Annotated in this window: 52 protein-coding genes, 1 other RNA gene and 1 pseudogene (1 of these 54 running past the window's edge); 19 read left to right on the forward strand and 35 right to left on the reverse strand. The window is 40.4% G+C overall.

What is annotated here, in order from left to right; genetic code table 11:
- Positions 1-556: pseudogene (locus BKK54_RS06975) on the reverse strand (hypothetical protein); the annotation flags it as partial.
- Between the two features lie 78 nt (positions 557-634).
- On the reverse strand, positions 635-1,516 hold the full coding sequence (locus BKK54_RS06980) for an OmpA family protein (protein ID WP_077542400.1): 882 nt from the start codon (positions 1,514-1,516) through the stop codon (positions 635-637).
- Positions 1,517-2,112: 596 nt separating this feature from the next.
- On the opposite strand from BKK54_RS06980, the gene BKK54_RS06985 reads away from it, so the two are divergent.
- Positions 2,113-2,577: a hypothetical protein gene (locus BKK54_RS06985; protein ID WP_077542401.1), complete on the forward strand. Its 465-nt coding sequence runs from the start codon at positions 2,113-2,115 to the stop codon at positions 2,575-2,577.
- Positions 2,578-2,661: 84 nt separating this feature from the next.
- Here the strand turns inward: BKK54_RS06985 and BKK54_RS06990 are convergent, their stop codons facing one another.
- The 3 genes from BKK54_RS06990 to BKK54_RS07000 form a co-directional block, all read right to left on the reverse strand.
- Positions 2,662-3,399, reverse strand: coding sequence for an ABC transporter ATP-binding protein (locus BKK54_RS06990; protein ID WP_077542402.1), 738 nt, complete (start codon positions 3,397-3,399; stop codon positions 2,662-2,664).
- Positions 3,392-4,366, reverse strand: coding sequence for a FecCD family ABC transporter permease (locus BKK54_RS06995; RefSeq protein ID WP_077542403.1), 975 nt, complete (start codon positions 4,364-4,366; stop codon positions 3,392-3,394). The genes BKK54_RS06990 and BKK54_RS06995 overlap by 8 nt, the downstream gene beginning before the upstream one ends.
- Before the next feature lie 83 nt (positions 4,367-4,449).
- On the reverse strand, positions 4,450-5,250 hold the full coding sequence (locus BKK54_RS07000; RefSeq protein WP_077542404.1) for a helical backbone metal receptor: 801 nt from the start codon (positions 5,248-5,250) through the stop codon (positions 4,450-4,452).
- 186 nt (positions 5,251-5,436) lie between these two features.
- Here BKK54_RS07000 and BKK54_RS07005 point away from each other — a divergent pair, with 186 nt between their 5' ends.
- Positions 5,437-5,778, forward strand: a complete 342-nt coding sequence (locus BKK54_RS07005) for a helix-hairpin-helix domain-containing protein (protein ID WP_077542405.1) — start codon at positions 5,437-5,439, stop codon at positions 5,776-5,778.
- 41 nt (positions 5,779-5,819) lie between these two features.
- Here BKK54_RS07005 and BKK54_RS07010 read toward each other — a convergent pair whose 3' ends face one another.
- The 13 genes from BKK54_RS07010 to tatA form a co-directional block, all read right to left on the reverse strand.
- Positions 5,820-6,287: a surface-adhesin E family protein gene (locus BKK54_RS07010; protein ID WP_077542406.1), complete on the reverse strand. Its 468-nt coding sequence runs from the start codon at positions 6,285-6,287 to the stop codon at positions 5,820-5,822.
- A gap of 38 nt (positions 6,288-6,325) precedes the next feature.
- The gene (gene pflA / locus BKK54_RS07015; RefSeq protein ID WP_077542407.1) at positions 6,326-7,066 is read right to left on the reverse strand and encodes a pyruvate formate lyase 1-activating protein; all 741 of its coding nucleotides are present in this window, start codon (positions 7,064-7,066) and stop codon (positions 6,326-6,328) included.
- A gap of 120 nt (positions 7,067-7,186) precedes the next feature.
- On the reverse strand, positions 7,187-9,499 hold the full coding sequence (gene pflB, locus BKK54_RS07020; RefSeq protein ID WP_077542408.1) for a formate C-acetyltransferase: 2,313 nt from the start codon (positions 9,497-9,499) through the stop codon (positions 7,187-7,189).
- Positions 9,500-9,543: 44 nt separating this feature from the next.
- On the reverse strand, positions 9,544-10,395 hold the full coding sequence (focA, locus tag BKK54_RS07025; protein ID WP_077542409.1) for a formate transporter FocA: 852 nt from the start codon (positions 10,393-10,395) through the stop codon (positions 9,544-9,546).
- Positions 10,396-10,592: 197 nt separating this feature from the next.
- On the reverse strand, positions 10,593-10,943 hold the full coding sequence (gene rplS, locus BKK54_RS07030) for a 50S ribosomal protein L19 (RefSeq protein ID WP_049358025.1): 351 nt from the start codon (positions 10,941-10,943) through the stop codon (positions 10,593-10,595).
- A gap of 154 nt (positions 10,944-11,097) precedes the next feature.
- A complete protein-coding gene (trmD, locus tag BKK54_RS07035; RefSeq protein ID WP_077542410.1) occupies positions 11,098-11,835 on the reverse strand; it encodes a tRNA (guanosine(37)-N1)-methyltransferase TrmD in 738 nt (245 codons plus the stop codon).
- 55 nt (positions 11,836-11,890) lie between these two features.
- Positions 11,891-12,418: a ribosome maturation factor RimM gene (gene rimM, locus BKK54_RS07040; protein ID WP_077542411.1), complete on the reverse strand. Its 528-nt coding sequence runs from the start codon at positions 12,416-12,418 to the stop codon at positions 11,891-11,893.
- Positions 12,419-12,448: 30 nt separating this feature from the next.
- Positions 12,449-12,697, reverse strand: coding sequence for a 30S ribosomal protein S16 (gene rpsP, locus BKK54_RS07045; protein WP_018356451.1), 249 nt, complete (start codon positions 12,695-12,697; stop codon positions 12,449-12,451).
- Between the two features lie 234 nt (positions 12,698-12,931).
- Positions 12,932-14,281: an NADP-specific glutamate dehydrogenase gene (gdhA, locus tag BKK54_RS07050; RefSeq protein ID WP_077542412.1), complete on the reverse strand. Its 1,350-nt coding sequence runs from the start codon at positions 14,279-14,281 to the stop codon at positions 12,932-12,934.
- Between the two features lie 224 nt (positions 14,282-14,505).
- Positions 14,506-15,528 carry a porphobilinogen synthase gene (gene hemB / locus BKK54_RS07055; RefSeq protein WP_077542413.1) on the reverse strand — a complete coding sequence of 341 codons (1,023 nt, stop codon included), beginning with the start codon at positions 15,526-15,528 and terminating at the stop codon, positions 14,506-14,508.
- Positions 15,529-15,584: 56 nt separating this feature from the next.
- The gene (tatC, locus tag BKK54_RS07060) at positions 15,585-16,355 is read right to left on the reverse strand and encodes a twin-arginine translocase subunit TatC (protein ID WP_077494571.1); all 771 of its coding nucleotides are present in this window, start codon (positions 16,353-16,355) and stop codon (positions 15,585-15,587) included.
- 9 nt (positions 16,356-16,364) lie between these two features.
- Positions 16,365-16,916 carry a Sec-independent protein translocase protein TatB gene (gene tatB / locus BKK54_RS07065; RefSeq protein ID WP_077542414.1) on the reverse strand — a complete coding sequence of 184 codons (552 nt, stop codon included), beginning with the start codon at positions 16,914-16,916 and terminating at the stop codon, positions 16,365-16,367.
- A gap of 3 nt (positions 16,917-16,919) precedes the next feature.
- Positions 16,920-17,150 carry a twin-arginine translocase TatA/TatE family subunit gene (gene tatA / locus BKK54_RS07070; protein ID WP_077494573.1) on the reverse strand — a complete coding sequence of 77 codons (231 nt, stop codon included), beginning with the start codon at positions 17,148-17,150 and terminating at the stop codon, positions 16,920-16,922.
- Between the two features lie 196 nt (positions 17,151-17,346).
- On the opposite strand from tatA, the gene asd reads away from it, so the two are divergent.
- Together asd and BKK54_RS07080 are read left to right on the forward strand one after the other, a co-directional pair.
- A complete protein-coding gene (gene asd, locus BKK54_RS07075; RefSeq protein ID WP_077542415.1) occupies positions 17,347-18,216 on the forward strand; it encodes an archaetidylserine decarboxylase in 870 nt (289 codons plus the stop codon).
- Positions 18,217-18,236: 20 nt separating this feature from the next.
- Positions 18,237-18,860, forward strand: coding sequence for an FKBP-type peptidyl-prolyl cis-trans isomerase (locus BKK54_RS07080; RefSeq protein ID WP_077542416.1), 624 nt, complete (start codon positions 18,237-18,239; stop codon positions 18,858-18,860).
- Positions 18,861-19,138: 278 nt separating this feature from the next.
- Here the strand turns inward: BKK54_RS07080 and BKK54_RS07085 are convergent, their stop codons facing one another.
- The 8 genes from BKK54_RS07085 to BKK54_RS07130 form a co-directional block, all read right to left on the reverse strand.
- Positions 19,139-20,158: an ABC transporter ATP-binding protein gene (locus BKK54_RS07085; RefSeq protein ID WP_077542417.1), complete on the reverse strand. Its 1,020-nt coding sequence runs from the start codon at positions 20,156-20,158 to the stop codon at positions 19,139-19,141.
- Entirely contained in the window at positions 20,159-21,808 is a 1,650-nt protein-coding gene (locus BKK54_RS07090; RefSeq protein WP_077542418.1) for an ABC transporter permease, read from the reverse strand. It lies immediately after the preceding gene.
- Positions 21,809-21,990: 182 nt separating this feature from the next.
- Positions 21,991-23,007, reverse strand: a complete 1,017-nt coding sequence (locus BKK54_RS07095; RefSeq protein ID WP_077542419.1) for a Fe(3+) ABC transporter substrate-binding protein — start codon at positions 23,005-23,007, stop codon at positions 21,991-21,993.
- A gap of 235 nt (positions 23,008-23,242) precedes the next feature.
- Positions 23,243-24,508, reverse strand: coding sequence for a serine hydroxymethyltransferase (gene glyA, locus BKK54_RS07100; RefSeq protein ID WP_077542420.1), 1,266 nt, complete (start codon positions 24,506-24,508; stop codon positions 23,243-23,245).
- A gap of 132 nt (positions 24,509-24,640) precedes the next feature.
- Positions 24,641-25,930 (reverse strand): phosphoribosylamine--glycine ligase, encoded by a 1,290-nt coding sequence (gene purD, locus BKK54_RS07105; protein ID WP_077542421.1) that lies wholly within the window; start codon positions 25,928-25,930, stop codon positions 24,641-24,643.
- Between the two features lie 573 nt (positions 25,931-26,503).
- A complete protein-coding gene (purH, locus tag BKK54_RS07120) occupies positions 26,504-28,102 on the reverse strand; it encodes a bifunctional phosphoribosylaminoimidazolecarboxamide formyltransferase/IMP cyclohydrolase (protein WP_077542423.1) in 1,599 nt (532 codons plus the stop codon).
- Positions 28,103-28,288: 186 nt separating this feature from the next.
- Positions 28,289-28,690, reverse strand: coding sequence for a DoxX family protein (locus BKK54_RS07125; protein ID WP_077542424.1), 402 nt, complete (start codon positions 28,688-28,690; stop codon positions 28,289-28,291).
- A gap of 112 nt (positions 28,691-28,802) precedes the next feature.
- The gene (locus BKK54_RS07130) at positions 28,803-30,539 is read right to left on the reverse strand and encodes a protein-disulfide reductase DsbD (protein WP_077542425.1); all 1,737 of its coding nucleotides are present in this window, start codon (positions 30,537-30,539) and stop codon (positions 28,803-28,805) included.
- A gap of 182 nt (positions 30,540-30,721) precedes the next feature.
- On the opposite strand from BKK54_RS07130, the gene arcA reads away from it, so the two are divergent.
- A complete protein-coding gene (gene arcA / locus BKK54_RS07135) occupies positions 30,722-31,435 on the forward strand; it encodes a two-component system response regulator ArcA (RefSeq protein ID WP_077542426.1) in 714 nt (237 codons plus the stop codon).
- A 162-nt stretch (positions 31,436-31,597) separates the two neighbouring features.
- On the opposite strand, the gene proB is transcribed toward arcA, so the two are convergent.
- Entirely contained in the window at positions 31,598-32,698 is a 1,101-nt protein-coding gene (gene proB, locus BKK54_RS07140; protein ID WP_077542427.1) for a glutamate 5-kinase, read from the reverse strand.
- A 119-nt stretch (positions 32,699-32,817) separates the two neighbouring features.
- Here proB and folA point away from each other — a divergent pair, with 119 nt between their 5' ends.
- Positions 32,818-33,300, forward strand: a complete 483-nt coding sequence (gene folA / locus BKK54_RS07145) for a type 3 dihydrofolate reductase (protein WP_077542428.1) — start codon at positions 32,818-32,820, stop codon at positions 33,298-33,300.
- A 42-nt stretch (positions 33,301-33,342) separates the two neighbouring features.
- On the opposite strand, the gene clpB is transcribed toward folA, so the two are convergent.
- The 4 genes from clpB to BKK54_RS07165 form a co-directional block, all read right to left on the reverse strand.
- A complete protein-coding gene (gene clpB, locus BKK54_RS07150) occupies positions 33,343-35,913 on the reverse strand; it encodes an ATP-dependent chaperone ClpB (RefSeq protein ID WP_077542429.1) in 2,571 nt (856 codons plus the stop codon).
- Between the two features lie 138 nt (positions 35,914-36,051).
- Entirely contained in the window at positions 36,052-36,618 is a 567-nt protein-coding gene (locus BKK54_RS07155) for a 5-formyltetrahydrofolate cyclo-ligase (protein WP_077542592.1), read from the reverse strand.
- Between the two features lie 14 nt (positions 36,619-36,632).
- Positions 36,633-36,839: non-coding RNA, 6S RNA (ssrS, locus tag BKK54_RS07160), on the reverse strand.
- A gap of 76 nt (positions 36,840-36,915) precedes the next feature.
- Positions 36,916-37,212: a cell division protein ZapA gene (locus tag BKK54_RS07165; protein WP_077542430.1), complete on the reverse strand. Its 297-nt coding sequence runs from the start codon at positions 37,210-37,212 to the stop codon at positions 36,916-36,918.
- 159 nt (positions 37,213-37,371) lie between these two features.
- Here BKK54_RS07165 and polA point away from each other — a divergent pair, with 159 nt between their 5' ends.
- From polA to BKK54_RS07185, 4 genes are all read left to right on the forward strand, one after another.
- Positions 37,372-40,170 carry a DNA polymerase I gene (gene polA, locus BKK54_RS07170; protein WP_077542431.1) on the forward strand — a complete coding sequence of 933 codons (2,799 nt, stop codon included), beginning with the start codon at positions 37,372-37,374 and terminating at the stop codon, positions 40,168-40,170.
- A 48-nt stretch (positions 40,171-40,218) separates the two neighbouring features.
- Complete coding sequence (locus BKK54_RS07175; RefSeq protein WP_077542432.1) at positions 40,219-41,523, forward strand: serine dehydratase subunit alpha family protein; 1,305 nt, start codon at positions 40,219-40,221, stop codon at positions 41,521-41,523.
- Positions 41,524-41,780: 257 nt separating this feature from the next.
- Positions 41,781-42,821 (forward strand): YeeE/YedE family protein, encoded by a 1,041-nt coding sequence (locus BKK54_RS07180; RefSeq protein WP_077542433.1) that lies wholly within the window; start codon positions 41,781-41,783, stop codon positions 42,819-42,821.
- A 14-nt stretch (positions 42,822-42,835) separates the two neighbouring features.
- Complete coding sequence (locus tag BKK54_RS07185; RefSeq protein WP_077414580.1) at positions 42,836-43,057, forward strand: sulfurtransferase TusA family protein; 222 nt, start codon at positions 42,836-42,838, stop codon at positions 43,055-43,057.
- A 241-nt stretch (positions 43,058-43,298) separates the two neighbouring features.
- Here BKK54_RS07185 and nanQ read toward each other — a convergent pair whose 3' ends face one another.
- Complete coding sequence (gene nanQ / locus BKK54_RS07190; RefSeq protein ID WP_077542434.1) at positions 43,299-43,766, reverse strand: N-acetylneuraminate anomerase; 468 nt, start codon at positions 43,764-43,766, stop codon at positions 43,299-43,301.
- 242 nt (positions 43,767-44,008) lie between these two features.
- Here nanQ and pnp point away from each other — a divergent pair, with 242 nt between their 5' ends.
- The 5 genes from pnp to BKK54_RS11850 all read left to right on the forward strand — a co-directional run bounded on the left by pnp (position 44,009) and on the right by BKK54_RS11850 (position 50,704).
- Positions 44,009-46,138, forward strand: coding sequence for a polyribonucleotide nucleotidyltransferase (pnp, locus tag BKK54_RS07195; protein WP_077542435.1), 2,130 nt, complete (start codon positions 44,009-44,011; stop codon positions 46,136-46,138).
- 81 nt (positions 46,139-46,219) lie between these two features.
- Complete coding sequence (nlpI, locus tag BKK54_RS07200; protein WP_077542436.1) at positions 46,220-47,164, forward strand: lipoprotein NlpI; 945 nt, start codon at positions 46,220-46,222, stop codon at positions 47,162-47,164.
- 69 nt (positions 47,165-47,233) lie between these two features.
- The gene (locus tag BKK54_RS07205) at positions 47,234-49,033 is read left to right on the forward strand and encodes a DEAD/DEAH box helicase (RefSeq protein WP_077542437.1); all 1,800 of its coding nucleotides are present in this window, start codon (positions 47,234-47,236) and stop codon (positions 49,031-49,033) included.
- An 80-nt stretch (positions 49,034-49,113) separates the two neighbouring features.
- A complete protein-coding gene (mltF, locus tag BKK54_RS07210; protein WP_077542438.1) occupies positions 49,114-50,535 on the forward strand; it encodes a membrane-bound lytic murein transglycosylase MltF in 1,422 nt (473 codons plus the stop codon).
- Positions 50,536-50,554: 19 nt separating this feature from the next.
- Complete coding sequence (locus BKK54_RS11850) at positions 50,555-50,704, forward strand: hypothetical protein (RefSeq protein WP_167366621.1); 150 nt, start codon at positions 50,555-50,557, stop codon at positions 50,702-50,704.
- Positions 50,705-50,761: 57 nt separating this feature from the next.
- On the opposite strand, the gene BKK54_RS07215 is transcribed toward BKK54_RS11850, so the two are convergent.
- Positions 50,762-51,553 (reverse strand): outer membrane protein assembly factor BamD, encoded by a 792-nt coding sequence (locus tag BKK54_RS07215; protein WP_077542439.1) that lies wholly within the window; start codon positions 51,551-51,553, stop codon positions 50,762-50,764.
- 108 nt (positions 51,554-51,661) lie between these two features.
- Here BKK54_RS07215 and rluD point away from each other — a divergent pair, with 108 nt between their 5' ends.
- Complete coding sequence (rluD, locus tag BKK54_RS07220; RefSeq protein WP_077542440.1) at positions 51,662-52,636, forward strand: 23S rRNA pseudouridine(1911/1915/1917) synthase RluD; 975 nt, start codon at positions 51,662-51,664, stop codon at positions 52,634-52,636.
- Position 52,637: 1 nt separating this feature from the next.
- The gene (gene pgeF / locus BKK54_RS07225) at positions 52,638-53,372 is read left to right on the forward strand and encodes a peptidoglycan editing factor PgeF (protein ID WP_077542441.1); all 735 of its coding nucleotides are present in this window, start codon (positions 52,638-52,640) and stop codon (positions 53,370-53,372) included.
- Between the two features lie 86 nt (positions 53,373-53,458).
- Here pgeF and brnQ read toward each other — a convergent pair whose 3' ends face one another.
- Complete coding sequence (brnQ, locus tag BKK54_RS07230; RefSeq protein ID WP_077542442.1) at positions 53,459-54,757, reverse strand: branched-chain amino acid transport system II carrier protein; 1,299 nt, start codon at positions 54,755-54,757, stop codon at positions 53,459-53,461.
- 230 nt (positions 54,758-54,987) lie between these two features.
- Here brnQ and nhaA point away from each other — a divergent pair, with 230 nt between their 5' ends.
- Entirely contained in the window at positions 54,988-56,151 is a 1,164-nt protein-coding gene (nhaA, locus tag BKK54_RS07235) for a Na+/H+ antiporter NhaA (protein WP_077542443.1), read from the forward strand.
- Positions 56,152-56,200: 49 nt separating this feature from the next.
- Here nhaA and BKK54_RS07240 read toward each other — a convergent pair whose 3' ends face one another.
- Positions 56,201-57,100, reverse strand: coding sequence for a LysR family transcriptional regulator (locus BKK54_RS07240; RefSeq protein WP_077542444.1), 900 nt, complete (start codon positions 57,098-57,100; stop codon positions 56,201-56,203).
- Positions 57,101-57,412: 312 nt separating this feature from the next.
- Here BKK54_RS07240 and atoD point away from each other — a divergent pair, with 312 nt between their 5' ends.
- Positions 57,413-57,671, forward strand: partial view of an acetate CoA-transferase subunit alpha gene (gene atoD, locus BKK54_RS07245; RefSeq protein WP_077542445.1) — the 5' portion only. It continues 392 nt past the right edge of the window; only the first 259 of its 651 coding nucleotides appear in the window; the start codon lies at positions 57,413-57,415; the stop codon falls past the right edge of the window.

The raw sequence follows: 57,671 nt of genomic DNA on the forward strand, positions 1-57,671 counted from the left end.
CTTTTTCTGCGTCTTCTGCTGCTTTTACCAAGTTTTTCACGTTATCAGGGACGCTGTTGCCACTGCCACTGCCACCGCCACTGCTACCTCCGCCGATAGCGGCACCGGCAATCGCCAATGGAGCTAAAGCCAATAACCACCAAGGGTTAAATGCCCAAAATGCAGTAGCTAGCTCTTCACCGCCTAATGCTTGAGCTGCAGCAGATTGATCCGCTAATAAACTTACTGCATCAGATTGCACGCCGGATTCCGGAATATAGGCATAAATATTGCCATTTTCGTGTTGACCAACAATCAGATTGGTGGTTTCTTCACCATTATCTTCATAATAATTCTCGATAATGATATCAGGTAGTTGATCACCATTTTCCAAGCTAATCTCTAAATTTTTTCCTACACGCTTGGTAATGATATTCTGTGGACCAAGACCTGTTGAATCGTCAATTAATTGATAATTGCTATTCTCTCTGGCTTGCAGAACAAGTTTTTCGCCATTTTCAATCTTATGGACTGAAACAACTTTTTTAGCACTTAAAACTTTTAATGTAGTTGACATAAATTCCCCTATATCAATTGTTATTACTTTAAGATTCCAATAATCTCAAAGCCGTTAAAATTTATTAACTATCCGTTATTAATTGCCGTATACTGCGATTTCTACACGACGGTTCGGTAAGTTACATTTATTACGTTCAGCACCTTTAAATTGATCACAATTTGTCACAATTGGAGCGGATGAACCATATCCCTCTGCGCTAATTGGAACTTTAACACCTGATCTTTGAAGGCTTAGTTTCACACTTTCAGCACGTTTTTGGGACAATGTTTTGTTGTATGCCGCTGAACCAACCGGGTCTGCATGACCAATAACAGTCATACTCGCTACACCTGGCATCTGATTTACTTTCTGAGCAAATTCCGAAATACGTTGTTTGCTTTTCGGCAACATATCTTTGTATTCAGATTTGTTAAAAGCGAATAGCGCATCTGCATCTAATACTGCAGTTTCAAGTAACTTAGGTTGGTTACAATCTTTAGTCGCAACGCGAGAAAGAGTTTGATTTTCTCTTGGTAATTTTGCAATTTCTTGTTCAGCAATTGCAGCATCCATTTGTGTGAAAGTCAGTTTACCATTAGCCGCTTGACCAACTTTAATATAACTAACTTTTGTAGCAGGTAAGTTATACTGCATACCAGCGGTACGATTACCAAATTTGCTACTAGATGTAAAAGAAGAAGAGAATAAAGATTTCCCAGCACACACCATTGTTGAGGTGTAAGCATTTGGTAATAATGATGCCTGATAATCTCCATTAACATAAATATTTACGGCAGGACCATTTACATCATTTTGGCGATAAAATACCGCTAATGATTTATCCTCATTAATTTGAGACGCATTAATTTTGCTCTCGCTAAAATTCTGCCATACTTCTAACGGTTGATTATCTCCCCGTTGAGTAGCGCAGCCAGTTACTGCCAATACGACAGCTAAACCTAGTAGTGGTTTTTTCATTTGTACTAACCTCCGTTACTATTCTAAGTTCCATAAGACACAGTATAACTACCGTAGCCTATTTTAAAATTCCTATAAACCTCTAGATTTCGCCAGCAACGATTAAAAATGTAAATAGGACACCATCTAACACTTCATCCTCATTTATCAATTGTTCACTGGATCTAACCTAAGAGTTAAGGACAGCATATAATATGATATATCAATATACGAATATATCAATAAAAAACCTTATTATCGTTCAAAATACATACCAAATATGCTGTTATAATCCACAATCGAAATTAAGAATAATAGCCTGTTCAAAAGAGCGAACCTCAGACAAGAAAATTGTATTCTAGTTCAATTTTTCCTGAACTTAACACTTTTTCGAGACTTAATATTTTAATTCCAAGTAACTCTTGTTAAGGTATATTGATAAATGGATGATAGCAAGAATCAGTGAAATCTTTCCTTTAGGAAACTTCATAGCAAGTTATATTCCTTCCTAGCAAAAGATAAAAGATACCGGACATTTCCTCAAGCAATTCAAAAAATTGCACTTCCTCGAATTTCCGCTATTATGTCTCAGTTTATTCCCTACTACTTTGTTGATTATGGATAAATTCAAGCTAATTTTCCTTTTTGCTACAGTATCAATTCTATTCGCTTGTACAGCGAAATCCCCTAATCCCCCTATTAAACCCCATTTCTTAAAGGCAAATATCACACAAACAGAGCTAAATGATCCGACAGCTTATAAACGTTATTACTACGTTTGTAAAAATACTGAAACTCAATCTACCTCTTATTTAACCACCTATTTTCCCCTTTCACGAGAAAGCCGAATACAAGAGAATTTTGGGATTTATTTTCAGTTAGACGGGGGGAAAGCTGTGCTATTTGATCATATTGAAAACCGAGCCTTAAATGCTCGAGCCTCAAGATTTGAAGTGATTTATCGATCTTATCAGCCAATAGAGGGAAACTTTGTTGATTTAATCGCACTCCAACATAACAGCATTTACTACAAAAATTATCAGGGAACACAAGTACAGTGGTTAAGTTGTAAAGAAAGTTGAATAATGGAAGGAAAAAAAGCACTGAACTAGTTGATTTTTAGGAAGATTACTCCCCAATTTTCCCAATAATCTAAGAAGTTGGAATTAGCTATCCAACTTATCTACACCCAGTACCTCTTTTCTCACTAAATCAAATTCGGCACGTACCCTAAAGGCTTTTGCAAGATTTTCAGCATTCAGCACTGCTTGTGTTTCACCATAGGCCAGCACTTTGCCTTTATCAAGCAAAATCACTTCATTACAAAATTTATACGCCAGTGATAAATGATGGATTGCCACTACACACGTCTGTTTGGGCGTGAGGGATTTAAGCTGTTCCATGATATCAATTTGGTAATAAGGATCAAGCGGGGCAATTGGCTCATCGGCAAGCAATAATGGTGTATTTTTGATACAACAACGGGCCAGTTGTACACGAGCTTTTTCACCGCCTGAAAGTTGCTGAAAGGGTTTATCCAATAAGGCAGAAACAGAAAATCGGTCTGAAACCGACCGCACTTTTTCTTGCTCTTTTGCACGATTAAGGGGATAAAGTAAACCTAAGGCGATCACTTCGTAGGTAGAGAGATCCCATTGAATCATTGTATTTTGGGCTAAATACGCCAACTGTTCGCTTTTTTGATGTGCTGTCATTTCGCTTAATTTACAAGTGTTTACCCAAATTTGACCGCTTGCAAGGGGTAAGATTCCTGCAATACTTTTCAACAAGGTCGATTTCCCCGCACCATTTGCACCCATGATGCCGACTAATTTTCCTTGTGGAATATGGCAACTGACATTGCTTAAGCCGTAGGGCTGGCTCACCTTTTCAATATTAATCACGGGCAAGCCTCCGTTGCTGCGAGAGTAAAATCCAAACCAGAACAGGTGCGCCAATCATAGCGGTGAGTGTGCCGATGTAGATGTGTGAGAAAAGCGGGAGATATTGCACACTAAGATCAGAGATGACCAACAATAAAGCACCGATTAACGCACTACTCACATAAAGCTGGGACGGGCGTTTTTTGAGTAACATGCGAGAAAAATGAGGGGCAATTAAGCCGATAAAGCCTATCGTTCCCGTTTGCGGGATGGTTGCACCAACCAGCAATGCCACGCCAAATGCGGTGATAAAAAAACTCCGTTTGGGGTCAATGCCCATCGTGGTGGCGGTTTCTTCACCAAAGGTGAGAAAGTCGATATAACGCCGTTGCTGAAAAAGGCAAAAGCAACCTAGCAATAGAATCGGGAGAGATAAAAGTAATGTATCCATTTTTGCCCACACTAACGAGCCTTGCAGCCAGCGATAGAGTTCCGCCAATGCCCACGGACTTTCGGCGTTGGAAAGTAAAAGTGCGATCGCCGAGCCGAGTAGCATATTCACCGCCACGCCACTTAAAATCATTACCATTGTGCCTCGTTTATAGGCAATGAGATAGACTAAAGCAAAACTGGCTAATGCCCCAAGAACACCACCGAATAACAACAAGCTTGCCGGAAGGGAAAAATAGTAGAGTAAAAAGACGCTAGCAGTGGTTGCGCCACTCGCACTCCCGAGCAATCCCGGGCTGGCAAGGGGATTTTGAAAAACCGCCTGCATCGCATTGCCGGCAAGTGCTAAGCTTGCGCCTGTCAGTACAGCCAATAATAGGCGAGGCAGGCGAATATCCCAAAGCACAAGGGAACGCATATCCGTCAGTACGCCATCTGCATTTTTTAGCCGAGTAAAATCACCGAGTTGGTGGTAAAGTGCCCATGCAACAATCAATGTTAAGGATAGAAAAAGCAATAAGTTAAGATATTTTTTCATAAAAGTGCGGTCATTTTTCTTTATGTTTATGGGCGAATTTCCACTTTTTCACATCATACAGCAATTCTCTAAATATCATATTTTTAATTGACCTGACCTAGGCGATAGTATTGTTGATAAATTAATTCTGCCCCTTTCCACACACCATGATCAAAGCAATAAGTGTATTTCATTGGAATACGAAAGTGCGGTCGGTTTTTAAAAAGTTTTTTTAAAATCGGATGATTGAGCAACTCCGTCTGTTCGTTATAACTTCGTTTGTCTGAGATTTCAATCAGTACATTCGGTTGGGTAAGCAACATTTTTTCGAGGGAAAAATTTTGTGCGGTAAAGGGGATTTTCAATGGGGTTAGTCCAAGCAGATTAAGCAAAGCGGAATATTGTGGAAAACCGCTTTCTACGACACCTGTATCTGACAACATTAAAGTATCTGTGAGGGATTGATTTAGCTTGAAATTTTGCGATTTCAAGGTTTTCACCAAATGCTCAGCATGAATTGCATTGTCTGTGATTTTTCCCAGTTTCAATATCAGTGCAAAGAATTCATCAGGGGTTTGTGGATCATCGTTAATGGGAATCACCTTTGCCCCCAGTTTTTTCAGTTCTTCCAGAAGCTGAGGATAAAATGTTTCATTGATAAGTATGGTTTTATCTAAATAAGGTAATAATGCGGTGAGTTGTGGTTCAATCGCCGGTTTATCGGTATTGACTTTATCTAACATCATCAGTGGATTTTTGGAATAAGATGATTGTGCAACGATTTGTTCAGGACGGGCTAATTCTGCCAAAAGCCGATCACTGCATAGCGTCAGAGATATAAATTGTTCGCCAGAAGAGGAAAAAGAAAGAAAAAGTGCGGTAAAAAAAACAAAAAATTTAAACATAACCTATAATTCTGATACCACATCAATCGCAATATTATTTCATAAACTTCCGTTTTTACTTCATAAAACCTGAATTTTTTCGAGCCAGATCGCAAAAGTGCGGTCGATTTCTTGTTTATTTTCATAGAAATAGAAAAATGTTGGCGTTGATTTTATCAACATTCTCACCATTAACAAGGAAAGACTATGAAATTAATTAAAACCTTAATTAGCTCAATCATTTTAGGAAGTACGTTATTTAGCGCAGGTTCATCACTTGCAGAAGATAAATCCGTAGCCTCTATAGGCACACAAACTTCGGTCAGCGAAAATGTGCCGGCACAAAATATTAGTGATAAGCTGAATATCAATACCGCAACGGCAAGTGAAATTCAAAAATCCTTAACCGGTATTGGTGCCAAAAAAGCAGAAGCCATTGTGCAATATCGCGAAAAGCACGGGAATTTCACCACAGCCGAGCAACTCCTTGAAGTACAAGGTATTGGCAAAGCTACCCTTGAGAAAAACCGAGATCGCTTAGTTTTTTAATTCAAAGGTCGCAATGAGCGACCTTTTACTCTCTCCATAAACTATTTACTATAATTCACACAAATAATCTGTGCGGCATTATAAAGTGTGGTATGAGGCGTTAAACGAATACTATACTTCTCTTGTTTTTTAGGTGCTGCACGTAGGCCTTCTCCCCAAAATTCATCATAGAAATCAGTACGAACTTGTGTTAGGCGATAATTTTTACAATTCAAAATCTTATATTGGCGAACAGAACGTGCATAGCGTTTCGATTCTTTTGGGTAAACATATAAACCCTGTGATAAATTCACAATGGCATCAAAATGTACTTCTTGGGGTTCTTCGTGATCAACCCAGATTGAGTCTGTATCAATATAATAATTAACATCTTTAACTAAGCGAACATAACCTTTACGATCTTGTTTTGGCGGAGTTAACTTAACATCTTGATGTTCAATATTTTTTTGTGTCGGAACAGAGCAGGCGACAAGCAAAATGACAGGAAAGATTAAAATCAGCTTTTTCATTATTGACTCCTTAGCCTAATATTAGCCTCTGCTGTTGATTAGAATTTAACGGTATGTCCGTATCCTTCCAAAATAGATTTTATATGCTCTAACGATTCTCGTGTTGGCGGCATCACATCTTCAAGTTCATAATCAAACCCGAGAGTTTTCCATTTATGCGCACCAAGTCGGTGATAGGGTAATAACTCAACTTTTTCGATATTTTCCATTCCCTCAATAAATTGTCCGAGTAGATGGACATCATGATCGCTATCTGTGTAGCCCGGTACGACCACATAACGAATCCATGTTCTTTGATTACGCTTTTGTAAATATTTTGCAAACTCAAGCGTTCGTTTATTGGGTACACCGATCAAATTTTGGTGAACCTGATCATTTAATTCTTTTAAATCAAGTAATACGAGATCGGTTACATCCAGTAATTCATCAATAATATGATCATAATGGCGAACAAAACCATTGGTATCAAGGCAAGTATTAATCCCTTCTTTTTTACAAGCACTAAACCAATCTCGAACAAATTCCGCCTGAAGAATTGCCTCCCCCCCGGATGCAGTTACCCCTCCACCGGTTGCATTCATAAAATGGCGATAACTCACCACTTCTTTCATTAGTTCATCAACACTGATTTCTCTACCGCCATCTAAATCCCACGTATCACGGTTATGACAGTATTTACAACGCATAAGGCAGCCTTGCATAAATAAAATAAAACGAATGCCCGGCCCATCAACAGTACCGCAAGATTCAAATGAATGGATTCTTCCTAAAACAGACATAATAAACTCACAATTTAAAATATAGCTAAATTTTATCAACACATCTGATAATAAAGAATGAGCCTGATTTTATTCAGGCTCACTATTTTTCCGCTAAAGTGCGGTTAATTTTTTAACGTTTTACATGGACTCCGTGAAAGTACGGGTAATCACATCTTGTTGCTGCTCTTTAGTTAAAGAGTTAAAACGCACGGCATAACCCGATACACGAATCGTTAATTGTGGATACTTATCCGGATTTTCCATAGCATCTAACAACATTTCACGGTTCAACACGTTGACGTTTAAGTGTTGACCACCTTCAATGGTTGCTTCGTGATGGAAGTAGCCATCCATTAAGCCGGCAAGGTTACGACGTTGTGCTTCAGCATCTTTACCTAATGCGTTTGGTACGATTGAGAACGTATAAGAAATACCATCTTTCGCATAAGCAAACGGAAGTTTAGCCACGGAAGTTAATGAAGCTACCGCACCTTTTTGGTCACGGCCGTGCATTGGGTTTGCACCCGGTCCAAACGGTGCACCGGCACGACGACCATCCGGTGTATTCCCTGTTTTCTTACCATATACTACGTTAGATGTAATCGTTAGTACTGATTGAGTAGGTACAGCATTGCGATAAGTTTTGAGTTTTTGAATTTTCTTCATAAAACGTTCAACTAGATCACAGGCAATATCGTCTACACGATTGTCATTATTACCATATTGTGGGTATTCACCTTCGATTTCAAAGTCGATGGCAACATTAGACGCAACCACATTGCCTTCTTTATCTTTAATGTCACCACGAATTGGTTTCACTTTCGCATACTTGATGGCTGAAAGTGAGTCTGCCGCCACAGAAAGACCTGCAATACCACACGCCATTGTGCGGTACACATCACGATCATGTAATGCCATTAGTGCCGCTTCATATGAATATTTATCATGCATATAGTGGATAATGTTTAGCGCAGTAACATACTGTTTTGCTAACCAGTCCATAAAGCTATCCATACGAGTCATTACGGTATCAAAATCTAATACTTCATCTGTAATTGGTGCAGTTTTAGGACCAACTTGCATACCTAATTTTTCATCAATACCGCCATTGATTGCATATAACAAGGTTTTTGCTAAGTTCGCACGGGCACCAAAGAATTGCATTTGTTTACCAACCACCATCGGTGATACGCAACATGCAATAGCATAGTCATCATTGTTGAAATCCGGACGCATTAAATCGTCATTTTCATATTGAACTGATGATGTATCAATGGATACTTTGGCACAATAACGCTTAAAGTTTTCCGGTAACTGTTCAGACCATAAGATCGTTAAGTTTGGCTCCGGAGAAGTGCCCATATTATAAAGAGTATGTAAAATACGGAAGGTATTTTTGGTGACTAATGTACGACCGTCAATTCCCATTCCCGCAATGGTCTCCGTTGCCCACATTGGGTCACCTGAGAATAATTGATCATATTCAGGTGTACGTAAGAAACGAACCATACGTAATTTCATCACTAAGTGATCGACTAATTCTTGTGCTTCTACTTCGGTGATTTTACCTGCTTTTAGATCACGCTCGATATAAATATCAATGAAAGTCGCAGTACGACCAAATGACATTGCCGCACCATTTTGTGATTTGATCGCAGCTAAATAAGCGAAATACATCCATTGGATCGCTTCTTGTGCATTCGTGGCAGGATTAGAAATATCGTAACCATAACTTGCTGCCATTTGTTTCATTTGAGCAAGAGCACGGTGCTGTTCCGCAATTTCTTCACGTAAGCGGATCGTGGCTTCAAGATCGACACCGTTCTCAAGATTTTCCTGTAAAGAGGAGAATTGAGCGTATTTATCTTTCATTAAGAAATCAACACCATAAAGTGCAACACGGCGATAATCCCCAATGATACGACCACGACCATAAGCATCCGGTAAACCGGTCAATACACCTGATTTACGGCAACGTAAAATATCCGGTGTATAAACATCAAATACCCCTTGGTTATGGGTTTTACGATATTCAGTAAAGATTTTCTTCACTTCAGGATCAAGCTCACGGCCATAAACTTTACATGAACCTTCCACCATTTTGATACCACCGAATGGCATAATGGCACGTTTTAGAGGAGCATCGGTTTGAAGACCAACGATTTTTTCTAAATCTTTGTTGATATAACCCGGTGCGTGAGAAGTAATAGTTGATGGCGTGAATTCATCAAAATCTAATGGCGCATGTGTGCGGTTTTCGATTTTAATTCCTTCCATCACCGATTCCCAAAGTTTAGTGGTTGCCTCAGTCGGTCCTGCTAAGAAAGAATCATCACCCTCATAAGGCGTGTAGTTTTTTTGAATAAAATCACGCACATTGACATTTTCTTGCCAATCACCGCCGGTGAAGCCGGCCCACGCAACTTTTTGCGATTCATTAAGTTCTGACATAGTCATTTCCTTTGTTAATTAATAAAAATAATTTGTTTCAATTGTTAGTGGGATTTTGTTAAGTAACGTTGGAATAAACCGATACAAATTGCACCGCCCACAATATTCCCCAACGTGACTGGGATTAAATTCTTGACAATAAAATGATAAACATCTAAATCAGCATATCGATTCGCTTCAATACCTAACTGTTGCCAAAATTCCGGGCTACTATAATGTGCAGTAATGATTCCCATTGGAATCATAAACATATTCGCAACACAGTGCTCAAAACCGGATGCAACGAATAAACCTATCGGCATAATCATAATAAATGCTTTATCTACAACGGTTTTACCAGAATAAGATAACCAAACCGCTAAACACACCATGATGTTACATAAAATGCCTAAATTAAATGCTTCAAACCAAGTATGGTGAATCTTATGCTGTGCCGTATTAAGGATAGTCAACCCCCATTGCCCATTTGCCGCCATCGTTTGTCCACCAAACCAAATAAGTGCGACAATTATCAGACCTCCAACAAAATTACCTAAATAGACAGCAATCCAGTTACGAAGCATTTGCCATGTGGTAATCTTTCCTCCAACCCTAGCAATAAATGTGAGTGTTGATGAAGTAAAAAGTTCAGATCCTAACAACACTACCATTATCACCCCGATAGAAAACACTAAGCCACCAACTAATTTAGTCATTCCCCATGGCGCACCTGCAGATGCCGTTTGTGTCGTGGTATAAAAAACAAATGCTAATGCAATACACGCACCTGCGTTAATACCGGACATAAAAGAAAGAAACGGACGCTTCTTCGCTTTATAAACAGCCGCATTTTCTGCGAAATCTGTTGCTTCAACCGGTGTTAATGCTACCGTGGAAGAGTTTTTAACATCCGACATAAAACTCCTAAATATGATAATTCTTTTTTAGTACTACAATTGTGGGTATTCTACTCTCTTAGGTATGCTTTGCAAGATACTCCCCATAGCTATTTAAACAAAATTTGATATTTTGCAAGTTTTGTTAAGTTTTTCTAATTTTGATAACAAAAAAGGCTTGGAAAACCCAAGCCTTATATACATCTCTCTTTGCGAAATTATTCGCCCAAACGCTCTTTAATACGAGCAGATTTACCCGAACGCTCACGTAAGTAGTAAAGTTTCGCTTTACGTACTGCACCTTTACGTTTAACTGTGATGGAATCAACCACTGGTGAGTGAGTTTGGAATACACGCTCAACACCCACACCATTTGACACTTTACGTAAAGTAAATGCAGAGTGCAAACCACGGTTACGAATTGCAATAACCACGCCTTCGAATGCTTGCAAGCGACGTTTACTTCCTTCTACTACCCATACTTTAACTTCTAAAGTATCACCCGGGCGGAAACTAGGTACGTTTTGTTTTAATTGTTCTTGTTCAAGTTGTTTAATAATGTTAGACATTTTTTGATCCTTACATTGATCTAATGATCCTAGAATTAACTGATTTGTTTTGCTACATATTGTAATTAATCTGCTGCGTGGCTTTGCTTTTCTGTACTCATGTACTCTCTTCAGCTTATCACTTACATCTTAACTAAACTATTTTTGCAAAACTCTACTGTTGTTCCGCTTTCACTTCTTTCAACAGCTTACATTGTTCGTCAGTCAGAGCTAGGCCTTCCAATAGCTCAGGGCGACGGAGCCACGTTCTCTCAAGCGATTGTTTTAACCGCCATTTGCGAATTTCTTCGTGATTCCCTGACATCAGCACAGGTGGTACAGTTAAGCCTTCTAAAACTTCCGGTCTAGTGTAATGTGGACAATCTAATAAACCGCCTACAAAAGAATCTTCTTCTGCGGAAGCTTGTTTGCCTAATACACCGGGAATAAACCGCGCAACGGCATCAATTAATGTCATTGCCGGCAATTCACCTCCGGTTAAAACGTAATCACCGATTGACCATTCTTCATCAATTTGAGTTTGAATCAATCGTTCATCAATCCCTTCATACCGCCCACACACTAAAACCAATTTTTGATTCTGTGCCAGCTCTACGACACCGGATTGATCGAGTTTACGTCCTTGCGGTGAAAGATAAATCACCTTTGCACCTTCTCCTACAACCGCTTTTGCTGCGTGAATGGCATCCCGTAAAGGCTGCACCATCATTAGCATCCCCGGCCCACCACCATAAGGGCGATCATCGACCGTTTTATGCTTATCTCGTGTAAAATCACGAGGATTCCAACATTGCACTTGCAAGAGATTTTGTTTTACGGCTCTACCGGTTACCCCAAATTCCGTAATTGCTTTAAACATTTCGGGGAATAAAGTAATTATTCCGATCTGCATAATTCAGCCTTACTTTGTTTAAAACCGACGACATTACGTTCGAGCATACCTGAGATTAGAAACCAGCGTCCCAATCCACTTCAATGGTTTTTGTGGTGAGATCGACTCTTTTAACTACTTGTTCATACAAAAACGGAATTAACCGCTCTTGTTTTCCAAAAGCATCTTTGCTACCAGCTTTGACGACCAACACATCATTTGAACCGGTTTCCATCATTTCAGTGACTGTTCCCATCGTATAGCCTTGAAGATTGACCACTGAGCAACCGATTAAATCATGCCAGTAATAATCGCCTTCTTCCAATTCAGGAAATACGGAAAGATCCACACCAATCTCAACATTTGCTAAAACTTGGGCTGCTTCACGATCATCCGTACCTTTTAGCTTTACAATCAGCTCGTGATTATGATGACGCCAATTTTCAAGTTCTATTGGTTGCCATTCACCTTTGATTTTTAAAAACCAAGGTTGATAATCAAAAATGCTTTCAGCATATTCGGTTGATGAATAAATACGTAACCACCCACGGATACCATAGGTTGAGCCTAATTTGCCCACAACTTCAATACGTTGTTGTTCCATATTCTTCACCTATCTCTACTCAAAAGCGAATTAAGCGGCTTTTTGAGCTTCTTTTACCAAACACGCAACGCGATCAGATAATGACGCACCTTGACCTACCCAGTGATTTACACGGTCTAAGTCAATGCGAAGACGTTCAGCATTACCTTGTGCAATCGGATTGAAGAAACCTACACGCTCAATGAAACGACCGTCACGTGGTGAACGGCTGTCAGCGACAACGATTTGATAAAAAGGGCGTTTTTTAGCTCCGCCACGAGATAAACGAATGGTTACCATAACCTTCCTCTAATTATTTGATTACTAAAAGAATATTTCTAAGCTCGAAAGTCACTTAAAAATATAGCTTACTTTTTTCTCTGTATATATAGACAAAAAGCCCGAAGATTTTACACTTTTTGAACAAAAAGGCAAGCTAAAACAGCGTTAGGAAAAAAGGAAATTTTACAGACAAATTGACCGCACTTTAATGAAAAGTGCGGTCAATTTATTCAATGTTTTTAAAAATAGAAATTAATAAACGCCTTGTGCCAACATCGCATCAGCTACTTTCACGAAACCGGCTACATTTGCCCCTACCACATAATTGATGTTCTCTTGACCTTCTACCGTGCCATATTTTTTACAGTTTGCGTGAATATCCAACATAATGCGATGCAATTTTGCATCCACTTCTTCCGCTGTCCAATATAGGCGTTGTGAGCTTTGTGCCATTTCTAAACCTGAAGTCGCTACCCCACCTGCATTCGCCGCTTTACCCGGGCCGAATAATACACCGGCTTCTAAAAACGCATCGGTTGCTTCAATAGAAGTTGGCATATTCGCCCCCTCTGCGACTAATTTAACGCCATTTGCAATCAAGGCTTTTGCATCATCGATCTCAAGTTCGTTTTGAGTAGCACAAGGAAGAGCAATATCCACTTTCACTTCCCAAGGGCGTTTACCTTCTACATATTGCAAACCAAACAGTGCCGCATAATCTTTTACGCGACCACGTTTAACGTTTTTAATGTCCAAAAGTGCGGCTAATTTTTCAGATGTAAAACCTTCAGGATCGTAAACATAGCCAGAAGAATCGGAACAAGTAACGACCTTAGCACCTAAAGCAAGGGCTTTTTCGATAGCATACTGCGCCACATTTCCTGAGCCTGAAACAGAAACCACTTTACCTGCGAAACTATCCCCTTTTTCGGCTAACATCGCTTGTGCAAAGTAAACCAATCCGTAACCTGTCGCTTCCGGGCGAATTAAACTCCCTCCGAAAGATAAGCCACGACCGGTGAAAACACAGGCGGCTTGATTTGATAATTTTTTCATATAACCGGCAAGGTAACCCACTTCACGACCGCCCACACCGATATCACCGGCAGGTACATCCGTATCCGCCCCGATATGACGATATAATTCCGCCATTAATGCCTGACAGAAACGCATCACTTCTGCATCAGATTTCCCTTTAGGATCAAAATCCGATCCGCCTTTGCCTCCCCCCATCGGTAAGGTAGTTAGCGCATTTTTGAAAATTTGTTCGAAGCCTAAAAATTTTAAGATTGAAAGGTTCACAGACGGGTGAAAACGCATCCCCCCTTTGTAAGGCCCAATCGCACTATTAAATTGTACACGGAATGCGCGGTTCACTTGGACTTGCCCCTTGTCATCCACCCAAGCTACACGGAATTGAAATGCACGCTCCGGTTCGACTAAACGTTCTAATAAAGCTTCAGAACGATATTTTGGATTGGCTTCCAAAAACGGCCAAATAGAAGTGAAAACTTCACGAACCGCTTGTAAAAATTCAGGTTGATGACCATCACGCTGTGCGACTTTTGCTAAAAACTCGTCTAAAGATGAGACTGCTGACATACTGTGTTTCCTTCTTAATTTTGATGTTTATGTGTTTGTTTTATTATGAGCAACCGTTTGCTAACGGTTGGCACACAATATGCAATGACTCGTTTAATATTGCAATGATTTTTTTAAGGAAAAAATGAATAAAAAACAAAAATCGAGAAAATATTTAACATTCTCTCGATTTTATTAGATAAAATTTAATTTTAGTGATAAAGATCACATTTTTACATAAAAAACTATTTATTTTTACTTTCCAAGTACAGCCACTCTGCCACTTGTTTGGCAAAATAAGTCAAAATACCATCTGCACCGGCTCGTTTAAAACAAAGAAGGGATTCCATAATACATTCCCTTTCTTTTAACCAACCATTTTGAATTGCCGCCATATGCATGGCATATTCACCGGATACTTGATAAGCAAAGGTTGGCACGCCGAAATATTTTTTCACACGATAAACCATATCTAAGTAAGGCATTCCCGGTTTTACCATCACCATATCCGCCCCTTCCTGTAAATCAAGTGCTACTTCTTGCAAGCCTTCATCGCCATTTGCCGGATCAAGTTGGTAGGTTTTCTTATCACCACCTTTCAGATTACCTGAAGATCCCACCGCATCACGGAAAGGCCCATAATAATTTGAAGCATATTTTGCGGAATACGCCATAATTTGTGTGTTAATAAAACCTTTTTCTTCTAATGCCTTGCGAATACGCCCGATACGTCCGTCCATCATATCACTTGGTGCAACAATATCAGCCCCAGCCTCCGCATGAGAAAGTGCCTGCTTCACCAAAACATCAGTTGTCATGTCATTTAACACATAACCTTGTTCATCAATAATACCGTCTTGCCCGTGAATAGTATAAGGATCAAGTGCCACATCCGTTAACACACCTAATTCCGGATAGGCCGCTTTTAAGGCTTTTACAGCACGTTGCACCAAACCGTTCGGATTATAGGCTTCTTCTGCCATTAAGGTTTTCTTGTTTTGTTCAATGACAGGAAAAAGCGAAATCACCGGCACACCGTATTTCACCAAAAGTTCGGCTTCAACCAATAATTGATCAATGGTTAAACGTTCCACGCCCGGCATAGAAGGAACCGCTTCACGATAATTTTCACCTTCTAAAATAAACACCGGATAAATTAAATCATCCGCTGTAAGTTTGTTTTCAGCGACCAAGCGGCGACTGAAATCATGTTTACGTAAACGGCGTAAACGACGGGTTGGAAATCCTGTAAAAATTTGTTGGGTCATATTGTTATCCTTTTACTGACTATTTATGACGAGAAAGGGGGCAATGCCCCCATTTGTTATTCTGTTTTTTCTTCTGAATTTTTAACCGCACTTTCTTCAGTTTCATCTTTTGGTTGATAGAAACGAGCGACAAGCAAACCAAGTTCAAACAATAACCACATTGGCACAGCAAGTAATGTTTGAGAAAACACATCAGGCGGTGTAAGAATCATCCCGATAAAAAATGCGGCGACAATAATATAAGGGCGTTTTTCTGCAAGGGCTTTTACTGTCGTGACACCTGTCCAACAAAGTAAAATAATCGCAATCGGTACTTCAAAACATACTCCAAAGGCAAGGAATAAGGCCAAGGCAAAATCAAGGTAGCTACTAATGTCCGTTGCAATCGCCACACCTTCCGGGGCGGTTTGCGTGAAGAAACCGAAAACAAAGGGAAACACCACATAATAGGCAAAGGCTACACCACAGTAAAATAAAATCGTACTGGAAAATAGTAACGGATAAATCATTCGCTTTTCATGTTGATATAACGCAGGGGCAACAAATGCCCAAATTTGATAAAGCAAATAAGGTACCGAAATAAACACGGAAACAATTGCCGTCAATTTAATCGGTGTGAAAAAAGGGGTTTGAATATTCGTTGCTATCATCGTTGCCCCTTTCGGCATCACCTCTGTTAAGGGAGAAGCAACGAAATGATAAATATCATTAGAAAAATACACCAAACCAACAAAGATCACCGTAATACAAATCACACAACGCAATAAGCGGTTTCTTAATTCGACGAGATGGGTAATAAGGGGTTGAGATTCATCCACGTGATTCATAAAAACTCTCTATGATTGGGATTTTGGAGCCGGGGCGACATCCATTTCATCCGGTGGATAATAATCAGACAAGCGCTCGGTTAATTCAGCTTGTTCATGGGGTTCAAGTGCGGTCAGATCTGAAGGCGTTTTTTCATCGGTTTCTACGCTTTCATTCTTTGTTAACATATCGCTTGAAACCGTATTTTCGTCCGGCTTAATATTTTCAGCCGCACTTTTAAGCTCTTTGATCTGTTCTTCCACCGTTGTCCCCGCTGCTGCGGCTTTTGATTCTAACTCGGCGCGCATTTTATCTGCCTGCGCCTTTAACTCTTCAACAGTTTTGCTTAGCTCAGGGGAAAGGGTTTGCAAATTCAGGGATTCCGCTTTCTTAATGCTATCCTGTAATTCTTGTAATTTCAGTTCTTGTTTTAATTCATTTTGAACATTGGCGGCTAACCCACGAATGGTCTTCACCCAACCCATCACGGTTCTGATTGCGACCGGCAAACGTTTAGGACCTAGCACCACTAAGCCTACAATCATTAATAAAACAAGTTCGGAAAAACCAATATCAAACACGGGTTATGCCTGTTCTTTCTCTTTTGTTGCTTCAGTTTTCGCCGTTTCGCTGTTGTTATCTATGGATTTAAATTCTGCATCTTTGGCTTTTGGCTCATCATCTTGCATTGCCTTTTTGAAACCTTTTACCGCAGCACCAAGATCAGAACCCGCATTTCTCAATTTTTTCGTACCAAAAACCAACAAAATCACCACTAACAAGATAATCATTTGTGCCGGAGATAAACCAAACATAATAAAACTCCCTTTCTAATAAGAATAAAAAATTTGGGCTGAATATACTCTTTTTGACCTCATTGAACAATAGCCAAAGCGAATTATTTTCTCACGCAAAATAGCAAGTGCGGTGGATTTTATATAAGAATTTAAAAGTTGGAAGAATGAGAAAAATTGTTATAATCAGCGCTCAATTTTATAAGGAAAGATAAATATGCATTCAATTTCTTATTGGCAACGTTTAAAAGTTGCTTTTCAATATATGATGCCTCAACTTTATTTAACCCAATTTGCCGGTTGGTTTGCGAAGCAAAAATGGGGCAAAATCACCCATCTCGCTATCAAAGTCTTTGCGAAAAAATACAACATTGATATGAGTATTGCGCAAAAAGAGCAATTTAATGAATATGAAAGTTTCAACGAATTTTTTATTCGTCCGTTAAAAGACAACGCTCGCCCAATTAACCAAAATCTGACCGCACTTTGCCTACCGGCAGACGGCCGTATTAGTGAATGTGGACATATTGATGATGACCGCTTATTACAAGCCAAAGGTCATTTTTTCCGTTTAGAGGATTTATTGGCAGAGGATAAAGAATTAGTCGAGTCCTTTAAAAATGGCGAGTTTGCCACCACCTATCTTTCACCCAGAGATTATCACCGTGTGCATATGCCTTGCGATGGTACACTCCGTAAAATGATTTATGTTCCCGGCGATTTATTTTCGGTCAATCCGTTTTTAGCCCAACACGTGCCGAATTTATTTGCCCGTAACGAGCGGGTGATTTGTGTGTTTGATACGGAATTTGGCACGATGGTACAAATTTTAGTCGGCGCCACTATCACTGCAAGTATTGGGACAACTTGGGCGGGAGTAATTAATCCGCCACGTCATAATGAAGTGAAAACTTGGACTTATGAAGGTGAAAGTGCGGTGAAACTCACCAAAGGTCAAGAAATGGGTTGGTTCCAACTTGGCTCTACCGTAATCAATTTATTCCAAGAAAATCAAGTACGATTGGCAGATCATCTCAGTGTCGGCGAGCCGGTTCGTATGGGTGAAATTTTGGCATACAAAAAGTAATTTTAACAAAGGAAAACAGCATGAATTTTGAACAAATTAAACTAGAAAGTCTTTCTGAAAAAGGCAGTTATGGTATCGGTTTACAAATCGGCCAACAATTATTAGACAGCCAAATGGAAATTGCCGTTGAAGCAGTCGCAAAAGGGATTTTCGATGCGTTAAATCATAATCAACCTGCATTGGATATTAATGAATTAATGCTTTCTGTACAACAACTTCAACAACAAGCGGCACAAGCACAACAGGCTAAATTCAAAGTGATTGAAGAAGAAGGCAAGGGCTTTTTAGCGGAAAATGCCAAAAAAGCCGGAGTAACCGTAACTGACAGCGGTCTTCAATATGAAATCATCACGGAAGGTACGGGTGCGAAACCGTCAGCCACCGATAAAGTGCGTGTTCATTACACAGGCACATTACCAAACGGCACTGTATTTGACAGTTCCGTATCACGTGGTCAGCCTGCGGAATTTCCGGTAAACGGTGTAATTCGTGGTTGGGTGGAAGCATTACAGATGATGCCTGTGGGTTCTAAATGGAAATTGACTATCCCACACGAGCTAGCCTATGGTGAACGTGGCGCAGGTGCTTCTATCCCTCCATTCTCTACTCTTGTATTTGAAGTAGAATTATTAGATATTCTTTAGTCTAGTTAAACTACAACTAATACTTGACATAGTAAACAACATAGTTGATCGTGAATTTACGATCAACTATTTTTTATTTAAAAAATCTTTAATAAACATCGTTTTATGATACTTCATCAATCTATTATGAACAGATAATCTTGATTCCTCGTTAAGCTTAAATAAGCGCTATTAAATTCCCATGTTTATAGAAATATTTGTCCCTTATTGTTAGTCATTATCGGAATGATCTTCTAGATAAATTTTATACTTTAGCACAAAGCCCCCCCTATTCCCCACTATTGAATGGGAAAAAATACAAATTCCTGACATTGAAAAGTGACACTCACGGTAGATTGTAAAGGCAAATCTGTACTTTCATAAGCAATAAGATTAATGCCGTTAATAGCAATTTGATAACGGTAGTACTGCCCTAAAAAAAGTTTATCAATTACTGTCCCTTTCCCTGTTTGTTCAAGTTTGAGCAAAATTTGTTCTGGGCGAAGTAACCATTGATAACAGCCTGCGGTATAGTCCATTTCAGGAAAAAGGTGGTAAGTACCAATCGGGCTTTTAAGGCTTCTGTCAGCTTGAATTTCACAATCAAGGTAATTTGTACTCCCGAGAAAATCTGCGACAAAGTGGTTGATAGGGTTGTGGTAAAGCTGAGTTGGCGTGCCGATTTGTACAATTTTTCCTTGATCCATGACGGCAATTTTATCTGCAAAAGCAAAAGCCTCTTCCTTACTATGCGTCACAAAAATTGCCGGTACTTTTTGATTTCTCAAAATTTGCTTAATTTCTTGGATCATCGCATAGCGCGTTTGGCTGTCAATATTAGAAAAAGGCTCGTCCAACAAAAGTAATTCAGGTTTGCAAGCTAAGGCTCTAGCGATTGCTACCCGCTGTTGCTGCCCACCGGATAACTCGTGTGGGAAGCGTTGTTCAAAGCCTTCTAATTTCACTACGCTCAACATTTGTTGAGTCACGCTTTTTTGTTCATTTTTTGTCAATTGACTCAACCCAAATTGGATATTTTCTGCAACAGTTAAATGTGGAAAAAGGGCATAATCTTGAAAAATTAAACCGATTTTACGTTGTTCCACAGGTATTGAGTTAATCACCTTCCCTGACAGTTTTACCACGCCTTGGGAAGTAGGAATTAAACCGGCTATCGCTTTGAGTAAGGTTGTCTTACCACAGCCACTTGCACCGAGTAAACAAACAATCTCATTTTCTTCAACATCAAGATTAAGAGATTTTAAAATCTGATTTTGTTCAAACTTGCAGCTCAGTTGCTGCACTTCAAGTAATTTCATTTAACGCTCTTTTTGTGATTGAGAAATCAGTGAACGAGTGAGCCAAATCACAGGAATCAGCCCTACCAATACCAAGACAATTGCAGGCATCGCTGCCCGTTCTAACTGCTCGTCCGAAGTAAAAGTAAACACATAAGTGGCAAGCGTATCAAAATTGAAAGGTCGAAGTAACAATGAGGCATTGAGCTCTTTCATGCTTTCAATAAAGACCATTAAAGTTGCCGTAATCATTCCCTTAAAAATCAATGGAATATGAATACGCTTAAACATTATCACCCCGCTTTTACCCATTGTTTGGCTTGCCATATCTAGTGTGGGAGAAATTCTTTCTAAGCAAGCCCCTAGACTCCCGATTGCCATGGCTAAAAAACGAATAGTATAAGCCAACACTAACGCAAATACCGAACCGGAGAAAATCAGTCCAACAGGTTTTAGTTCCAAAGATTTGAGTAGGCTATGTAGTTGATGATCAGCAAAAGTAAGAGGAGAAAGCAAACCAATAGCCAACACTGTACCAGGAATAGCATAGCCAAAGCTGGATAGGGCAAGTGAAAGTTGGGTCATTTTGCCAAAAAATGGTGTATTTCGAGATAGTCGATGAGCAAAGTGCAACAAAAGAGCTATACATACCGTAGTCATAGCCGCAATAGAGGATACCTTTAAACTATTTAAGGCAAACTTGACAAAATCTAAATTCCACGACTGTTCAAAATAGTCTATCGACCAAAAAATCAATCGTCCAAACGGAATAAAAAATGCCATCGCCAATAGACTCCAGCACCATACCAACGCTAAGCCACAACGCCATCCTGTCAGCGTTCTAAAATGGGTTTTCTTTTCATAACCACGTTGATAGCTTTTCTGCTTTCGACGACTATATTGTTCAAGGCAGATAAACAGAAAAATCATCAGCAACATAAAGATTGAGATACGGCTTGCCGTACCAAGATCGTGAAAACTCAACCATGAATCGTAGATTGCGGTTGTCAACGTAGGGAGAGCAAAATAGGCGACAGTACCAAAATCCCCCAAGGTTTCCATGGCGACCAATGCCATTCCTACCGCAATGGCTGGACGAATAAGTGGAAAAGTCACGCGACGAAAAATTTGGAAAGGTGATGCACCAAGCATTTTAGCACTATGCTGCAAATTTTCTGATTGCTCTAAAAACGCGACCCGCACAAGGAGAAAAATATAAGGATATAGCACTAAGGCAAGAACAAAACAAGCACCGTAAAGCGTCCTAATTTGAGGAAACCAATAGTCCTGTGGCGTTTGCCAGCCGAAAAGATTGCGTAATAATGACTGAAACGCCCCCGAATAATCAAGTAAATCCGTATAAAGATAAGCGATTAAGTAAGCAGGCATGGCAAGAGGCAAGCAAAGCAACCACTGTAATGAACGTTGTCCCCAAAACTGAAAATTTGCCACCAACCATGCTGAGGGAAGAGCAAAAAATAATGCCAATGCGACAGTAGCAAGTACTAATAATATAGAGTTAGTCACATAGTGACCGAGCATGGTGTTCCAAAGATGAATAAGATTATCTGTCTTACCGTCCATCGCATGGTAAGCAATTGCCAACAAAGGTAATAGGATAAAAAGTGCGGTCAAAATCGCAAAAAATTTCCAAAGTAAGTTACGGGTCATTTAAACTCTTTTCCCATACAAGCCGTAGATTTAATCATCCGAGATAACATAATTCGCACATCAAAACTATATTTTATTGAGAATAATTATTTTAGACATTAAAAACGAGCTGCAACAAAGCTTCGGATGATTCCTTATTCTTTGTTAAAAGCTCGTTCTATTTAATCAAGAAAACCTAATAATTAAAATTCATCAAATTTCACTTCATCAACTAATTTCAAGGCTTTCTCATAATTTTTGGCGATAGTTTCCAATTTTAAGGTATCCGGCGTGAATGTTCCCCAACCTTTAACCAATTCGGAAGGTTCAACACCCGGTTTTACCGGATACTCATGATTGAGCTGCGCATAAAGTTTTTGGGCTTTTTCACCGCTTAAATACTCCACAAGTTTTACTGCGTTTTCTTTATTTGGTGCATATTTTGCGAGTGCAACTCCGCTGATATTAACATGCGTACCGTGTTTACCTGCTGGGAAATTAATCACTGCAGATTCTGCCCAAGCTTTTTGTTTCTCATCATCTAACATTTTACCGTAGTAATAGCTGTTACCTAGTGAATAATCGCAAACACCCTCTTTAATTGCTTTCACTTGATCACGGTCACCCCCTTGGGGTTTTTGAGCAAGATTCGCTTTTAAACCTTCTAAAAAAGCTTTAGTTTTTTCTTCACCGTAATGTTCAATCATTGACGCAAAAAGCGAAACATTATAGGAATTTTTGCCTGAACGTACGCATACTTTACCTTTGAATTCAGGTTTGGCTAAATCTAAATAGTTAAAATCAGCAGGTAACTTCCCTACCCGCTCTTTCGATGAGTAAATCACACGTGCACGTGTCGTTAAACCATACCATTTACCATCAGAATCACGATATTGTGCAGGAATATTTTCATCTAAGACCTTAGAGGTAAAAGGTTGCGCTAAACCTTCATTCACAATTTGCATCACGCGTGAAATATCCACTGTCAATAACACATCAGCAGGACTTAATTCACCTTCCTGCTTGACTCGTTCAACTAAACCTTTATCAGCGAAAATCACATTTACCTTAATACCGGTTTCTTTTTCAAAATCCTTAAGCATTGGTTCAATGAGGTACGGTTGGCGGTAAGAATAAACATTCACTTCACTTGTGGCAAATGCAGAGGTAGAAAATACTGCGGAAAGCGATAAGGCAAATGTTGCAAAAGATTTTTTCATTAGGCTTCCTCCATAGGAAAGAGATTGACAGAGTATTGAGATGTTGGGATTTTAAAAGGTTATACACTTCTCGTCAATAATAATTATTCTTATTTGTAGATATGTTTTTTCCTATAAGATATTGATGTATCTTTATATAAAATGTACGACAATCGATTATTTATCCCTTACTTTCCCCATATAAAAAATAAGCGGCGATATTCACCGCCGCTAGCATACATCTGTCCCATAAATATTAAGCAGGATAAACCGGAAGACGTTTACAAATTGCTAATACTTTTTCTTTGGTCGCTTCAATCACCTGTTCTTCGTTTTCTTTGCCAAGTACATCTAAAATATCACACATCCAACCGGCTAAATCACGGCAATCTTGTTCATTAAAGCCACGACGGGTTACTGATGGCGTTCCCACTCGAATCCCCGAAGTCACAAATGGTTTTTGCGGATCATTTGGCACCGAGTTTTTATTCACAGTGATGTTTGCTTTCCCTAATGCCGCATCGGCCGCTTTACCGGTTAAGCCTTGTTTAATGAAACTCACCAAGAACAAGTGATTTTCCGTACCCTTTGATACCACATCAAAACCACGTTGTTTAAATACTTCTACCATTGCCTTCGCATTTTTCAACACATTGGCTTGATACACTTTGTATTCCGGCTCTAAGGCTTCTTTAAAGCATACCGCTTTTGCAGCAATAATATGAACTAACGGGCCACCTTGATTCGCCGGGAATACGGAGGATTGTAATTTTTTATAGATTTCTTCATCACCACAAGAAGAAAGAATTAAACCGCCACGTGGGCCGCCAAGGGTTTTATGGGTCGTTGTTGTCACAACGTGGGCGTGTGGTAATGGATTTGGATATAATCCCGCAGCAATTAATCCTGCGACGTGTGCCATATCCACAAATAAATATGCCCCAACTTCATCGGCAATTTCACGCATTTTCGCCCAATCAACAACTTGAGAGTATGCTGAGAAACCGGCAACAATCATTTTTGGTTTAGCTTCCAATGCTTTTTGGCGCACATCTTCGTAATCAATCAAACCATCCGCAGTGATACCGTAAAGCACCGAGTTATAAATTTTACCTGAGAAACTCACTTTTGCACCGTGTGTTAAATGACCACCATGAGCCAAGTCCATTCCTAGGATAGTATCGCCTGCATTAATTAATGCACCGTACACTGCCGCATTGGCTTGAGAACCGGAGTGCGGTTGAACATTCACATAATCGGCACCGAATAACTCTTTTGCACGATCAATAGCGAGTTGTTCCACAATGTCCGCATACTCACAGCCGCCATAATAACGCTTGCCCGGGTAGCCTTCCGCATATTTATTGGTAAATTGACACCCTTGCGCCTCCATGACACGCGGGCTAGCATAGTTTTCAGACGCAATTAATTCGATATGTTCTTCCTGACGGCGGTTTTCATCTTGAATCGCTTGCCATAATACCGGATCGTAGTCAGCGATATTCATATTTTTAGTAAACATTGTGTTCTCCTGTTATGTGATTGCGATCTATAGTGTAACCGCTTATTGATTTAAACTTAATTAAAATTTAATACATATTTTTTCATCTAAGAAATGAAAAAGATTCATAAGAAAAGTGCGGTTATTTTCCTTTTATTTTTCCTGCTCACGCTGAACCGCACGATAACCAATATCACGACGATAAAAACGACCGTTCCATTGGATTTGTTCTGCGAGTTTCAGGGCTTTTTGTTGTGCCTCAAATACACTATCGCCTAAGGCTGTGGCACATAATACACGACCGCCATTGGTCAGTAATTTCCCCTCTTTGGCTTCTACGCCAGCTAAGAAAACTTTTTCATTTTCGACCGCACTTTGCGGCAAACCGATAATTTCATCGCCTTTACGATAATCACCCGGATAGCCTTCCGCCGCTAATACAATGCCCAAGGAAGCCTTTGGATTCCATTGGGATTGAATTTCATCTAACTTGCCTTCACAAGCTTTAAGACAAAGCTCAACCAGATCGGACTCTAAACGCAACATAATTGGTTGGGTTTCCGGATCACCAAAACGGCAGTTAAATTCGATCACTTTCGGTTGGCCGTTCGGCATAATCATTAAACCGGCATATAAGAAACCGGTGTAAACATTCCCTTCCGCCGCCATGCCGTTCACAGTCGGATAAATGACTTCCTGCATAATGCGATCGTGAATCTCAGGTGTCACCACTGGCGCTGGTGAATAAGCACCCATGCCCCCTGTATTCAACCCAGTATCATTCTCACCCACGCGTTTATGATCTTGACTGGTTGCCATCGGCTCAACATTTTTGCCATCCACCATCACAATAAAACTGGCTTCTTCACCCTCTAAAAACTCTTCGATCACCACTAGGCTCCCCGCCTCACCAAAGGCGTTGCCCGATAACATATCACGTACCGCCGCTTCCGCTTCCTGCAGGGTCATCGCTACAATCACGCCTTTACCGGCTGCCAAACCATCTGCTTTCACGACAATCGGCGCGCCTTTTTCCCGCAAATATGCTAATGCCGGTTCGACCTCTGTGAAATTTTGATATTCCGCCGTTGGAATTTTGTGGCGGGCTAAAAAATCTTTAGTAAACGCTTTCGAACCCTCTAATTGGGCTGCCGCTTGTGTTGGCCCGAAAATTTTTAATCCTGCCGCACGAAATGCATCCACCACACCAATAACTAAGGGAGCTTCAGGCCCAACAATGGTTAAGTCGATTTGATTATCTTGCGCGAATTTAACAAGTGCCGGAATATCAGTAACAGCAATATTAACGTTTTCAATGTTGCTTTCCAGTGCCGTTCCTGCGTTGCCGGGTGCGACAAACACTTTTTTGGCTAGTGGAGATTGAGCCGCTTTCCAAGCAAGCGCGTGTTCACGACCGCCGTTTCCGATGATTAAAATATTCATGATGATCCTTATAATGTTTATGTTGTGGTTGTCAAAAGTGTTTTTTGATTTTATTCGGGTTTCGCCTGAAAGCGACCTACTTTCTTTTACTCGTGTAAAAGAAAGTAGGCAAAGAAAACACGCCCCAGTTAAATCACTAATCTTTGCTTTATTGTCATTTTCTTAACGCTAAATTTATAAACTCGCTACGCTCAAACAGTACAAATTTAGCTAAAAATGCCAAGTCGCAAAGGCGATTTATATGGGCCCCGAATTAATCGGCACATCATTTGAAAAGTGCGGTTAGTTTTAACAATATTTTTAAGATATAAGAATATCTAAAATTTTAACCGCACTTTAAATCAAAAAAGAACAAATCGGTTCCCTTCTTTTCCGCCTTTGCTGAATTGAATTTGTAGGAAATTTTCGTCTGTTTGAGCGTAGCGAGTTCAGAAAATTTCTGTGAAGCAAATCCAATGAGGCAAAGGAAATAAGGAAAAGCGGGGTGCCTTTTCTTTTGGTTCGTTTTCTTTGGGCAAGCAAAGAAAATGAACTCGCTCTTTCAAAAATTGAAAGAGCGAAATACCATCATATTTAGTGCCTAAAATGTCTCATCCCAGTCAACACCATCACCATCCCATGCTCATCCGCCGCATCAATCACTTCCTGATCACGCATTGAACCACCCGGATGGATCACACATTGGATTCCCACTTTCGCCGCGGCATCAATGCCGTCACGGAATGGAAAGAAAGCATCGGAAGCCATGACACAGCCTGAAACTTCCAATCCCTCGTCCTGCGCTTTAATACCGGCAATTTTGGCGGAATAAACACGGCTCATTTGACCTGCGCCAATGCCGATGGTTTGGTTATTTTTGGCGTAGACAATCGCATTGGATTTCACGAACTTCGCTACTTTCCAACAGAATAATAAATCTTTGAGTTCCTGTTCGGTTGGCTGACGTTTGCTCACGACTTTTAAATCGTCCAAACCGACCATGCCTAAATCCGCATCTTGTACCAATAAACCGCCATTGACACGTTTAAAGTCTAAACGCTGAGTACGTTCTTGCCATTCTCCGCATTCAAGCAATCGAACATTTTTCTTGCGTTTCACCACCTCGACAGCTTCTGCTGATACTTTCGGTGCAATAATCACTTCCACAAATTGGCGTTCTACAATTTCAGTCGCGGTTTTTCCGTCCAGTTCACGATTAAAGGCAATGATTCCACCGAAAGCGGAAGTCGGATCAGTTTGATAAGCACGGTTGTAGGCTTCCAAAATATCTTTTCCTAATGCCACGCCACAAGGATTAGCGTGTTTCACAATCACACAAGCGGGCTCATCAAATTCTTTCACACATTCAAGGGCAGCATCAGTATCAGCAATATTGTTATAAGAAAGAGCCTTGCCTTGTAATTGTGTCGCCGTCGCCACGCTCGCTTCTTTCACGTTAAGATCCACATAAAACGCCGCATTTTGGTGAGCGTTTTCACCATATCGCATGGTTTGTTTTCGCACAAAATTTAGGTTTAACGTCCGTGGAAATTGACCGCACTTCGCATCAGAATCTTCTTCAGCTGCCACATGATAAGGCTTAACAAGCTGACCGAAATAATTAGCAATCATTGAATCATACTGTGCGGTATGTTCAAAGGCTTTGATAGCAAGATCAAAACGGGTTTCCAGCGTTAAGCTATTTTGATGTTGATCCATTTCCGATAGGATTGCATTAAAATCCTGATTATTCACAACAATAGCAACATCTTTGTGGTTTTTCGCAGCAGAACGCACCATAGTTGGCCCGCCGATATCAATATTTTCCACTGCATCTTCTAATGTGCAATCCGGCTTTGCAACGGTTTGTGCAAAGGGATATAAATTGACCACCACCATATCAATACCTTCAATACCATGCTGTTGCATGATGGCGTCATCCATACCACGACGACCTAAAATCCCCCCGTGAACTTTCGGATGTAAGGTTTTCACACGACCATCCATCATCTCAGGAAATCCCGTATAGTCAGAGACCTCCGTCACAGGCAAACCATTTTGTTCTAAGAGTTTTGCCGTGCCGCCGGTAGAAAGCAATTTTACGCCACGTTGCACAAGCCCTTGAGCAAATTCCACGATACCGGTTTTATCTGAAACACTTAATAAAGCCTGACGAATAGGACGATCTGTCATTACATTTTCCTTTCATAAATAGGTTAAAAAAATAAGCGCGCAGATTATAACGCAAACGGTTGCGTAAATATAGAAAAGATTAAAGAAAATCAGTTGAAAGAGAAAGTGCGGTCAAAACAGAAAGCATTTTAGAGAAAAGCCCACATAACGTGGGCTAGCGAGGGATATAAAGGATAAAACTAAACCTTAGTTTTTGTTAAATTTATTGTCTAATGCCAATGCTCCGGCACCTGCAAAAACAAAATAGAAGAAAACAACAGAATAAAGCAACGCCAATTCGCCACCATTTGCGAGTGGGAAGAATAATCCCCCTTTCGCCGCATGCATAAAGAAGTAAGCATACGCCATTTGCCCAGATAAAATAAAGGCCGCAGGGCGGGTAAATAGACCTAACAACACTAAAATACCGCCGACAATTTCAATCACCCCTCCGACAATCATTAGTGGGTCGGCAACCGCACCATTACCACCGGTCATCGAAATAGGAAATTCCCAAAATTTAGCAGTGCCATGCAAAATAAACATATAAGCGGCAACAACACGTAATAACGCCAAAGCATAAGGACGAAATTTTTCAAGATTGTTCATAAAGTTTCCTTGTTTAAAAATAAATGAAAAAGTGCGCAAATCATAACGACTAAGGTTTTATCAAACAAGCGCAAAGTTTGAAAAAGACTTTTTACTTTAGGTTAAAAATAACTTAATTCCCCACTTGATTTATCCAATTCAAAAAGTGCTCCGCATCCATAAAACCGGTTATGCGGCTACCTGAAATTTCCTTCCCTGAACGGTCCAAAAATAAAATTGTGGGTAAACCTAATACCTGATAGCGTTCCATAATAGCTTTATTTTCAGCACTGTTTTTTGTCATATCTACTTGCAGTAACAAAATTTTTTCAAAAGCATTCTGCACCCTTTTATCGCTAAAGGTATAACGTTCAAACTCTTTACAAGCTACGCACCAATCCGCATATAAATCCAGCAAGGCCATGTTATGGGGATTTTTCGCTAATGCCTCATCTAATTCTTGTAAATTTTGAATACGTTGAAATTTTATATGAGAAATTTCCGGATTATTGAGCGCACTTTGCAGACCGGATTGCTCTTGCCAGATGAGATTTTGCAAAGGCTGTACTGCCATCATGGCACAAACGAATGAAAGTACCTTCACTGCATAACCCAGACCATTTTTAGGCATTTGCAAAGCAAACCAAACAAAGAAAGAACTTGCTAATAACGCCCATAAACGAGGTTCCCACGCCTCAGGCAAAATACGGGAAAGCAGAAATACCGGCAAGGCGAGCATCACAAAGCCAAAACTGTGTTTAACCGTATTCATCCACTCCCCTGATTTTGGCAAAATTTTATTACCGAATAAGGTGATAAGAATAAGCGGGATTCCCATGCCCAGCGCCAATAAATAGAGAGTGATTGCTCCCGTCACCAAATCACCGCTTTGCGCCACATAAAGCAATGCACCGGAAAGTGGTGCCGAAGTGCAAGGCGAAGCAACCAAACCGGCGATCATTCCCATTAAAAATACCCCACCAAACGCACCAGAAGTTTGTTTTTGGCTCAATACATTGAGCTTGGTTTGCAAGGAACTTGGTATTTGTAAGGTGAATACACCAAACATAGATAGTGCAAGCAATGTAAACAACACAGAAAGCACAATCATGACATAAGGATGTTGCAAAGCAATTTGGAACGGTAATCCGATTGCAGCCACGGCAAGCCCAAGCAAGGTATAAGTGAGCGCCATACCTTGCACATAAAGAAAACTAAGAGAAAAAGCCCGTAGCATATTTGGGCGTTGTTGCTGACCAATGACAATAGAGGAAAGCAAAGGCAACATCGGTAATACACAAGGAGTAAAAGCTAGCCCCAGCCCAAGTAAGAAAAAACCGAATGCCGCATATTTACTTTGGAATAAGCCTGCCGCTAAACGATCTTGTTCCGCTAAAAGTGCGGTTGAATTTTGCGGTGTTTTTTCTTCCACAGAAACAATGGGTAAATCCCCTACTTTCAAGATTTTGACTTCCGGCGGATAGCAAAATCCTTCCGTACACCCCTGATAGGAAATCTCAATATTCTGATTATCCCTAAAGGTTTCGCCGGAAACGTAAGCCACTAAAGGCTTAGTAAAAACGGCGACTCTTCCAAAATAAGGATCTTCGTGTATTTCTGCATTTTGGTTGAAATTCATTGAAAGGGATTGAGGCTCAGAGCCTATTTTTGCGCTGATTTTATCTTGGTAAAGGTAGTAGCCTTCTGCGATATCCCAACGAATAGAAAGTTGTTTTTTATCTTGTGAAATCTGAGCTGAAAGAGGAAACGCGTCATCAACATTTAAAAAAGACGCTTTATTATTGAATAACCCAGCTTGGCTTGCAAATGCACTAAAAACCAACACAAGCAAAAGAAAGTATTTTTTCATAGGTAAAAACATAAATTGAGAGAAGAAAAAATTCTAGCATAAAGAAATTCTAAAAACTAAAAAAGTATGATTTAGATCATAAAATAAAAAGATCATAAAAAATAACCGCACTTTTCCGTTGTTACAACAATGTTACAAAGATAAAATAAACCATCTCTCAAATTAATTAAAAGGATTGAAATATGGCAACGCCCCAAATTCTCCTCGTTGAAGATGAAGCTGTTACCCGTAATACCTTAAAAGGCATTTTTGAAGCAGAAGGCTACAGCGTTCTTGAAGCACAAAATGGTGCTGAAATGCATGAGATTTTAAAAAATAACATAGTTAATCTAGTCGTCATGGATATTAACTTACCCGGTAAAAATGGGCTCTTACTCGCTCGGGAATTACGTGAATATGCCAACTTACCGTTAATCTTCCTAACCGGACGTGACAATGAGGTAGATAAAATTTTAGGGTTAGAAATTGGGGCTGATGATTACCTTACGAAACCTTTTAATCCTCGAGAATTAACCATTCGTGCACGCAATTTGTTACATAGAGTCATGCAACAAACTGAAAAAGAAAACCACAAAGAACGTGAATTTTACCGATTCAATGGTTGGATGCTCAATTTAAATAGCCATAGTTTGATCACACCTGAAGGTGCTGAATTCAAGCTCCCCCGTAGCGAGTTTCGGGCAATGTTACATTTCTGTGAAAACCCAGGAAAATTACAAAGCCGTCAAGAATTGTTAAAAAAGATGACAGGACGTGAGCTAAAGCCTCAAGATCGTACTGTGGACGTCACGATTCGCCGTATTCGTAAACATTTTGAAGATCACCCAAACACCCCCGAAATTATTGTGACGGTTCATGGTGAGGGGTATCGGTTCTGTGGGGAAATTGAATCATAAAACGGTCATCCATTCTTAACTACACCCAATGGGCGAGCTTTTAGTTCGCCCTTATTTCGCATAAAACAACAGAGCCCAGGTATTACACAACAAAAAACTGTTTGCTGTAACTCACTCAACAAAGATTGTTATTGTCATAAAATCAACATAACAGGAAACGAGCTATAAAATAATCATATCATCACGGTGAAGGGCAACCGCGCCATATTCATAGCCTAAAATCGCTTCAATTTCTTGAGATTTTTTTCCCTTGATTAACAATAACGCATCACTGTTATAGCGTGGCATACCAAGTGCAATATTTTTGCCTGCCTGATTGCGAATTTTCACGACCTCACCACGGGAGAAACATCCTTCCACCGCCACAATTCCAGCAGGCAAAAGCGATTTATTTTGCACAAGCATGGCTTGCTCTGCACCGTCATCAATGGTGACCACACCGGCTGAAGGCGCAGCAAATAACCATTGCTTACGACTTTCTAAACGATCGGTATGATGGGCGGTGAACTTCGTACCAATATCCTGTTCGTGTGCCAAATCCACAATCACATTTGAACGGTTACCCGGAGCAATAATCGTTTCAATACCGGAACGTGTTGCCACATCTGCCGCGATGATTTTCGTACTCATCCCCCCTGTGCCAAGATTCGTACCGCTGCCACCGGCTATCGAACGAATATGATCGGTGATTTTATCCACCACCGGAATGAGTTTTGCATTGGGATTTTTACGTGGATCGCTATCAAATAAACCCTGTTGATCTGTTAAAAGATAAAGTTGTTCCGCTTGCACCAAAATTGCGACCAACGCAGACAAATTATCGTTATCCCCGACTTTAATTTCCGCCGTTGCCACCGCATCGTTTTCATTAATAACAGGGATAATGTGATTATCCAAAAGCGCATGCAACGTATCACGGGCATTAAGAAAGCGCTCGCGATCTTCAATATCCGCACGAGTCAGTAAAATTTGACCGATATGAATATCATAAATCGCAAACAATCTTTCCCACGCTTGAATGAGCTGACTTTGCCCCACAGCGGCAAGTAATTGTTTCGATGCAATGGTTGGCGGTAATTGCGGGTGGTTCAAATAATGGCGACCTGCGGCAATGGCACCGGAGGTCACAATCACAATACGAAAGCCCTCATGATGAAGTTGTGCAATTTGTCGCACAATTTCCATCATATGTGGCGAATTTAATTTGGGTGAACCTTGGGTTAAGGTGCTGGTACCGAATTTCACAACAATGGTTTTATTCATTTTATTAACCCTTTTTAATTATCAAAAAATGCCACATACGTTAGCACTAAACTCATCAAAAAGCATTAAATTTATATTGTGCTGTGATATATTGTTCAGCAATTCAACAAGGAGCTTTTATGACGTTCAGTTTAATTGTCGCAACAACCCTTAACCATGTAATCGGCAAAGACAATCAAATGCCTTGGCATCTACCGGCTGACCTTGCTTGGTTTAGAAAAAATACTACCGGAAAACCTGTCATTATGGGGCGTAAAACCTTTGAGAGTATTGGTCATCCCCTACCCAAGCGGGCCAATATCGTATTGTCTCGCCAGCCTTATGAATATGATGGCATAGTTTGGAAAAATAGCCTTGAAAGTGCGGTTGATTTTGTCAAAGATTCGGAAGAAATTATGCTAATTGGCGGGGGTGAACTCTTTAAACAATATTTACCCCAAGCAGATAAACTCTATTTAACCCAAATTCAAGCGGAAATCGACGGCGATACCTTTTTCCCCAACTTAAATTGGGCTGAATGGCATATTGAATTTGAAGAATACCGAGAGAAAGACGAGAACAATCCTTACGATTGTCGGTTTTTGATTTTAGTGAGAAAGTAAAAAAGTGCGGTCATTTTTAACCGCACTTTTTGTATTTGGAATTTATTGTCTTGCGACAACCTTGCCATCAGCATAATCCACAGTCACCACACTGCTTGGCAGTAATTGACCGGAAAGGATTTGTTGTGCCAATGGATTTTCGATCTCTTGCTGAATCGCACGTTTTAACGGGCGTGCGCCATAAACCGGGTCATAGCCTACTTCACCAATGAAATCAATGAGTCCTTCGCTGAATACAATTTCATAACCACGGCTTTCCATACGTTTTGCCAGACGTTCTAATTGAATGCTTGCAATGGCACGGATATTTTCTTTCGCCAACAGGTGGAACACCACGGTTTCATCAATACGGTTGATAAATTCCGGACGGAAATGTTGCCCCACCACCGACATCACCCTATTTTTCATTTCCTCATAGCCTTCGCCTTGATGTTCCTGAATTAAATGGGAACCCAAGTTTGAGGTCATAATCACCACCGTATTACGAAAATCGACGGTTCTGCCTTGTCCATCGGTTAAACGCCCGTCATCCAACACTTGTAACAAAATATTGAAGACATCAGCGTGCGCTTTCTCGACTTCATCAAGTAAAATCACAGAATAGGGACGACGACGTACTGCTTCGGTTAAATAACCGCCTTCTTCATAACCCACATAACCCGGAGGGGCACCAACTAAACGGGAAACACTGTGTTTTTCCATAAACTCCGACATATCAATACGCACCATGGCATCATCACTGTCAAAGAGGAATTTTGCCAAAGTTTTACACAATTCCGTTTTCCCTACACCGGTCGGCCCTAAGAATAAGAAAGAACCAATCGGGCGGTTTGGATCCGACAATCCGGCACGACTACGGCGAATCGCATTGGCTACGGCATCCACCGCTTCGTTCTGACCAATCACACGTTTGTGCAATTCTTCTTCCATTCGCAACAGTTTTTCTTTTTCCCCTTCCATCATTTTGGACACTGGAATCCCTGTGGCTTTGGAAAGCACTTCCGCAATTTCTTCATCGGTCACACGATAACGTAATAAGCTCATTTCTTTGCCTTCGCTCGTTTCAGCCTGAGCAAGCTGTTTTTCCAATTCAGGAATGCGACCGTATTGTAGTTCCGACATTTTGTTTAAATCACCGGCACGGCGTGCTTGCTCCATTTCGGTTTTCGCCGCATCCAGTGCTTGTTTAATATGCTGTGAACCCGAAAGAGCGGCTTTTTCAGATTTCCATACTTCCTCTAATTCCTCATATTCACGTTCTTTATCGGCAAGTTCTTTTTCTAAGGTTTCCAAACGTTTACGGCTCGCCTCATCTTCTTCTTTTTTCAGTGCTTGTTGCTCCAATTTTAATTGGATAATGCGACGTTCAAGACGATCAAGCGGTTCTGGTTTGGAATCAATTTCCATACGAATACTGGATGCCGCCTCGTCAATTAAATCAATGGCTTTATCCGGCAATTGGCGATCGGAAATATAACGATGTGAAAGGGTCGCCGCCGCCACAATAGCCGGGTCGGTAATATCCACATGGTGGTGAATCTCATAGCGTTCTTTTAAACCACGTAAAATCGCAATGGTGTCTTCCACGCTTGGCTCATCCACAAACACTTTTTGGAAACGACGCTCCAATGCCGCATCTTTTTCAATATATTGACGATATTCATCCAGGGTTGTCGCCCCTACACAGTGCAATTCCCCCCGTGCCAAACTCGGTTTTAACAAGTTACCGGCATCCATGGCACCATCGGTTTTACCGGCACCTACCATAGTATGAATTTCATCAATAAACAGAATGACCCGACCTTCTTCTTTTGCCAATTCATTCAATACCGCTTTCAAGCGTTCCTCAAATTCACCACGATATTTTGCGCCCGCAATCAACGCGCCCATATCTAAAGAAAGAACACGTTTATTTTTCAATCCTTCCGGCACTTCCCCATTGACAATACGCTGTGCCAAGCCTTCTACAATGGCTGTTTTTCCCACACCCGGTTCACCAATTAAAACCGGGTTATTTTTCGTGCGGCGTTGTAAAACTTGAATGGTTCGACGGATTTCTTCATTACGTCCGATCACCGGATCAAGTTTGCCGCTTTCTGCCCGTTTGGTTAAATCAATGGTATATTTTTCAAGAGCTTGTCTGCTTTCTTCTGCATTCTGATCGTTCACGCTTTGTCCTCCACGAATTTGTTGAATCGCTTGTGCAATTTGTTCTTTTTTCGCCCCGCACTTGGTTAAAATGTCTTTTAATGAACCGCGTTCTTCCAGTGCAGCAAGCAAAAACAATTCGCTTGAAATAAATTTATCCTGTCTTTGTTGGGCGAGTTTATCGCATAAATTCAATAAGTTAAGTAATTGACGGGAAATTTGCACATCCCCCCCATTGCCGGAAACTTGCGGCAATTTATTGAGTTCGCTATTTAACTCATTACGCAATAAGGCAACATTTACCCCGCTTGCGGTTAAAATCGGGGCAACCGAGCCATCTTGTTGGTTTAAAAGTGCGGTCAATAAATGCACCGGTTCGATAAATTGATTATCTTTGCCAAGAGCAAGCGATTGTGCCTCACTCAAGGCTTGTTGAAATTTTGTGGTAAATTTTTCTATGTTCATTTTTTCTTTTCCCTCTTAACTTACATTCAATTTGGCTTTTGCCATTCACATCGAGTAAGTAAGATCATTTGGAATGATTTCAAGGGGAAAAACAAGATATTTTTGATTTTACCTATCAATTAAATTGAAATGATAGATTTATCCAACCAAAATATCAAAGAGAGGCACATCCCAATGTTCAATAGGCAATGTGTCAATTTGCTGACAAGTGTGAGCTAAACCAATAGGAAGAAAGGCTTTTTGTTGCCAATTTTGCAAGGTTCGATCATAAAAACCACCGCCCATTCCGAGACGATTACCTTGTTTATCAAATGCAACTAAGGGGGTAAAAAGCATATCCAACTCATTGAGCGGCAACACATTTTGAACATTCAATTTCGGCTCCCAAATGCCAAAATGATTTTGTACCATCGGGGTATCGGGCAAGTATTGTAAAAAAAGTAAGTGATTTTTTGCGAAGGGATGCAAAACGGGCAAAAACACGTTTTTATTTTCTTTCCAAAGCATTTTTATTAGGGCTTGGGTCGAAATTTCACCATCAAAAGAAAGATATAATGCAATATTTTTTGCTTGATGATATTCAATCAAATTAAGGGCCTGTTGCGTAATGGTTTGTTCTGCCTGCTGCTGTTGAAGTGCGGTTAAATTCGAACGAGTTTTTCGAATCTGACGACGAATTTGCTGACGTTGTTGCTGAATATTCATAGAAGAGAAAAAGGAAAGAACCCAGAGTGCCGTTGCGGGTAGTAGTCCTTGAACCCGATGGTTCAAGGAAATCGATAAGGCCATTTTTAGGTTTCTTAATTCCTTTATGATTCAGATGAAAAATAAAGGCAAAGCCTACACACCAATGACGGGAAACCGATTTATAAGATTTTAAGTATCGGCTCAGGGACATAACCCACTGACGAGCACTCCAGGAAATTCTTATGCGGCTATACTAGCGGAAAGCACCATTTTTTGCCAGTCTTAATTTTTTAAAATTGTGATATTGTTCACAAATTATTCTCTTGTTGAGCGAATACTCCCCAAAGAATGATCTAACTGTTGAATCCGCGTTTTCAGTACATCTTCAATTTGTGCATTTTTATTCTTTTCCTGCGTAAGCTCAAAACTTAAATTTAATGCAACAATAGACAATACGCGATCAAGTTGAATCAATCCTGTTTTTTCTTTCATTTCAGATACCAAGGCATCTAAATGGCGTGCGGCTTGGCGCAATGCCTCTTCTTGATCTTGAGGCACATTTAAACGTAATACTTGCCCTAATACGACAATTTCAACCAGTTTTAATGACATGGTATTCCCTTCAAGTGATATTTTTGAGTGCGAAATATTATGCCATAGGCAAACTTTCCCGTCATATATTTTGCTCATCATCACTAATCCTATCCGTTCGCGCCCTTTCAAGATTTACGCTATAATGCGCTCACTTTAATTATATTAAACGAGATTTTTATGGCACAAATCGCAGCAAACCCACTGGTCTTAGTGGACGGTTCTTCTTATTTATATCGCGCGTTTCACGCATTCCCCCCATTAACCAATTCTGCCGGTGAACCAACCGGTGCGATGTACGGTGTGTTAAATATGCTGAAAAGCCTGATATCTCAGGTGCAACCAAGCCACATAGCGGTGGTGTTTGATGCCAAAGGGAAAACCTTCCGTGATGAATTGTTTGAACAGTATAAATCCCACCGCCCACCTATGCCGGACGATCTCAGAAAACAAATTCAACCGCTCCACGATATGATTCGTGCCCTTGGTATTCCGCTTTTAGTGGTAGAAGGCGTAGAGGCAGATGATGTGATCGGCACCCTCGCCGTACAAGCCTCCCGTGCGGGAAAAAATGTGCTGATTAGTACGGGGGATAAAGATATGGCACAGTTGGTTGATGAGAATATTATGCTCATCAATACCATGAACAATAGCTTATTAGATCGCGAAGGTGTCATTGAAAAATACGGTATTCCGCCGGAACTCATTATTGATTATCTGGCACTGATGGGCGATAGTTCGGATAACATTCCCGGTGTAGCCGGTGTAGGTGAGAAAACTGCGCTTGGGCTGTTACAAAGGATTGGTAGTATGACCGATATTTATGCCAATCTCGACAAAGTCGCCGAATTACCGATTCGTGGGGCGAAAAAACTCGGCGAGAAATTATTGGCTGAAAAGCAAAATGCAGATTTGTCTTACACCCTTGCGACCATTAAAACCGATGTCGCATTAAGTATCACACCTGATGAATTATTGCTTGGGGAAAGCGATAATGACCGATTAATTGAATATTTTGGCCGTTATGAATTTAAACGCTGGCTGAGTGAAGTGATGAACGGTTCGGATTCTATCACACAGGTTAACGACCAAGCAGTTAAGATCAACCCATATCAAGCTACACCAACGGTTTCTGCTGAAAGTTCGGTTGAAAATCAGCCCAAATTTCAAATTGATCGCAGCCAATATGAAACCCTTCTGACGGAAGCCGATTTAAGCCGTTGGATTGATAAATTATCAAAGGCTGATTTATTCGCCCTAGACACGGAAACCGACAGTCTCAATTATATGGCGGCGAATCTCGTCGGGCTTTCTTTTGCCCTAGAAAATGGCGAAGCCGCTTACCTTCCGTTGCAATTAGATTATCTTGGTGCGCCAAAAACTCTTGAAAAAACAACCGCACTTTCTGCCCTCAAACCCATTCTTGAAAATGCCGACATAAAAAAAGTGGGACAAAATATCAAATACGATCTGACTATCTTGGCACGTAACGGCATTGAGGTGCAGGGTGTGGCATTTGATACCATGTTGGAATCCTATGTGTTAGATAGCACCGGTCGCCACAATATGGATGATCTTGCCAAACGCTATTTAGGGCATCAAACCATTCGTTTTGAAGACATTGCGGGCAAAGGTAAAAATCAACTGACTTTCAATCAAATCCCCTTAGAAAAAGCCGCCGAATACGCTGCCGAGGATGCTGATATCACCATGAAACTCCACCAAGTTTTATGGGAAAAATTACAAGCTGAACCGAGCCTAACCACACTTCTTGAGAATATTGAATTGCCATTACTCAGTGTCCTTTCCCACATGGAACGAACCGGTGTGTTAATTGACAGTGATGCATTATTTGTACAATCTAACGAAATCTCCGCAAGATTGACCGCACTTGAAACGCAAGCCTATGAACTCGCCGGACAAACCTTCAATCTCGCCTCCACCAAACAATTACAAGAGATTTTGTTTGATAAGTTGGGCTTACCCGTTTTACAAAAAACGCCGAAAGGTGCCCCATCCACAAATGAGGAAGTGTTGGAAGAATTGGCTTACAGTCATGAATTACCAAAAGTCTTAGTAGAACACAGAGGGCTGAGTAAACTCAAATCCACCTATACGGATAAATTGCCGCAAATGGTGGAGCCTAACACAGGGCGTGTCCATACCTCCTACCATCAAGCCGTGACTGCCACAGGGCGTTTATCCTCCAGCGATCCGAATTTACAAAATATCCCGATCCGCAATGAAGAAGGTCGCCGCATTCGTCAGGCTTTTATTGCGCGTGAAGGTTATTCTGTGGTGGCGGCCGACTATTCTCAAATCGAGTTACGCATTATGGCGCATTTATCACAGGATCAAGGGTTGATTAACGCCTTTGCCCAAGGCAAAGATATTCACCGATCCACCGCTGCGGAAATCTTCGGTGTGCCATTGGATGAGGTCACAAGTGAACAACGCCGCAATGCGAAAGCCATTAACTTTGGTCTGATTTATGGTATGTCTGCCTTTGGGCTTTCCCGTCAGCTTGGTATTCCACGTGCTGATGCACAAAAATATATGGATTTATATTTCCAACGTTATCCAGCAGTACAAACCTTTATGCAGGATATCCGAGAAAAAGCCAAAGCACAGGGCTATGTGGAAACCCTATTCGGTCGCCGTTTATATTTGCCGGATATTCACTCTAGCAACGCTATGCGTCGCAAAGGGGCAGAACGGGTTGCCATCAACGCTCCAATGCAAGGTACGGCGGCAGATATTATTAAACGTGCAATGATTAAACTCGATGAACTTGTTCGCCATGATCCTGATATTGATATGATTATGCAGGTCCACGATGAATTAGTGTTTGAAGTGCTGTCGGAAAAAGTGGAATTTTTTAGTGAACTCATCAAACAAAATATGGAAACTGCTGCTGAACTTGTCGTACCTCTGATTGTAGATGTCGGCCTCGGGAAAAATTGGGATGAAGCCCATTAATGTTCAATAAAGGCATAAATTATTCATAACTTAATTTTAAAAAAGATGATGAACCAAGAAAGATTACAGCAAATTGAAAAGCCACTACTTTATATCGTCAAACGTGATGTTGTGCCAGCATTGGGCTGTACCGAACCGATTTCTCTCGCCCTGGCTTGTGCAACAGCGGCAAAATACTTAGGTAAAACGCCTAGCAAAATTGAGGCTAAAGTTTCCGCCAATTTGATGAAAAACGGTTTAGGTGTCGCCGTACCGGGAACAGGTATGGTGGGCTTGCCCATTGCGGCGGCAATCGGTGCCTTGGGCGGTGATCCTGAAGGTGGGTTGGAAGTGTTAAAACAGATCACCGCACAACAGGTTTCAGCTGCAAAAGCCATGCTTGATCAAAAACGGGTGAGTGTCGATATTCACCCAACGGATCATATCCTCTACTCCGAAGCCGTGCTTTTCGCAGATAAGGATTGGGTCAAAGTCGCTATTCAAGATCAACATACCAATGTGATTTTGATTGAAAAAAATGGCGAGATCCTCTTTGAAAAAACCGAAAATGAATGTGCCGATACTGATCCTTATGAAATTTTCAAACAGGTCACCGCTCGTGAAATTTTTGAATTCTCCTGCGAGGTTGCCTTAGATAAAATTCGCTTTATCGGACAAGCCGCCGAACTCAATCGAGCCCTTTCCAATGAAGGCTTACGGGAGAATTACGGCTTACATATTGGGCGAACCTTGCGTAAACAAGTAGGGAGCGGTTTAATTTCAGACGATTTACTCAGCAAAATTATGATCGAAACCACAGCGGCTTCCGATGCCAGAATGGGCGGTGCTACCTTGCCAGCCATGAGTAATTCCGGCTCCGGAAATCAAGGTATTGCGGCGACTATGCCCGTTGTGGTGGTGGCCGATTATTTGAATGCCGATGAAGAAAAACGCCTCCGAGCCTTATTTTTATCACATTTAATGGCGATTTATATTCACAGTAAACTGCCGAAATTATCCGCACTTTGTGCCGTCACCACCGCCTCTATGGGAAGCTGTGCTGGCATTGCTTATTTATTAACGGGGAAATTTGAAACTGCCAGCATGGGCATTTGCAGTATGATCGGCGATATCAGCGGCATTATTTGTGATGGTGCAGCAAACAGTTGTGCAATGAAAGTCTCCACCAGTGTGGCATCAGGTTATAAATCCGTACTTATGGCAATGGATGAAACTCACGTTACCGGCAATGAAGGCATCGTTGAACACGATCTGGATCGCACTATCGACAACCTCTGCGCCATCGCTTCAAAAAGTATGCAACATATCGATCGCCAAGTCATTGAGATTATGGTGAACAAACCTTGTCCTTAGTTTTTTTGTTTATTTGTAGGGACACACTGAGTGTGTCTGATGATAATATATTGAAATAATTTTATTTCGGACACACGCAGTGTGTCCCTACATATCGTTGAAATTTCTATTTTTGTGTATTTGCTACATAATACTGGATTTTTCGACCGCACTTTTATTCCCAAATTACATATCAATTAACTAAAAGTTCTTGGCATATTCTCGTTGAATTTATTAAAAATAACTCATTCTTTTTCTAGATTATCTTAGGGGGGGCTATGCTTTTGACTGGGTTATTCTGTGGTATTTTGCTTGGGTTTGTGATGCAACGGGGGCGATTTTGTATTACCGGCGCATTCCGTGATTTATATGTGACAAAAAGCAATAAAATGTTTGTTGCTTTGTTGATTGCTATCACCGTGCAATCTATCGGTTTTTTTATTTTAAAAGAAGTCGGCTGTCTGAATATTGAGCCTGCCAAAAATTTTGAATTTGTTGCCGTTATAGTGGGCTCTTTTGTATTTGGTATCGGTATTATTTATGCCGGTGGCTGCGCAACAGGGACTTGGTATCGTGCGGCAGAAGGTTTAATTGGTAGCTGGGTGGCGTTGTTCATGTATATGCTGTTTAGTGCGATGATGCGTACAGGTCCACTTGGTGAATTCAACCAAACATTACGCAGTGTAAAAATAGACGAACGCAGTATTTATGAAAGTGTTGGAATATCTGCATGGTGGCTGGTAGCACTACTAACCCTTGTCACTGGCTATTATGCGTATAAACACCTTGCAAAACCACAGGTGAAAATCGCCACACTAAAACCGAAGAAAACCGGCATTGCCCATATTTTATTTGAAAAACGTTGGCATACCTTTGTTTCCGCCATATTAATCGGTTTGATTGCATTTGCAGCTTGGCCGTTAAGTGTGGCAACCGGACGAATTGGCGGTTTAGGTATCACCACGCCATCGGCAAACATTATACAATATCTCATCACCAATGAGACAAAATTCATCAATTGGGGCGTATTCTTGGTATTAGGGATCTTTATCGGTTCATTCATTGCCGCAAAAGGCAGCAACGAATTTCGTCTCCGCCTACCGGATACTCAAACCATGATACGTAGTGCGTTCGGTGGTTCGTTAATGGGTATAGGTGCGAGCTTAGCCGGTGGTTGCTCAATAGGCAATGCCCTTGTCGCCACTGCTTATTTTTCATGGCAAGGTTGGGTATCCCTTCCATTAATAGTACTTGGCACTTGGTTTGCCGCTTACTTCACCATCATCCGTCCACAACGATTAAAAACTGCAAACGCTTAAATTAGGAGAAAAAAATGATTGTCAAATTACCAACACTGGGTTTAGTTTGTCCCTTCCCCTTAGTGGAAGCAAAAGCCGAAATGGCAAAACTCAATAAAGGCGATGGGCTTGAAATTGAATTCGATTGTACTCAAGCCACAGAAGCAATCCCAGCTTGGGCAGCAGAGGAAGGTTATGAAGTGACGAATTTTGAACAAATCGGCGATGCAAAGTGGACAATTACTGTCTTGAAATAACACGATGAAGTGCGGTTAAAAAACAAGGAAATTTTTCAGTATTATGTAGCAATTGCATAAATCTGTTTTTTTGGTGGTTTGTAGGGACACACTGCGTGTGTCCGTTATAAAATCAAAATGATTTCAATATGTTAAAATCCGGACACACGCAGTGTATCCCTACATATCGTTGAAATGTCTATTTTTGTGCATTTACTACATAATAATACCGAAATTTTTAACCGCACTTTAAGTAAAAAAACTAGACTAATGAAACAGGGACTTTCACCACAAGTTTTTTAATTTTTTCCGGTTTTCCATTCACCACACAACATGGCTTGTGCGGTTCGTAGGGGTAGAATACGGCAAACATTTTAGGCGTTAATGTGACGGTAAATTTATTCTCAATATCCGCTGTCAGTTGATAGTCATCGGCTTCATTATAATCTTCATATTGAGTTAAATCCGGATAGGTGACGCCGACTTCAATGTTTTCCGTTCCTTGGATTAATACTTGTATATCTAGATAGTCATGGTGCAATTCCGCTTTTTTGCTGCTTGATTCGGCAGTTTCCGGTTCCATCACGTTCATATAAATTTGATCGTTAATATCGTGGCGACCTGTTTCTAATGCCTTGAGATCTAGTGTATTAAGATAGTCGCATACTTCTGCGATCACCTTCGGTAAGCCCACTTTAAAATTCGGGTTGATTAAGCTGCTAATAATCATCTTCGCTCCTCATGAATGAATAAAAGTTGAGCTATCATAACAAGTTGATGATATGAAATAAAGTTACCAATCACATTAAAACATCTGTATAATGCCTAAGCTTTATTTTCTGTATTAGCGTGCGGCTAACAAAAGACATTTTTCTGATATATGTATTCCTACATTTCTTTGAAATTTCTTTTGCTAGTCGCAATCTGGAAAATAAAGCGTTGTTTTTAATATCAAAATTAAAGGAAAACATTGTGAATCCAATTGTTAAACAATTTAAATATGGTCAGCACACCGTCACATTAGAAACCGGTGCGATTGCCCGTCAAGCTACTGCCGCCGTCATGGCAAGTATGGATGACACCAGCGTGTTTGTTACCGTTGTAGCCAAAAAAGATGTAAAAGAAGGTCAAGATTTCTTCCCATTAACCGTTAATTATCAAGAACGTACTTATGCTGCCGGTCGTATTCCTGGTGGTTTTTTCAAACGTGAAGGCCGCCCCTCCGAAGGCGAAACCCTCATTGCCCGCTTAATCGACCGTCCTATCCGTCCATTATTCCCGGAAGGTTTCTTCAATGAAATTCAAGTGGTGGCGACCGTTGTTTCTGTCAATCCACAAATTAGCCCGGATTTAGTGGCGATGATTGGTGCTTCTGCGGCTTTATCGCTATCGGGCGTCCCTTTTAACGGTCCTATCGGTGCGGCACGTGTTGGTTTTATCAATAATCAATTCGTGTTAAACCCAACTATGGCTGAACAAAAACAAAGCCGTTTGGATCTTGTTGTAGCTGGAACGGATAAAGCCGTATTAATGGTGGAATCTGAAGCGGATATTTTAACAGAAGAACAAATGTTATCTGCAGTGGTATTCGGTCATCAACAACAACAAGTTGTGATTGAAGCGATTAAAGAATTTACCGCAGAAGCCGGTAAACCTCGTTGGGATTGGGTTGCACCTGAACCAAATACCGATTTAATCAATAAAGTAAAAGCTATCGCAGAAGCGCGTTTGGGTGATGCCTATCGTATTACAGAAAAACAAACCCGCTATGAGCAAATTGATGCGATTAAGGCTGATGTTATCGCACAAATTACGGCAGAAAACGAGGAAATCAGTGAAGGTAAAATCGTTGATATTTTCACCGCCCTTGAAAGCCAAATCGTCCGTGGTCGTATCATTGCCGGCGAGCCACGCATTGATGGCCGTACCGTAGATACCGTACGTGCTTTAGATATTTGCACCGGTGTGTTACCTCGCACTCATGGTTCAGCAATTTTCACCCGTGGTGAAACTCAAGCCTTAGCCGTGGCGACGTTAGGTACTGAGCGTGATGCCCAAATTATTGATGAATTGACCGGTGAGCGTTCCGATCATTTCTTATTCCACTATAACTTCCCTCCGTACTCTGTCGGTGAAACCGGTATGATCGGCTCACCAAAACGTCGTGAAATCGGTCATGGTCGTTTAGCAAAACGTGGTGTAGCAGCCGTGATGCCAAGCCTTGCTGAGTTCCCTTATGTAGTACGTGTGGTATCTGAAATCACTGAATCTAACGGTTCTTCCTCTATGGCTTCCGTATGTGGTGCGTCTCTTGCCCTAATGGATGCCGGTGTACCAATTAAAGCGGCAGTAGCCGGTATTGCAATGGGGCTCGTGAAAGAAGAAGAAAAATTCGTTGTTCTTTCCGATATTCTAGGTGATGAAGATCATCTTGGCGATATGGACTTTAAAGTGGCCGGTACCCGTGAGGGTGTCACCGCACTTCAAATGGACATTAAAATTGAAGGAATTACCCCTGAAATTATGCAAATCGCTTTAAATCAAGCGAAAAGCGCACGTATGCACATTCTTGGCGTCATGGAACAAGCCATTCCAGCACCTCGTTCTGATATTTCTGACTATGCACCACGTATTCATACGATGAAAATCGATCCGAAAAAAATCAAAGATGTGATTGGTAAAGGTGGAGCAACTATCCGTGCATTAACCGAAGAAACCGGTACTTCAATTGATATTGACGATGATGGTACGGTAAAAATTGCCGCAGTCGATAATAATGCGGCAAAAAATGTGATGGCTCGCATTGAAGAAATTGTGGCGGAAGTCGAAGCAGGTGCAATTTATAAAGGCAAAGTGACACGCTTAGCAGATTTTGGTGCATTCGTCGCTATCGTAGGCAATAAAGAAGGATTAGTTCACATTTCACAAATTGCGGAAGAGCGTGTGGAAAAAGTGAGTGATTATCTTCAAATAGGCCAAGAAGTCGATGTGAAAGTCGTCGAAATCGATCGTCAAGGTCGTATTCGCCTGACAATGAAAGAACTTACACCAAAACAAGATGCTGAAAACATTCAAGAAGAATCTACTGAAGAGTTAGAATAATCTTGATAACTTAATCAAAACTTGGTGGTGTAACACCATCAAGTTTTGTTATTTTTTAATTAGTCACACAAAAGAAAGCAAATGCAGTATTTTCGGTTATTTCACCGTTGTCTAGCCTATTTATTTAGCTTATGTGCAATATTGTTTCTTACCGGTTGTATTCAATCCAATGGTACTTTTGTGTCTAAAAATTTTGTAGTACTTGCTGAACAAAATCCTAATGTTCACTTTGAACAAGAAGTGATGATTGTACGAATCAGTCAAGTATTGCTTGTTGGAAAAATGAGTAACGAAGAACGGGCGTCATTACATTTTGAACGTGGTGTTCTATATGATTCCCTCGGTTTATGGGGACTCGCACGTTATGATTTTATCCAAGCTCTAGCACTACAGCCTAAAATGGCTTCGGTATATAACTATCTAGGGCTTTACTTATTGCTTGAGGAAGATTACGACGGGGCATTGGAAAGTTTCAATGCTGTGTTTGAATTAGATCCAGGCTATGACTACACCCACCTTAATCGTGGTTTAAATTTTTATTATGTAGGACGCTATAATCTTGCCGAGCAAGATTTCTTACAGTTCTACCAAGCCGATATAAAAGATCCTTATCGTGTCTTATGGCTGTATTTGAATGAACAAAAATTAAAACCACAAGATGCCCATAAAAACCTTGTTGAACGAGCAAAAGGGCTATCAAAGGACTTCTGGGGTACAAATATCGTTCAATACTACTTAGGGCACATTTCTTTGGAAGAATTACAGCAGCGTGCCGGCGAATTTGCTGAAAATGCACAACAATATGCTGAAATTCTTACGGAAACCTATTTTTATCTAGCAAAACAAAAACTCAATGTAGGGCTGGTTGATGAAGCGGCGGCTTTATTTAAACTGGCTATGGCGAATCAGGTTTATAACTTTGTTGAGTATCGTTTTGCCTCTTTTGAGCTAATGAAACTAAAACCTGCTCAAACAGAACAGGAAAAAGAAGTAAAAAGTGCGGTAACAAAAACTGGAAATTTTTAGACCGCACTTTATTCAAAAGTTAAACCGAAAGCCCTCTTTGAGCTTTCCTTTTTATATTCGAGTATTTTAATGACTGACAAAATCACCTTTAATGACTTAGGCTTACCTGACTTCATCTTAAAAGCAGTTTTTGACCTAGGTTTTGAAACCCCTTCTCCAATTCAACAAGCCTGTATCCCTCACTTGCTCAACGGCAAAGATGTGTTGGGTATGGCTCAAACCGGTAGTGGCAAAACAGCGGCATTCTCCTTGCCACTATTAGCTCAAATTGATACAAGCGAAAAATATCCTCAAATGTTAGTGATGGCACCAACCCGTGAACTTGCCATTCAAGTAGCTGACGCTTGCGAGCAATTTGTCAAACACGCACAAGGCGTACGTATCGTAACCCTTTACGGTGGGCAACGTTATGACATTCAACTACGCGCATTAAAACAAGGTGCACAAGTCGTCGTAGGCACACCGGGGCGTATCCTTGATCATATTCGTCGTGGCACGTTAGATTTATCCGAACTTCGTTTCATTGTATTGGATGAAGCTGATGAAATGTTACGAATGGGCTTTATTGACGATGTGGAAACGGTCATGGCTGAATTACCTGAGCATCATCAAACCGCTCTTTTCTCCGCCACAATGCCGGAACCCATTCGTCGAATCACCAAGCGTTTTATGAATGATCCGCAAGAAGTGAAAATTAAAGTCAATAACGAAAATGCACCGGATATTGAGCAAAATTGTTGGTATGTCCATGGTGTACGCAAAAATGAAGCACTACTTCGTTTCTTAGAAGTAGAAGATTTTGATGCGGCCATTATCTTTGCCCGTACTAAAACAGCTACGTTAGATATTACTGAATTATTAGAGAAAAACGGTTTCCGTTCTGCCGCACTTAACGGCGATATGACCCAGCAACTGCGTGAACAAACCCTTGATCGCTTACGTAACGGCAGTCTTGATATTGTTGTCGCCACAGATGTTGCCGCACGTGGTATTGACATTGAACGGATCAGCCTAGTCGTGAACTACGATATTCCGCTTGACGCGGAATCTTACGTACATCGTATCGGTCGTACCGGTCGTGCCGGTCGCTCCGGTCGTGCATTGTTGTTTGTAGAACCACGTGAACGCCGTTTACTCCGCAATATTGAACACCTGATGAAAAAACCGATTAATGAGGTAGAACTACCGAATCACTTAATATTGCAAGAATGCCGCCGTAAAAAATTCGTGGCGAAAATCACCAAACAACTTGAACATCACGATTTAGAACAATATCGTAGCCTATTAGAAGATTTATTCACTGCTGATCAAGATCAGGAGGATATTGCGGCTGCAATGCTTATGTTGCTTCAAGGTAAACAAAAATTAATCCTTCCACCTGATCCGCCAATGGAAAAACGTCGCCGTAATGATCGTGCCGAACGTCGTGAAAATCCTCGTTCAGCAGAGCGTCGTGGAGAACGAAAAGGTTACGGCAACCCACAACCAATGGATTTATACCGTATTGAAATCGGCAGAATGGATGGCGTTGAAGTTCGTCACATTGTTGGCGCAATTGCAAATGAGGGGGATATTAATAGCCGATATATCGGTCATATCAAACTTTATGATGATCACTCCACAGTGGAATTGCCACAAGGAATGCCAAAAGAATTACTTCAACAATTCGGTAAAACCCGTGTGCTAAACAAGCAAATGAGAATGTCATTCCTTGGTGCGGTAAAATCAGAAAACTCACGTGAACGTGATGATTTCGGCGGAAAACGGCGAGGTCGTGGTAACGATAATGGTGATCGTGGCGGGCGTAAATTTAATGAAAAAAATAACCGCACTTTTAACGAGAAACCTCAAAGAGGTCGTCGCACTTAATATAGATAGAGGGTAGGGATAGCCCCTCCCCTTTGCCACGAAAAATTCGTTTCAAACTTTTATAAATAAGGAAAACGTATTTGAAAGGTTTATTTTTACGCATTATCGCGGCTTTTGCTTTGCTCCTTTGGGCAATAGATATGGTTTTTCCTTGGCAAAAAATCATGCAATCGGAAGAAAATCATTATGCTGCAATTCAATCACGCGGTAAGCTCATTGTCGGCACAATTAATAACCCTATTTATTATTTCATTGATTCCAAAGGGGAATCAGGCTTGGAATATGAGTTAACAAAAAATTTTGCTGATTATTTAGGCGTAGAACTTGAAATAAAAACGCTTGAAAATACAGATTCCCTTTTCAGCTCACTTGAAAACAATCAAATTGATTTAGCTGCAGCCAATTTACTTTTTCATCCTAAACGCGCTGAACAATTTCAAATTGGGCCCGCTTATACCTCCGCTTCTTGGCAATTAGTCTATAAAAAAGGGGAAAATAGACCAAAAGATTTAAGCATGGTAAAACAGGAAATAGTCATTTCGGGCGGTCAGGAATTAGATGAATTGCTCTCACAATTTCAACAAAAATTTCCCACATTACAATGGAAAAACAATAAACAATTCACACAAGAAGAATTACTCATACAAGTCTCAGAAGGCAAAATTCCCTACACTATCGCAAATTCTATAGATGTCGCCATGGTGCAGCAAATTCGTCCTAATATTGCTATCGCCTTTGATTTAACTGATGAATCCAGTGTGCATTGGTATCTTGCTAATAATTCTTATAATGAGCTACAAGCCGGCTTATTGGATTTTATGAATAATGCTTTAGAAACCGGCCTGATTGATCGTATTGAAGAAAAATATTTCCGCCATATTGCTCAATTTGATTATGTCGATAGCCGTGCTTACTTGGAAGCTATTGAAAAAATTCTCCCACAATATCAACCGCTCTTTGAAAAATATAAAGGGAACTTGGACTGGCGTTTATTAGCTGCCGTTGCCTACCAAGAATCCCACTGGAACCCTGATGCCACGTCTCCCACCGGTGTAAGAGGAATGATGATGCTCACCAAAGATACCGCAGAGCGTATGAAAATCACCAATAGAACAGACCCCGAACAAAGTATAAAAGCAGGTTCAGAATATTTACATTGGTTAGTTTCACAAATGCCTGATAGTATTGCGCAAGAAGATCGTATTTGGTATGCGCTTGCCGCCTATAATATGGGACTAGGCCACCTCGTGGATATTCGTCGTTTAACAAAAAAATTAGGTGGAAATCCGGATAATTGGCTTGATGTAAAAAATAACTTGCCATTATTAGCCGAAAAACGTCATTATAATAGCCTAAAATATGGCTATGCCAGAGGTTATGAAGCCTATCAATATGTGGAAAATATCCGCCGTTATATGAATAATATTGTGAATTATCATCGGGTTCAGAGCAACCAAAATAGCACAGGGCTTGAAAATGAAATAGACAATAGAGAGGAATAAAAATAAGGAGAAAATAGATATGCTAAAACGTAAAACCTTTCTGAAAAAAGTAAAATCACGCGATATTTCTGTTTCCCGTAACTCACGTATCAGACGGCTAAAACACCGTAAACAAAAACAATTTGAACGACATACAATGCAATTTGTTCTACAAGAATTTGGTAGCTAAATAAAGCTTTCGCAAAAAACATAAAACCCCGGCTGACTATCGGGGTTTTTTCTCTATTTATTTAGTTGTGGCTGGCACGGTCAGCTCAGGATCTTCCGGTTTCTCCACTTTCATAAACTGCTTATCTTTATTTGCATCAATAATTTGTTGGGTTTGATTTGCTAAGTTTTCTAAGCCCATTTTTTTATAGGCATCACGCATTAGGAATAAACCTTCATAAGTGGCAAGAGTGTCGGGATATAATTGCAACATCCCAACAACACGATTCGCTACGGCAACATCTGCATTACGTTTTGCATAAAATTTGGCTATTTCTAATTCATGGCGAGCCAAGGAATCTTTAATATAAGCCATACGTCCTAACGCATCTTGTGAATAAGGGCTGTTTGGAAAAGCCTGTACTAAACTTTGGAAATTTGAAAACGCAGTTTTTAACGAGCTTGTTTCTCGCGTTGCACGATCAATCCCAAAAAAATCTTGAATCGCATTATCTGCTGTCGCAGCGTTAGTTAAACCCGCCATATATACGGCATAATCACGATTTTGACTTTGTGGAAATTGGTTTAAAAAACTATCTACAGTAACTAATACACCTGTGTAATCCTGAGATTTATAGTTCGCATACATCAAATCCAACATTGCCTGTTCTTGGTAAATACTTCCAGGAAAACGTTCGGTTGTCGCATTTAAATAACGAATAGCTTCGGAATAACTCCCTTCTTGTAAAGCTGTTGCACCTTTGTTATAAAGCTCACCCACTGTTGCCTGTTCTACTTCTTTATTTCCACTTGAACAGCTCACCACAAAGGCAGCCGCCGCAATCAACGCTAATGATTTTATTTTACGCATTGTTTTTTCCTTAATTTTTACGAAAGCCAATAAATCAGATACAATTGGCAAGTATTCTATATAACATTGGTAAATAAACCAACTTTTAAAACGATTGAGACAAATTTTATGCCACAAATTACCCTTTCAGCTGAGGTTAAGCCTGAACAAGCAGGACTGCGTTTAGACCAAGCTCTCGCCGAATTGTTCCCCGAATATTCCCGTTCACGGCTCAAAACATGGATTGAAGCGGATCTCGTTAAAATTAATAACCGTATCGCCAATGTCCCTCGAGAAAAACTACTCGGTGGTGAACAAATTGAAATTACCGTTGATGTAGAAGATGAAACCCGCTTTGAACCAGAAAATATTCCATTGAATATTGTGTATGAAGATGAGGACATTATCGTTATTAACAAACCAAAAGATCTCGTGGTTCACCCTGGTGCCGGTAATCCAAATGGTACGGTATTGAATGCCCTTCTTTATCATTATCCGGCTATTGCTGAAGTACCTAGGGCAGGTATCGTACACCGTTTAGATAAAGACACAACAGGTCTCATGGTTATCGCAAAAACCATCCCTGCACAGACCAAACTAGTGCGAGATTTACAAAAGCGAAAAATTACACGTGAATATGAAGCCGTCGCTTCAGGTATCATGACAAAGGGTGGCACGGTAGATCAACCTATGGCTCGTCATGCAACCAAACGGACACTGATGGCCGTTCACCCTATGGGGAAACCGGCTGTCACGCACTATCGCATTATGGAAAACTTCCGTAATTATACACGTTTACGTTTACGTCTAGAAACCGGCAGAACCCATCAAATCCGTGTTCACATGGCACACATTGCCCATCCTTTATTAGGCGATCAAACTTATGGCGGTCGCCCCCGTCCCCCCAAAAATGCCAGTGAAACCTTTATGGGAGTATTGCGTAATTTTAAACGCCAAGCTCTACACGCTGTTATGCTACGTTTAGCCCACCCAATTACCGGTGAAATCATGGAATGGTATGCCCCTCTGCCTGATGATTTTGTTGAATTAATCAGTGCATTAAAAGCAGACTATATTGAACACAAAGAAGAATTGGATTACTAGTATGAAAGCAATTTTTCCCAAATGGCAGGTTCCGTCCAATATTCATGCTTTTACCACAACGCGTGCCGGTGGTGTAAGCCAAGCTCCATTTTCAAGCTTTAATTTAGGTGATCATGTGGGAGATGAAAAAAGTGCGGTCAAAACAAACCGCACTTTATTGGTGGAATCGTTCCATTTACCCCATTCCCCTTTATTTCTCACTCAAACTCATAGCACTAATGTCATCCAATTACCTTATTCCGGCAATAACTTTGACGCCGATTCGGTTTATACCAACCAACCCAAACAAGTCTGTGCCGTGATGACAGCAGATTGTTTGCCTGTGCTTTTTACGACCAAACAAGGCAACGAAGTGGCTGCGGCTCATGCAGGTTGGCGGGGGCTATGCGATGGAATATTAGAAGAAACAGTGAAATATTTTCATACCGAGCCACAAAATATCATAGCTTGGCTCGGACCGGCTATTGGCCCAAAAGCATTCCAAGTAGAAAAAGATGTCATTGAGCAATTTATGAAATTTGATCCTCATGCGGAAAATGCTTTCCAGCCAGATCCAAACCAACGAGGAAAATACTTCGGAAATCTTTACCAAATTGCTATACAGCGTCTGAACAAACTAGGAATCGTAGAAATTTCCGGCGGAGAACACTGTACATTTTACGAAAAAGATCTGTTCTTTTCTTATCGACGAGAAGGAAAAACGGGAAGAATGGCAAGTGTGATTTGGTTTGAATAATAAATGAATTATCTAAAAAAACAGGGATGGAAATATTGTTTCATCCCTGTTTTCATTCATAACCTTTCTAAACTAAAAAGGATTAATTAGGCTGATCGTTTCCCTAAAAATAATGATAAGACTAGTGCGATAAAAGCCGGTATCAACCACCCCATTCCCTCTGCATAAAGCGGCAAATAATTTAAGATATTTTCAATCCCTTGAGGTAATAAATCTATATTTTTTAAACTATCACAAGCACTAAAGCTCACTGTGACAAGTAGTGTGAAATAGTAGCTAAAGGTGATATTAGGTAACTTATTACGAATAATCTGCAAAAATACCAACATAATTGCAACAGGATAAATTAACAATAATGCAGGAATAGTAATACGTAGTAATTCCGTTAAACCGGTCTGAGCCACCGTTATTGTCAAAGCAGTAAATACCATTACCCAAAATGAATAGGACAAACGAACATGAAATTTAGAGAAATAATCAGCACAAGCACTGGTGACGCCAACAAGCGTTGTGAGATTCGCCAAAATAATAATACCTGACATAATCCAAGTGCCACCGGCACCAAATAAGGCATTAACATAGCGAGAGAAAATTTGTCCACCATTCGTCGCCCCTTCGGAAACTTGTGCACTGGTTGCGCCTAAGTAAAACAGTGCAAAATATAAAGCTGCTAATAAAAATACCGATATCAAACCGGCAGAAATCGTGTATTTCACCACATTTTGTGTAGAAGATACATTTCTCACAGCCAACGCTCGTGCCACAATGCCCCCAAATGCAATTGCAGCTAAAACATCCATTGTTTGATAACCACTAATTAACCCTGATGTCATTGCAGAATTTGTCACATAAGCCTTAGTTGGTTCAACAATATCAGAGAGTGGTGAAATAACAACATTCACAGTAACGACGACTAAGAGTACTAATAATGCCGGCGTCATAAATTTTCCCACTGTCGAAATAATCGTATTTGGGCGAAGCATAAAAAGCATACCGACAATATTAAAAATAAAAGAGAAAACAAAATGCGTATAAGGGCTATCTTCCACAATATTTAGCGGTAACCACGCCATCTCATAGGCAACGTTAGTCACTCGCGGCATCGCAAATAAGGAACCAATGACTAAATACAATGTGGCTAAAAAAACTACCTCAGCCCATTTAGGCAAATCACGGGTAAGTTCCTCACCTCGCCCTACCATGGCAACAACAACCAAGGTAATAAATGGCATAAATACACCGGTTAATATAAAACCAAAAGAAGCCGTTGCCCAATTTGTACCGGCGGTAAATCCTTCCATTGGCGGAAAAATAACATTTCCTGCGCCTAAAAAAAGCGCAAAAATCATCATACCTAAAACAATAATATCTTTACGAGTAAACATAATCTTCTCAGTTCATAAAAAGGAAGTCATTCTACTACAAAAGTATAGAAGAACCCTAACGCTCAGACGCAGAAATGTGAACTCAGTCACATTGTCAATCTCACCTAAAAATATCAATAAAAATAACCGCACTTATCTCGATATTTTCCTCAAGAAATAAAAATGTGGTAGTATCCTTGCTATCGTTATTTTTTTGTTATATTTGTTTTAAATTTTTTGGAGGATCTTTAGTGTTACAGCTTTTACAACGATTTTTTAAACTGGAATCTGCCGGTGGAATTTTGCTACTTCTTGCTGCGCTTATTGCAATTTTGTTTGCCAATTCACCTTTAAATAGTGCTTATCATGACTTCTTGAACCTTCCTGTCAGTATCCAAATCAGCAGTTTCGCAATTAATAAAACCCTCATTCATTGGATTAATGACGGTTTTATGGCGGTATTTTTTGTTCTAGTAGGATTGGAAGTAAAGCGTGAATTGTTAGAGGGTTCGCTTTCCAGTTATCAACAAGCCGTTTTCCCAGCAATCGCTGCAGTCGGCGGTATGCTAATCCCTGCATTGGTTTATATTTTGATTGCACACGACGACCCAACCTTAGCCAATGGTTGGGCTATTCCAATGGCAACGGATATTGCCTTTGCACTAGGGGTTATGGCGCTATTAAGCAAGCAGGTTCCTCTACCGTTAAAAGTCTTTTTATTAGCGCTTGCGATTATTGATGATTTGGGGGCTATTGTCGTCATTGCGTTATTCTTCTCCCACGGATTAAGTATTCAAGCCCTCATTTTCTCCGCAATCGCAATCATTCTACTCATTGCGTTAAACCGTTTTAAAGTCACCGCACTTTGTGCTTATCTGGTGGTTGGCACAATCTTATGGGCATCTGTATTAAAGTCCGGCGTGCATGCCACACTAGCCGGCGTTATTATCGGTTTCTGTATCCCTCTCAAAGGTGAAAAAGGCGAAACACCATTAGAAGATTTTGAGCATTTACTTGCGCCTTGGACTTCATTCCTTATTTTACCGTTATTTGCCTTTGCCAATGCGGGGGTAAGTTTTGAAGGGTTGGATTTCTCTATGCTGAGCTCACCTTTATTACTCGCCATTGCCTTAGGTTTGACTATCGGTAAACCGGTCGGTGTGTTTGTCTTCAGTTATCTTTCGGTGAAGTTGAAGATCGCTAAGTTACCGGAAGGAATTAATTTTAAACAAATTTTTGCCGTCGCCATTCTATGTGGTATCGGATTCACGATGTCCATGTTCCTGGCAAGCCTTGCTTTTGAGGCGAATGCCGGTGAAAGTGTAAATACCCTTTCCCGTTTGGGTATTCTAATCGGTTCCACAATCTCTGCCATCGTTGGGTATATCTTCTTAAAACAAACCACAAAAGCATAATATCTTCTAAAAAGTGCGGTTAATTTTGACCGCACTTTTACTTTACTTCCTATTTGACTTTAAATAATTTCAACAGCAAATCAAAAATATAATTTTCCACCGTTGAATAATTATTTTTCTTCAATCGGCACAGTGTGACCCGCCATAAAATCGGTTCGTTAATTTTACGACAGACAAATTCCGGCGATTGATATTGTTCGGCGATGGGATAAGGTAAGATTGTTAATAGATCGTGATTGAGTTTTACCGCACTTAGCATAAAGTCCCAAGAGCCGGATTCAATCACAATATTCGGATAAATGTTATGTCGTTCGAAATGTTCTTTCAATTGATGGGAGATCATAAAATTCTTATCAAAGATGGCCATTTTTTGTTTATTTAAATCCCGCCATTCAATTTTTTCTTTATTTGCTAGCGGATGATTCGGCGATAAAAAGAGAGAAAGTTCCGAATGATGAATGGCAAAAGAATCAATGATATTTTTAGAGATCCCCTCCGGATAAAGCAAAACGGCAAGATCCACTTGTTCCAGTAATAATTCGCTTTTTAATGCAAAAGCGCCTTGCTCCTTTACAGTAATATTGATAGTAGGGTTATTTAGAATAAGTGAAGGAATCACATCAGAAAAGACAACGGATAAGATTAAAGGCGGAATACCAATCGTGATATTACCAATCAGTTCCGTGTTCTCGTTATGTAAATTGCGGTGCATGTCGTTATATTTAGCAATAATTTCCTTCGCATCGTGGTAATAATTTTCACCGATATAAGTCAGCCCCATTATTTTTCCGTTTGAACGTTTAAATAATTGAATTTCCTCTCTTTGTTCAAAATCAGAAATCATCATACTGAGCGTAGGTTGAGAAATATATAAATTTTGAGCCGTTTTACTCAAATTAAAGTTATTTTCAACAATCGCAATGAAATAGCGTAAATGCCGAATATCCATTTGATGTCCTCTGTAAGGGTGACAAACTTTATAAACCGATTCTATATTTTGTATAAATTAAATTTATAGCATTCTAAAAAATCTGTATTTCTCCTGCTAAATACCTTCTGATATTCTGCTTTGCAAGTTTTGTAAACAGGAGGAAAAAACACCTTAGTGTAACAATTAATTCCTACTTTATACCTGAAGTTAGGCTGCATTTCCAGTATTTATGCCGTCACTAAATAGAAAGTTATATTGTTTGTTTTATTTTAAACGAACAGCGTCTTTATTATAAAAATTTTTGATTAAAACATTAATTTGGAGAAAACTATGTCAAAAATTATCCCCATTACTGAATTAAAGAAACATTTCTTTGACGGCATGACGTTGATGTCGGGCGGTTTTATGGGCGTCGGTACGCCTGAAAAAATCGTACAAGCTCTTTTAGAGAGTGAGATTCGCAATATTCACCTGATTTGTAGCGATACTGCCCAAGTGCATAATGGAGTTGGGCCATTGATTGTGAATAATCGGGTAAAGAAAGTATCGGCTTCTCATATCGGCACTAATCCTGAAACGGGCAAAAAAA

The sequence above is a fragment of the Rodentibacter genomosp. 1 genome (assembly GCF_001999285.1).
Taxonomy (GTDB): Bacteria; Pseudomonadota; Gammaproteobacteria; order Enterobacterales; family Pasteurellaceae; genus Rodentibacter.

What these genes read in the sequence shown, in the direction of transcription:
- BKK54_RS07185 (WP_077414580.1), top strand. Translation starts at nt 42,836, where the DNA reads ATGATTGTCAAATTACCAACACTGGGTTTAGTTTGTCCCTTCCCCTTA.
- BKK54_RS07165 (WP_077542430.1), bottom strand. Translation starts at nt 37,212, where the DNA reads ATGTCATTAAAACTGGTTGAAATTGTCGTATTAGGGCAAGTATTACGT.
- clpB (WP_077542429.1), bottom strand. Translation starts at nt 35,913, where the DNA reads ATGAACATAGAAAAATTTACCACAAAATTTCAACAAGCCTTGAGTGAG.
- rpsP (WP_018356451.1), bottom strand. Translation starts at nt 12,697, where the DNA reads ATGGTAACCATTCGTTTATCTCGTGGCGGAGCTAAAAAACGCCCTTTT.
- brnQ (WP_077542442.1), bottom strand. Translation starts at nt 54,757, where the DNA reads ATGTTTACTCGTAAAGATATTATTGTTTTAGGTATGATGATTTTTGCG.
- BKK54_RS11850 (WP_167366621.1), top strand. Translation starts at nt 50,555, where the DNA reads ATGCTAAAACGTAAAACCTTTCTGAAAAAAGTAAAATCACGCGATATT.
- BKK54_RS07085 (WP_077542417.1), bottom strand. Translation starts at nt 20,158, where the DNA reads ATGAAATTACTTGAAGTGCAGCAACTGAGCTGCAAGTTTGAACAAAAT.
- glyA (WP_077542420.1), bottom strand. Translation starts at nt 24,508, where the DNA reads ATGTTTACTAAAAATATGAATATCGCTGACTACGATCCGGTATTATGG.
- nanQ (WP_077542434.1), bottom strand. Translation starts at nt 43,766, where the DNA reads ATGATTATTAGCAGCTTAATCAACCCGAATTTTAAAGTGGGCTTACCG.
- rimM (WP_077542411.1), bottom strand. Translation starts at nt 12,418, where the DNA reads ATGGAACAACAACGTATTGAAGTTGTGGGCAAATTAGGCTCAACCTAT.
- gdhA (WP_077542412.1), bottom strand. Translation starts at nt 14,281, where the DNA reads ATGTCAGCAGTCTCATCTTTAGACGAGTTTTTAGCAAAAGTCGCACAG.
- BKK54_RS07125 (WP_077542424.1), bottom strand. Translation starts at nt 28,690, where the DNA reads ATGAACAATCTTGAAAAATTTCGTCCTTATGCTTTGGCGTTATTACGT.
- BKK54_RS07010 (WP_077542406.1), bottom strand. Translation starts at nt 6,287, where the DNA reads ATGAAAAAGCTGATTTTAATCTTTCCTGTCATTTTGCTTGTCGCCTGC.
- BKK54_RS06995 (WP_077542403.1), bottom strand. Translation starts at nt 4,366, where the DNA reads ATGAAAAAATATCTTAACTTATTGCTTTTTCTATCCTTAACATTGATT.
- BKK54_RS07130 (WP_077542425.1), bottom strand. Translation starts at nt 30,539, where the DNA reads ATGAAAAAATACTTTCTTTTGCTTGTGTTGGTTTTTAGTGCATTTGCA.
- BKK54_RS07095 (WP_077542419.1), bottom strand. Translation starts at nt 23,007, where the DNA reads ATGAAAAAATCTTTTGCAACATTTGCCTTATCGCTTTCCGCAGTATTT.
- nlpI (WP_077542436.1), top strand. Translation starts at nt 46,220, where the DNA reads ATGCAGTATTTTCGGTTATTTCACCGTTGTCTAGCCTATTTATTTAGC.
- trmD (WP_077542410.1), bottom strand. Translation starts at nt 11,835, where the DNA reads ATGCAGATCGGAATAATTACTTTATTCCCCGAAATGTTTAAAGCAATT.
- BKK54_RS06985 (WP_077542401.1), top strand. Translation starts at nt 2,113, where the DNA reads ATGGATAAATTCAAGCTAATTTTCCTTTTTGCTACAGTATCAATTCTA.
- folA (WP_077542428.1), top strand. Translation starts at nt 32,818, where the DNA reads ATGACGTTCAGTTTAATTGTCGCAACAACCCTTAACCATGTAATCGGC.
- pgeF (WP_077542441.1), top strand. Translation starts at nt 52,638, where the DNA reads ATGAAAGCAATTTTTCCCAAATGGCAGGTTCCGTCCAATATTCATGCT.
- BKK54_RS07180 (WP_077542433.1), top strand. Translation starts at nt 41,781, where the DNA reads ATGCTTTTGACTGGGTTATTCTGTGGTATTTTGCTTGGGTTTGTGATG.
- proB (WP_077542427.1), bottom strand. Translation starts at nt 32,698, where the DNA reads ATGAATAAAACCATTGTTGTGAAATTCGGTACCAGCACCTTAACCCAA.
- rplS (WP_049358025.1), bottom strand. Translation starts at nt 10,943, where the DNA reads ATGTCTAACATTATTAAACAACTTGAACAAGAACAATTAAAACAAAAC.
- pflB (WP_077542408.1), bottom strand. Translation starts at nt 9,499, where the DNA reads ATGTCAGAACTTAATGAATCGCAAAAAGTTGCGTGGGCCGGCTTCACC.
- BKK54_RS07215 (WP_077542439.1), bottom strand. Translation starts at nt 51,553, where the DNA reads ATGCGTAAAATAAAATCATTAGCGTTGATTGCGGCGGCTGCCTTTGTG.
- purD (WP_077542421.1), bottom strand. Translation starts at nt 25,930, where the DNA reads ATGAATATTTTAATCATCGGAAACGGCGGTCGTGAACACGCGCTTGCT.
- tatA (WP_077494573.1), bottom strand. Translation starts at nt 17,150, where the DNA reads ATGTTTGGTTTATCTCCGGCACAAATGATTATCTTGTTAGTGGTGATT.
- BKK54_RS07005 (WP_077542405.1), top strand. Translation starts at nt 5,437, where the DNA reads ATGAAATTAATTAAAACCTTAATTAGCTCAATCATTTTAGGAAGTACG.
- focA (WP_077542409.1), bottom strand. Translation starts at nt 10,395, where the DNA reads ATGTCGGATGTTAAAAACTCTTCCACGGTAGCATTAACACCGGTTGAA.
- BKK54_RS07080 (WP_077542416.1), top strand. Translation starts at nt 18,237, where the DNA reads ATGAATTTTGAACAAATTAAACTAGAAAGTCTTTCTGAAAAAGGCAGT.
- BKK54_RS07175 (WP_077542432.1), top strand. Translation starts at nt 40,219, where the DNA reads ATGAACCAAGAAAGATTACAGCAAATTGAAAAGCCACTACTTTATATC.
- BKK54_RS07000 (WP_077542404.1), bottom strand. Translation starts at nt 5,250, where the DNA reads ATGTTTAAATTTTTTGTTTTTTTTACCGCACTTTTTCTTTCTTTTTCC.
- asd (WP_077542415.1), top strand. Translation starts at nt 17,347, where the DNA reads ATGCATTCAATTTCTTATTGGCAACGTTTAAAAGTTGCTTTTCAATAT.
- purH (WP_077542423.1), bottom strand. Translation starts at nt 28,102, where the DNA reads ATGACAGATCGTCCTATTCGTCAGGCTTTATTAAGTGTTTCAGATAAA.
- BKK54_RS07155 (WP_077542592.1), bottom strand. Translation starts at nt 36,618, where the DNA reads ATGAATATTCAGCAACAACGTCAGCAAATTCGTCGTCAGATTCGAAAA.
- tatC (WP_077494571.1), bottom strand. Translation starts at nt 16,355, where the DNA reads ATGAATCACGTGGATGAATCTCAACCCCTTATTACCCATCTCGTCGAA.
- rluD (WP_077542440.1), top strand. Translation starts at nt 51,662, where the DNA reads ATGCCACAAATTACCCTTTCAGCTGAGGTTAAGCCTGAACAAGCAGGA.
- hemB (WP_077542413.1), bottom strand. Translation starts at nt 15,528, where the DNA reads ATGACCCAACAAATTTTTACAGGATTTCCAACCCGTCGTTTACGCCGT.
- arcA (WP_077542426.1), top strand. Translation starts at nt 30,722, where the DNA reads ATGGCAACGCCCCAAATTCTCCTCGTTGAAGATGAAGCTGTTACCCGT.
- BKK54_RS07240 (WP_077542444.1), bottom strand. Translation starts at nt 57,100, where the DNA reads ATGGATATTCGGCATTTACGCTATTTCATTGCGATTGTTGAAAATAAC.
- BKK54_RS07205 (WP_077542437.1), top strand. Translation starts at nt 47,234, where the DNA reads ATGACTGACAAAATCACCTTTAATGACTTAGGCTTACCTGACTTCATC.
- BKK54_RS06980 (WP_077542400.1), bottom strand. Translation starts at nt 1,516, where the DNA reads ATGAAAAAACCACTACTAGGTTTAGCTGTCGTATTGGCAGTAACTGGC.
- BKK54_RS07090 (WP_077542418.1), bottom strand. Translation starts at nt 21,808, where the DNA reads ATGACCCGTAACTTACTTTGGAAATTTTTTGCGATTTTGACCGCACTT.
- polA (WP_077542431.1), top strand. Translation starts at nt 37,372, where the DNA reads ATGGCACAAATCGCAGCAAACCCACTGGTCTTAGTGGACGGTTCTTCT.
- pflA (WP_077542407.1), bottom strand. Translation starts at nt 7,066, where the DNA reads ATGTCTGTTTTAGGAAGAATCCATTCATTTGAATCTTGCGGTACTGTT.